The following is a 57,671-nucleotide window of genomic DNA, read 5'->3' as shown; positions in this document are numbered from 1 at the left end:
CGGCCATTCCAAAGACAGTCCACTCACCTCAGTCCAACTGAATAACCCCATAGTAATAGTAATACACAAGGGTCGTCTTTCTCAAGCATAAGCAGGAAGATCCCGCCTAAAACAACCCCTCAAGCTTCTCCTGCAGTCGCCCAAGCAGCTCTTTATCGCCGCTACTCACGCCAGCAAGCACCCAGGTATTTGCTGCAAAAAACTCTCGCGCCACCCGAACAATTTGGTCAGCGGTCACTGCCAAAATCGCTGTCGGCACGCCCTCATAATTCTTGACGAAATCATCGGCAAAATAACGCCCGGTATAAAAATTGCTGACCTGCGCTACCGTTTGCGCCCCCATCTGATAGCGACCCAGCGCATACGACTTGGCATTCTCGATATCCTCTGAGGTGATCGTCCCGTTCAACACCCGGCGCAGCTCACGCACGATGATATCGAACAGTGCCTCGGCTGTCTCGAGGTTGACCTGGCCGCCAAAGTCCCACGCCGAATCATAAAACCCGACCGAAGTGTCGCTGAACACACCGTAAGCCAGCCCCTTCTTGCGCGCCGCCCCGAAAATCCGCGAACTCATCGTCCCGGTCAAGATATGATTCAAGCAGCCCATAGCGTCAGAATCCTCATCGCTCAGCTCACGCGGCAAATTCATCGACCAGCCAAATGTCAGATTCGAGGCCTCCTTGCGGTGGATAAAAATCGGTGCGGCACTCGACAGGTTATCGTGCGGAATGGTAAACCGCTCGCCCGGCTCTAGCTGCCACTGCTCCAGCGATTCACGAATCGTCGCCATCCGCCCAGTCAACTTGCCCGCCACCACAAATCGCATATTGTTGAGGGTATGTGTCCGCCGATGGTGCTCCTTGATATCCTTTAGCGTAATCGCGTCAATCGTTTTCAGCCGCTGATTATATGTCAAAATATCCTCGCCCAGTGCCTGCTGCACCCGCGGCCACATCACACGGTTATGGTTATTGAGATAGCCGGTCAGCTCGCTCCGAACGTTACCCTTCTCGGCCTCTAGTTCTTCAGCATTAAAGCGCGGCGTAGTAATCGCCAGCCGCTGCAAATCCAAGATCCGATCCCATTCAAAATCCGCGCAGGCCGCCTCGTACACCATTGAATAATCAGAGGTGAACGCGTTATGATAGGCGCCATTCTTGGTAAACTCCTGCTCATACGCGTGCTCCGAACGAAACTTCTCATTCGCCCCGAATGCCATGTGCTCCATGATGTGCGCCGTCTCGTAGATGTCCTTGTCGCGAACGTAGCGATTGCCCGCCCGAAACTGCACCTGAAAGCTCATCACTGTCGCGTCCGGCACATCGATAAACAAGCCTTTCGCACCATTTTTCAATTTTATTTCTTTGACCGTATGTTTCATCTGTCTGTCGCTCTCTGCCCACCGGTTTTAGATTTATTTGCGGTTCTTTTTGCGGTTTTGGCGCTGCGTTTTTTTCTTCTTACGTGCTTGGTTTTTGGCGCGGTTCGACTCGGCGTTTGATTTACCCTTTTTCACCGAAAAGTCACCGTCGCGATTTTCCTCGCCCGCACCAACTTCATTGACACCGCGCTCAACTGCACTTTCGGCTAGGCGCGTTAGCTCGGTATCATACTCATCATCCTGCGACTGACGAATCACCGCGTCAGATCTATGAATATGAAAAATTGTGTTCAGAACTTCGTTACGCAGATTTTCCTGAAGGCTGGTGAACAATTTTTGTGACTCCGCCCGGTATTCTACTAACGGATCGCGCTGCCCAACGCTGCGCCAGTGAATGCCTTCGCGTAGGTGTTGCATATTCTCTAGGTGCTGCATCCACAGGGTGTCGAGCACCGCCATATACACCTCGCGCTCCACACCGCGCAACTCTTCAGTACCGATTTCTTCATCTTTTTCCCGGTAGGCCTGGTGTGCTAGTTTCAGGGCTTTTTGGAGGCGTGGACGGTCTTTTTTCTCGCGGCCAACCTTGCGCACGGCCGCCTCATCGACCGGAAAGGCCGACGTAAATTCCTCGATAAACTTCGGGTTGTTTTTGGTTGGTAGCGTCACTAATTCTTTGACTCTGTCACGCAACAATCGCTCAATTTCCGGCTGAATATTGTCGCCTTCAAGGATTTTTCGCCGCATCGTGTAGACCACGCGGCGGTGACGATTAATGACGTTGTCGTACTGAACAACATTTTTGCGCGTATCAAAGTTGTAGCCCTCAACGCGCTTCTGGGCTGCCTCCAACGTCTTTGATACGGCACGGTTTTGAATTGGCGTTTCTTCGTCGACACCCAGCCGGTCCATCAATGCAGCGATGCGCTCGCCTTGGAAAATTCGCATCAAATCGTCTTCGGTCGACACATAGAACTGCGTTTCACCTGGGTCACCCTGACGACCACCACGACCGCGCAGCTGATTGTCGATGCGTCGTGATTCGTGCCGCTCTGAGCCGATCACCACCAGGCCACCCAATTCCTTGACGCCCTTGCCCAATTTAATGTCGGTACCACGTCCAGCAATGTTTGTCGCTAGCGTAATGGCGCCCTTTTCACCAGCCTTCTCGATGATAGCCGCCTCGCGCTCATTATTCTTAGCGTTCAAAATCTCAAACTTGATGCCTTCTTTTTCCAGATATTTAGCAATCTGCTCGTTCTTAGCGATTGAACCAGAACCAACCAGCACCGGCCGGCCTTGCTTATGATAATCCTTAATAGCTTCGGCGACTGCCTTCAGCTTGCCCTTTTCGGTCTTGAAAATCAGGTCTTCTTTATCGTCGCGAATAACTGGCTTGTTCGGTGGAATCTGGATAACGTCCAGTGAATAAATTTGTTGAAACTCTTCCGCCTCTGTAAATGCCGTACCGGTCATACCGGAAAGTTTATTATACAAACGGAAATAGTTCTGGAACGAAATGGTCGCCAGCGTCATGCTTTCTTCCAGCACTGGCACACCTTCTTTCGCCTCAATTGCCTGGTGTAAACCTTCGTTGTAACGGCGTCCTTGCATCAAACGACCAGTGTGCTCATCGACGATGATCACTTCGCCATCATTGGTCACCACATAGTCTTTGTCGCGCTTGAACAATGTTTGTGCTCGCAGAGCCTGGTCCATATGATAAACGCTGCGCACGTGATCTGGCGTGTACAAATTTTTTATACCCAGCAGTTTTTGGACTTTTTCCACGCCCTCATCAGTCAAGGCCACGCTGCGGCGCTTTTCATCCAAAACATAGTCCTCTGGCACTAGTTTACTGGCAACTTTAGCGAAGGTGTAGTAATTGTCCGGGTTCTCCGCTGCTGGCGCCGAGATGATCAGTGGCGTCCGCGCTTCGTCGATCAGAATTGAATCCACCTCGTCAACAATGGCAAAGTTCAGCTCGCGCTGACGTAATAAGTCAACGTCGTTAACCATGTTGTCACGCAAATAGTCAAAGCCAAACTCATTGTTCGTACCGTAGGTGATATCGGCCGCATAGGCTTCCTTACGAGTGACCGGACGGAGCTTGCGCATGCGCGGATCGTCGTGATGCTCATTATCATACTCTTTGTCATACACAAACGACGCTTCGTTGATGATCACGCCAGTTGTCAGGCCTAAAAAGTCATACACCTGGCCCATCCAGCCAGCGTCGCGCTGCGCCAGATAATCATTGACGGTCACCACATGAACGCCTTTTTCCTCCAGTGCATTCAGATAGGTCGGCAGCGTCGCCACCAAGGTTTTACCTTCACCGGTCTTCATCTCAGCAACATTACCCTCATGAAGGACCATGCCGCCGATTAGCTGGACGTCATACGGGCGCTCACCGATGACGCGCTTGGCCGCCTCGCGCACCACCGCAAAGGCATCTGGCAAAATCGTATCCAGCGTTACGTTTTTCTTCGTCAGACGCTTTTTCAGCGTCTCCGTCTGCGCCTGCAACTCTTTGTCTGACAGTTTTTCATATTTTTCAGACAGACCGTTAATTACGTCAACTTGCTTCTGCAGCCGCTTCAAAATCTTCTTCTGCGGATCGCCAAAAATCTTACTCAGCGCCTTTTGTTGTGTCATTGCCATAAACTCAAAACTCCCTCACTTTCAGGCATTTTCAAAAACTGTATATATTATACCGTGCAGGGTTGGAAAATTAAAGAGTATTTAGATGTGGAGTTAATCAAGGCTCGCCCATACAACACTCAACTATGCGATCACGCCGCCATAGCCCGCGAGCCCACATCCTCCATCTTTAGCGAGGTGCCACATCCACGGATCGCCATCAGCCTGTCAGAGTCTGGATTATTCCAGCCAATGTGCAAAGCGCAGGCGTAATAATTGATACTAAACTCACTGGCTACCCATGAACTGACACCTCCGGTATCTACCGGCGGCATACCTTGACGAACGCGATGCATTTGATAGGCAGCATAACCAACTACCGGTACTATCGCCTTGAGTCGTTTTGTCTGATTATAGGATAGACCCTGATCCTGTGGCTGTTCACGATTAAACAGCATAAAAGCTGTCCATTTATTATCTCCTACAACTGGCAGCTGCCAGTTGTTCATCGTACCTTTCATTATACCCTCCCAGTTATCAGCGACTTCGTCATCTACGAATAGTCGACGGGCATATCTTGTCGACTTAATATTAGGTTTGGGCTCATACGCCTTAGAAACAAATTGACACGTTGCACCTAACGGTAATGTCAACGGCGTTACCACTAAGTCATAATCTGATAATTGCTCTTTCAATTCTGCCAAATGCCCAAAATCAATACCACCCTGCGCCAGCTGATTTGGCGACGGCATATTAATATCGGCTTCGGCAAAAATCGTCTTATAATCCTCGAGGTCTCGCTTAAATAGCTCTTTAATCTCTGGGTTCGTTATGACTTCCAGCGCGCCAAAGCCATTCTTGACCTCCCTAACAGTAGCATCAAGCGCGGAGATCGCCGCAGAACCGACATCCTTACTCGTATGGATATGTCTCTCATGGGCTTTATCCCAAGCGTTCCCAGCAGCGGTGAAAATTTCCGGTGGGAGAATTTCAGCCATACTCATATACTTACCCTAACTAAAAAGCTAATCAGCTCTTCTCTGTCTATAGTCATCTTCTGCCAACCCCGGCCTCTTTCTTAGCATTTCCTCTGGCAGCAAATCATGATACTCAAGGATATGATGCATCACCTTACGGTCATTCTGGTTCTTGATGCCATCCAGAAATGTTTGGCACGCCCGCTTCAGCGACACCACTCCATAACTGCCGGCAACTTTTCGTAAAATGTCCACCATGGTGCGCGGCGCCAACACCGTTTCCTCCAAGCCAGGACGATTATCCACCATTGTCTCCGTATCGATGAACTGATCGTAGCCTTCGCCATTAGTACCGCTAAATATCTGTTGACTCAACCGAGCTGCCCTCACGAAATTCTCGAAATCCCCTTCGTCAATGTCTGGCGGCAGTTCGCCTCGCTGCGTCGCCACAGCCGCCATGGCCAGCTGAGCATTCTCACGCGGATATTCGTCATAGCCCTTGTCATGGTCAGGGTAACGTACGCGATTGATATTCGCCCCAAACCGATTTTGGAACTCAACGCTCAAATCATCCACGCCCTTGTAGCGTTTGGATTTCTCATTAGCCGTGGCAATGACACAGAAACCCGGATGAACTTCCACGATCCGCCCAGAATCTTCCTGTACCGTAAATCTATCGCCTGGGCGCAGCTGCATGATTTTGTTCAAACGCTTCAACAGCTCTGGCGGCATGGCATTAATTTCGTCAAGGATGAGTGGTGTGCCCTGTTCCATAGCCCGAATGATCGGCCCTGGCACAAACTCGCTGACACTCGCACCATTTTCCTCGCGTAGCTCTTGCTTGCCCATCAACTGATAACTATTGACGTCACCATATGCACTGACGAACTCAGGTTCAACCCCAAAATACGTCTGCACCATATACTCCGCCATGGCAGTTTTGGCACCGCCCGTCTCACCGACGAACAACGTTGGCTCACCCCGCATCATAGCCGGCAGCGTTTCGTCAATAATTGTCTGCATCTGCTCGGTCATCAGTAAGCCACTATCTAGCTGTCGCTTCCACTCACGGACTTGTAAACGAGCCACTTCCTCCAAAAACTGCTCCCTGCTACTATTTGGTGGAATATCAATATTTTCATCGACCTCAGACAACTGCTTTTGCCATGCAGCTATTTCCTGCCTTTCGGCCGCCGTTAAAGAACGGCCTGTTTTCGCCGCTCTACTGCGCAAGTTTGCCATCTGCTCGCTAATATGCTGTTTTCTGCTTTGGGCGCGCAAAAACTCAGCCGCCGCGCGAGTCGCCGCCATCTGTTCGCCGCGATATTCCTTGTCAAATTCCTTCATGAGCACAGCGTCTTTGCGTAGCTCATGCAATTTGGCGTGGTACATATACCATTCTTCCAGATTGTCGGCTACATCAGGGTGTTCATCCTTAAAGCTTTCCCAGCGCTGCAGCTCCTCTTTGCTTGTGTCGCGCGGCATATGTTCTTCCCAATTTGGCTCCGCCAGACCCAGCAAAAAGTTCTCACTAATTTCACTGACGTCTATATCCGGCTCCTCCAAATCCGTCCGGCGCCTCGACTCATTGATACGCGCAATATGTGGCGCCGCCAGTCGCTCCAAGAGCTGCCGATCTCCTATGGCTGCTGTCCGCCAATCAGCCCTAACCGCCTGCATACTTTCCTGCAAGCCAGTCATCAGCTCCACAACACCATCCACCGTTCGATCATCCATGTCTGGAGAATAATAACTTTCTGAAACGCGAGGCTCAAGCCGTAATTCGGTTTCAGTCATGACAGGTTTTGATTCAACTGTTTTCATAGAGCATGTTGGTATTTTAATTATATAGTTCGTATTATATACTATGAGCATAAGGTTTGTAAAGAAAAATGACTGAAACACTACAGATACCAGCAAGTGATATAGAGCCACCGGAATTGACACCCGAGCAAGAAGCATTGGTCAAGGAATTCCGAGTTGCCCTTGATGATGCTGAAAAGTTTCTACTAGATCAAAAACCAGCAATCTGCCGGTTGACTGGTCTAGAGGTACGAGCTGTGGTTGGTAAAGGCTGGGCTACGTATCCTGAAACTAGCTTGGTTACCATCGATCCGTTATTCTTTATCGAAAAAGGCTATTCAGCCAATCACTGTGTTTTTGCCATCCTGCATGAACTAATGTCACATGTGCGCGATATCAAACGTGATCCCGTATTCGCGGCGCGGCAACATGCATTCATCATGAGTGGCAAAGACCCCCAGGAGCAGCAAGCAAGGAGCATCTTCAATAATATCCTGACCGATATCCATGGCAACAAACAGATTATGAACATGCTACCCGCCATGCGAGAGGTCGGTGCGGACCTTTATGATAATCGCCTATTTCCGACGGAGCAAGACGGCAAGATAGTTGATTACACCAACATACCAATGCACCTGCAATTTCTCTACAAAATTATCCGCCAGGAGATGATACCAGGTAGCGAAACGCCTGTTCGCCAGGAGGTCGATGAAGCCATAGACCAGCTGCGCAACTTTCAGGATGGGCAGTTTGACCTTATCTCGTTCCTGACCGATCCTGGCGCAAGGGGTTCTAATGGTAAAAAACTTTCTGGCAGCGACCGTTTTGACTATTGGCTTACGCAGATTTGGCCGAAATATGAAAAGCTCATACAGCTGGACGAGCAAGAGGCAAAGGACGCCCAACAGCAAAACAACAACCAGCAGACTAACAGCAACACCACCGAACAGCAAGATACTGACCCATCACAAAAACAAGACGGCAATCCATTCGTAGATGCCTACGCCGATTATTTTGACAACAAGCATCCCGAGCCATTCAGCCCCGAAGAACACGAAAAAATCCATAACACCATTGACAAAGCTGCTCAAGAAAAACGCCACGAAACCATGACACCCGAACAGCGAGAACGCGCCCGTCAGATAGCGGCCAACCGCCGCTATCAAGAGCAAACTGGACATTCACTACACAAAAAGCAGCATTACGATAACGAGGTCAAGCGGCTACATAGGCAGATTGATCAGATGCGCCAAGTTTTTCGCTCAGTCTTGAATGAAGCCGTTGCTACCCGCCGCGGTCTCAGTCGCCGCGCTCACCAGGATGGCGACATTCTTGATCCTAACCGCCTAGCACAAACCATCATTGACATTAAAAGTAGCGTCACTCCAGAAGCATTTCAACGCTATGAAACCGTCCGCGGGCGGGCGGAACTGAACTGCAAGACCGACTATTTCTTTGTATTCGACTGCTCTGGTTCCATGAAGGGCAAGCCAGCACAGGCTGCCGCCAGTTGCGCCGTCATCATGCTGGAGGGACTCGCCAGCATGGAGCGTGATGTTCGACGACTGGAAGAGCAACAAAATATTGATCTGTCCGACCTGTCGGTACGCACCTCACTGTATACATTTGGCTATGACGCAACCTGCCATAAGCCGCTTGGCAGCAGCCTGAATGATAAACAACGGCTTGACGCATATACAGCCATAACTGCAGCCAGTGCTGGCGGTACGGCAGATTATTTAGCCCTCCAGGAGATTGCTGATTTACCCCACAGTCAAGATCGTCAGCGAATTATCATTGTCGTGACCGACGGTCAAAGTAACAACCCCGGCGCCACCCAAGCAGCCATCAGCCAGCTTCGCCGTGACCAAAACACCGTAGTATACGGCGTATCCATTGGCTCAGACGCCGCTGAACAACTGTACGCTCCGAATGCCAAACTTATCAACGACCCTAAAGACCTGCCAAATGTGTTACAATCATTTATAGAAACAACGATTCAAACATAAAAAGAATAACATATGGCTAATCTCAATCTACTATCACCAGAAATTCGAGCCGCGGCGAATAATGCTTGGCAGAGAGCTCAGGAAGAACAAAAGGCCCAGTCTCTCAATACCAGTCAGGGTTTTGGTTCTGCAGCGCTCCTAAACACCCTCAATGCTGATGTGAGAGAAGCTAGAGAGAAAAATAAAACCGGGTTTAATAGTCTTGATACGATACCCAATCCAGAAACACAGCGAGCTTTTGAAAAAGCTTTTACTCTATCCGAGCGTTTGGTTGGCTACATCGGTCTTTCAGCGCCAACACCAGAACAAATGGTGTCTGTCGGTGTTAACCTTCAATACCTAGCCGAACAATTTGCGCTCATGGAGCAGGGAGAAGGTGTCGCCCCGCACGTTGTTTTGGCGCCCTACAGCCTCGGCAAGCAAAGCTGGCTGGCCATCGCTCGAAAAATGACTAGTGATACGAATATACCAAACAACCCCCTACAAATTAGAAAGCATGACCATGGATTACATATTGATCTGAGTATTAAAGATAGTGCTTGGCATAGCTCAGATCAAGTACCGACCTCAACAACAACCCCAGCATTAAACAGGTTGCCGACTCACCAAGATAAAAGTCACCCAAATATAAAGTGGACTCTTCGCCTCCTTTCTGGCAGAAAACGACCAAATCGCACCTTCATTTCCTACCAACAGAGCCAAGAGCAAACTCCTCCCATAGAACACCAGACTCTGGCTGAAGGTTTAACTGATAAACTTACCACTATACTAGCTGGTGATAAGCCAACCGATGAGAACTACTATTCGCTGTGTCAGCAGCCCGACCCAGATGCTACTCAAATCCTATCTATTCACTCAAACGTACACTACGGTCTAATATATATTAGGTGGGTAAAAACCTATCACAGAGACAGAGGGGTTGGTATTCGCTCCCCGATTGGCTAGTCAGCACCCCTACTGCTCGCGCTGGAAACCGCGCTTGAACCGTGCCAGTACGCCGCGGCTGCTGCCAACGTGCGCCAACACATCATCCTTGTATTTGCGTAGCTGCCCGTTCAGCTTCGCCTCAACGATATCGACTGCCGCCAGTACGTTCATTGTCGAATCTTTGGCGGTGATTTTCTTGTCTGGTACATTAATAATTACTTCAACCTCGTACTTGTTGCCGCCAGGATTATCAATCTGCTTGATCTTTACATCAGCGGTCGCGCTCTTGCGGGCATGTCGCGGTAAGTACTTGCCCAGCGCACCGATTTTGCGCCCAACGTATTTCTTTGTGGTATCTGTCAATTCGTATTTGACGCCAGTAATGGTAATATCTTTGATCATAATTCCTCCTCTTATCACGTGCTAGCGCGGCAAAACAACACCCGCGTCCTTCGCCATTTTTAGTAATTCTTCGTTAATAACGAGCAGCTTTTCTTTCGACGACATTTTGGCAAAGCTGGCGCTCATAAACGATTTGTTCGGCTTACCGTAAATAACATCGTATATCTCTTTAATGTCGTTTGTCAGTGCCTGCAGCTCACCTTCAACTCGACCGAGCCGCTCTTTGACCTCGCGCATCTCGTTTTCAACCCCATTGAGTCGGCTTTTAACTTCACACATCTCGCTTTTCAGGCTAGAGGCATCATCTTTCAATCCAGAGACGTCCTCTTTCAATCCAGAGACGTCCTCTTTCAGTCCAGAGACGTCCTCTTTCAGTCCGGAGACGTCCTCTTCAACCGAATCAAGCCTGGCCTCGATCCTGTCAAACCGCTTGTCATGCTCGTCAAATCGCGGCAAGACAACGGCTTCCAACGCCTCAACCACGCCATCAGCGATCGCGCTCTTGATCCATTGCTTGTCATCGTTCGTCAGTGCCATATACCCTCCTAGACTCCATTATATCATCTCGCGGCCATTCATATACGGACGAAGTGCTTCTGGTATCACGACATCACCCTCTGCGGTCTGGCAATTTTCGATAATCGCCACCATGCAGCGCCCCAGCGCAAAGGCCGTCGCATCATTCGTGTGGATCAATTCAACCCCGTTATCCGTACGTACCCGCGTCATCAAGCGGCGTGCCTGATAATCCGTCATGTAGTCAGCGGTATGCGTCTCGCGGTACTTGCCCTGACCCGGTAGCCAGACTTCCATGTCAACACCGCGCGCATTTGGCTTACCGATATCAGCGGTGCATTTCATCAGCACGTGGTATGGCAACTTCAGCTGGGCTAACAACCACTCTTGGATGGCAATAAATAGCAGGTGCTCGTTATAACTATCCTTTGCCTCGGTGAAACTCTCCATCTCCAGCTTATCAAACTGATGCATCCGAATCAGACCCTCCATATCCTTGCCGTACGTCCCCGCTTCTTTTCGGAAACTGGTCGCAAAGCCCAAGTATCGTAGCGGCAACTGTTTCGCATCAAAAATCTCACCCGCATGCATACTACCGAGTACATGCTCAGCACTTCCCTGGAGCCATAATTCCTCGCCTTCGATTTTGTAGCGATCATCACTCGGCTGGAGGCGATCCATCTGGTCATACGGCTCAGTCCGGATCATCAATGGCGGCAGTACTGGGATGAATGGTTTTGTGTTGACATCAAGGCCAGCCTTTTCGGCAATCTCTTTGATCACCGCTGGGTTCGTGAGAGATGTGATCACAAACTGGATAATCGCCTGCTGCAACAACACCAAATCCCCCATGACATAAGCAAAGCGAGCGCCAGCAACCTTGGCGGCGCGCTCTTTGTCGAGCCAGCCTTTTGCCTCGGCAATTTCGTAGTGATTTTTCGGCGCAAAATCAAAGGTTGGAATGTCGCCGACGACCTTGACTTCCACATTCTCGTCCTCGCTGAGACCAACTGGCACGTCGGCGTGCGGCATATTGGGGACTTGTTTGAGTAGCGCCATGTAGCGCTCTTCGACCTCGCCCAGCCGAGCCTCGAGCCCGCTCAGCTTGACCTTGATCGCCTTGCCTTGCTCGATCAGACCCGGCTCGGGCTTGCCGCCCTTCATCTGCGCAGCAATCTCATTACGCTGCTGGCGCAACTCATCAACCTGCCGCTGCGCCTCACGACGCTCGTCGTCTAATTGCAACAATGTCGCAATAGACACGTCACACCCCTTGTGTTTCGCCGCAGTCTGCACTGCCTCGGCGTTATCTCGAATAAAGCGAATATCTAACATGGTATCATTGTAGCAGATATACGATAATTTATCTCGCTAACTTCACTAGTTTGAAAGCTTGGTAATTGTCAGGCTTGCATCGCTGAGCTGCACGCTCTGGAGGTCTGATACGACGATCAACTTTAGTTTGGTGCCAGCCGTGGCCCGCATCATCCGTGAATATGGCAGCGTCGAACGACGGACACCAGCTTGGTTAGATGACCACGTGCCCTCTGGACGATCACCGTTCACATCATTAACAATTTGGTAAATATTACGCACTGGCGAGTTGTCAACGGTACGAATACTGGAACGGATGAAATATACACCGTCACTTGGAATGGTATACGTGTGATTCACTGGATCCCAGGTGCCACCGCCGGTATTCGTGGTGATCGTTGTCATCGGAATGGCTGTATAAGTGTCAGCATTAACATTCACCGCCGTGATGTTACCATTACCGACACCGATCGAGCCAGCAAACATCGTTTCTTGCGGCAAACTTCTCCACGCAACATCACAATCTGCTGCTGATTTTTTCATCAATACCTGACCAATTGACCCACCGGCTGGAATGTTTGATCCGGTAAACGTCAGCCCAATATTTGGCGTACCATTGCCCGTAACGTTGAGCTTGGTCGAACATGGCTGAGTACTATTTGTCACATTGACTGTTGCATTTGCACCAGCTTCACCCTTTTCACCTTTATCACCTTTTTGTCCTTGGGGACCAGCGTCGCCCTTCGGACCTTTAGCTCCAGGTGCACCGGCATCTCCCTTGGCCCCTTGTGGGCCGGCAGGGCCAGTTTCACCCTTAGCCCCTGGCTCGCCTTTGTCACCCTTAGCACCCTGAAGACCCTGTGGCCCCGCTGGACCAGTGTCACCTTTATCCCCCTTAACACCTGGTATACCCTGGGGGCCGGGCAGGCCCTGAGGACCTACTGGGCCGGTGTCGCCCTTGTCGCCTTTTTGACCTTGAGCGCCTGTCGCTCCAGTATCACCTTTAGCGCCTTTGAGTCCTTGCGGGCCGGCGGGACCGACTGGACCGGTATCACCTTTGGCTCCCTGAGGACCTGCAGGACCTTGTGGGCCATCATTACCTTTTTCACCTTTCTCACCTTTTTGGCCTTGGGGACCAGCTGGGCCTTGCGGGCCGGCAGGGCCAGTTTCACCCTTTTGGCCTTGGGCACCGGCAGGCCCCTGAGCACCTTGTGCGCCCTGGGCACCCGTTGCACCCTGTGGACCGGTATCACCTTTGTCACCCTTCGGGCCCTTTAGATCAGACAATGCGATGAGGTTATGCCAAGTGGCATCGCCTCTGTAGCGCCACTGTATATATAGTGCAGTTTTCTGTAGCTCAATCTCTCGTCCATCATTACCGGCATCGCCCTTTTGGCCTTGGGCGCCCGTCGCTCCAGTATCACCTTTAGCACCCTGTTGGCCGGCATCGCCCTTCTCGCCCTTATCACCCTTAGCGCCGGCGTCTCCTTTATCTCCCTTGGCGCCAGTATCACCTTTGTCGCCCTTATCACCTTTTTGACCCTGTTGGCCAGTGTCACCTTTGTCGCCTTTGGGACCCTGTGGGCCAGCCGGACCGACGACACCGTTGGCATCACCCTTCTCACCCTTGTCACCCTTTTGGCCCCGTGGACCAGCTGGACCCTGAGCACCGGTCGCGCCGGTGTCACCTTTTGGCCCGGTCGCACCGTTTTTACCATTCGCCCCATCACGGCCATTGGCTCCACGCTGCCCTGTGTTCACACCGTTTTTACCGTCTTTACCAGCAGCTCCGGCCTCACCAGTGTCACCCTTGTCGCCTTTCTCGCCCTTGTCACCTTTTTCACCCCGCAACTCAGAAAGAGAGACGATATCTTGCCAATCACCATCCATAAACTGCCACTGCACCTTGCCATTGCTTTGGCGCAGGCTAATCTAATCTGGACGAACCCCCTTGTAAAAGCGATTGCCGCCGCCCCATGGCCACCACCACAGCAGTAGAATGATTAGTATCGTGACGATAAACAAACATATTACCAGTTTACGACTCGCATATGTCTTGTCTGAGCGCTCGTTCATATTGTATTATATCCCCTATTTGATCTTGCTATACGCCTATTTACCGTGATTATAGCATGAGCACATTCTAAAAGCCATAATTTTTATCAAAAATCGCGGGTAATTACGACAGGTCAGCCACAATTAAGTAGTACGGGCCAGTCACTCCCTCGCCATCAACCAACACTTCGCCTTGCTCAGGCTTATCCCCAGTCCCGAGATGGTGTGCATCAGCGTCGACTTGCCCGAACCAGATTTGCCTAAAATCGCTACACTCGCCCCAGTGACCATACGCTTTTAACGACGAACTAAACCGCACTGATCGCGCCGCTCATCAGCAAAACAATGATCAGACCGCCCAGCCCGACTCGATACCAAATAAATAACGAGAAGTCATTCCGCGCCACAAACTTGAGTAGCCATGATATCGCAATGTAGCCGACCACAAACGACACGATGGTCGCAAGTCCCGTCGCTGCCCAGCCAACGCCGCCAGCAATGTGCTTTGAGGCAGTCAGCATCTCCAGCAGCCCCGCCGCCACCAGCGCCGGGATACCGAGGAAAAAGCTCAACTTCGTCACCGTCACTCGGTCAAATCCCCGCAGCAGCCCCACCGAGATCGTTGCTCCCGACCGGCTAATACCCGGTATCAAGGCCAGGCACTGCCCCACGCCAATCGCCAGCGTATCTCGCCACGTTGTTTGTTGCTCACTGCGATGATTGGTTTTTTCTGAACGCTTATCAGCCCACCACATCACCAGGCTCCAGCCGATCAGCGCCACCGCCACAAACCACAAACTACGCAGTACCGTCTCGACCTGATCCTTAAAAAGCAGTCCAATCACTGCGATCGGCACCGAACCAATGATAATCGCCCAGCCATACACATAATCAAACTGTCGCCGCGCCCGCTTCCACCACAGCCCGCGCCACCACGCGCTTAGCACCCGCCAAATATCGCTCCAAAAATAGATGATAGCTGCCAAGATCGCGCCGATCTGAATTACTGCCGTGAACGCCGTCAGACTCGGATCGTCAATTCTCATCCCCATCAATTTCTCGACGATCGTCAAATGTCCCGTCGAAGAAACCGGCAGAAATTCCGTCACGCCTTCAATGATGCCGAGGATGATCGCCTGCCACCACGCCACTACTTAATAGCTCCTTCTCATCCCTTCAGTGTAGCAGCTCAGTAAGCATTCGCCAACCTCCGCGTTCACTATGCGTTGCTTGATTGTGGTGCGGGCGATGGCGACAGCGGCCCAGACACGTGCAATCGCACAAACCCGAAGCAGTTGACATCAAGCTCTGGCGAAAAGCCAAACCACGTTGTACGACAGCGACTACGCTGGTTTTCAACTCTGAGCACGAGCTTATCACCGTCACGCACCGCCGACACTTTTGGCTGCTGGCGCTTGCCCTTGAGGTCTATATAGCGCAGTTCAACCTTGATATCACCTCGGGTCGTATCCCCAAAATGTAACGACGCATTCTCACCCTCGACGTGGATATATTTCACGCCCTTCATATCACTTGGCAATTCAACCGGCACGACTTTTGTCAAGCGCTCCTCGTCACGTGCTAGCTCATTCGCCATACCTACACCAAACAGCGTCATTCCCGAAACCGATAGTGCTCCCACAACTAGCGCCACCACCGTCATAACCACCGATAGCCGCTTTAATGTCCACGTGAAAGCGCTGTGGCTCAATATCGCGCCCAGCCATACCGCCGCCACGCCACCAACGAGTAAGGATGCCCACAGACCCCACGCCCACGGCTGTGCATAGAATCCATCAAGCAAACCAATCACCGCGATGCCACTGACCGCCCCCACGATCAGCGCCACCAACAGCCCCAGCGTTACCATGAGAATACCAACACCAAGAATAAATCGAAATACTTTTGCTGCCGTATGACCCGTGTTACTATTCCGCCCTACGGATGGCTCATTCCGACTGGCCTGACGCTTCAGCGAATCAAACGTTACCGCCTTGCCACGCATCTGGAGCTTATCAGAGGCAGTCCGCGCCTCTGGAACTGACAGCCACATCACAATATAAATCAGTACCGCTGCACCAAAGGTAATAAATGGCGAAAAAATGAACAATAATCGTATCCACAAAGGATTGGTTCCCCAATAGGCAGCAATGCCCGCACACACGCCACCAATCAGCGCATGCTCCGTATCACGCATCAGCCGTCGCTCCGAACGCTCTGAACGCTCGGGCTCGTCATCGGTCTCCACCGCCTCGTCATCATCCGAAAAATCGCGCGGTTCGCCCATTTGTTTCTGCACGGCCAGGACGTCGTCATGACTGATCACGCCGTCCTTCGACACGCCGCGCTCCGCCAAAAGCTCCACCATTCGCGCTTCGATTTCTCGCATAGCTTCTGGCTCGGCATGCATGTTTTTCTGGATTAAATTCAGATACTTTTCCAATGATTTTTTGGCATCAACTTCCACGCTGAACGGCGTTTTTGCCAAATGGATTCTGGTTATTTCTTTCATCGCTTTGCTCCTTTCTCAAGATCTTTTAGCGAGGTATTCAACATTTTGATACGATTTTTCAATTCATCGACCAGCTGCGCGCCCACGTCAGTGAGTGAATAATATTTGCGCGGCGGACCCTGCTCGCTCTCTTGCCATTCGTGCTTGAGATAGCCATATTTCTGCAAGCGGCTCAGCAGCGGATAAATTGTCCCCTCAACCACCATCAGCTCCGACTCGCTCAATTGCTTCACGATGTCGCCGGTATATTGCGGTTGTTTGGCGCACACCAGCAGCACACAGTAGACCAAAAAGCCTTTGCGCAGCTGAATCGCTAAGCTTTCCGCGTAAGCACTAGCGTCCATGTTTTATCCCTCCTGGTACAGTTGATTTCTCGACGCGACCGTCTTTGATGATGATTTGATGATCGCATTTTTTCGCCAAATCAGCGTCGTGTGTCACCACAATCAGCGTCACACCTTTTTGCTTATTATAATCAAACAACAATTCTTCCACTTTGGCGCCCGTTTCGCTGTCCAAGTTGCCGGTCGGCTCGTCAGCAAAGATAATTTGCGGATCGCCGACAATCGCCCGGGCAATCGCCAAACGCTGTTTTTGTCCGCCCGATAAATCCTTAGCACGGTTCTTGCGCTTATCATACAAGTCCACCGCCTTGAGCGCCGCGTTGATTTTATGTGCTCGTTTCTTCCGCGGCACCCGCGCAATTTCCAGCGGCAGACTAACATTGTCAATCACACTCTCATTGCCCTGTACGAAGAAACTCTGGAAGATAAAGCCAATTTTTTTAGCACGAAACTCATCGACATACTTTGACTTCAACTGCAAAATATCTTGCCCGTCAATGATAACTTGGCCTTTTTGCGGCTTATCCAATCCTGAAATGGCGTGCATCAGCGTCGATTTTCCTGAGCCAGATTTACCTAAAATGGCTACACTAGCTCCTGTTGGGATGTGCAAACTAACATTTTTCAGCGCCATAAATTGATTCTTCTTTTTGCCGTAAACTTTTGTTACATTTTTTAGTTCAATCATGATAATTCTCCTATTCCGTCCTTAATGCTTCAATTGGGTCTAGCTTTGTTGCTTTGCGGCTCGGCAGCCAGCCAGAAATTACCGCCATCACTACTAGTCCAAAGACCAACAGTCCAATTTGCAACGGATTGATGACCAGTAGGTTCGTCCCGGCACCTAATTTTAAGACACTGGTAATCACTGGATTCAGCAGCGTCACCAAACTCGCCAGCCCAACACCAATCAAGCCGCCCAGCAAACCAACCCACGCTGCCTCGTAGCGGAATAACTTGCCAATATCGCGGCCACGCATCCCCAGCGCTTTCATCAAGCCAATTTGACTAGTTCGCTCCAGCACCGAAATGTACATGGTGTTAATAATCCCGAATACACTGGCCAGCAATGCCAATCCACCAAATGACGCCAGTGCCGCTTGAGCCACATTGACCATTGTCAGCAATGTTTTTCGAATATCCTGAATCGAATACGCGCTGTAATCTTTATTGATTTCGTCTTTAGCAACATCAATATTCTTCTCGTCATCCACCAAAGCAATCGCCGTTGAATACTGATGCGGCTGACTCTTATTATGGCTGAATTCGTAAATAGCTTTAGCATCAGCTGTCGAAATTCTTAGCATTGGTTCATAAAACAAAATGGTGTCTGATTTTTTGTCCACCGCCGCGATCTTGAATGATACCTCTTTGGCGACATTGCCGCCCCGCGCTGCGCTACGCACACCCAAGGTTATTGTCTGTCCAATCGCTGACTGCGCATCCTTAAAGCCTAACTGCTTCACATAATCATTCGGGATAATAATCTCGCCCGGCTTTGGCATAAAATCCTCCAGAGTTCCTGCTGCCAATTCCGCCCGAGTCCTATCCATTTTAACACCCACCGTCAGTGCAAATTTTTTATCACTCGCTGAACTCTTAGCATACGCCACACCATCAGTCGAATACGCCGGTGTTACCGTTTTTACGTGCGGTGTTCGTCGGATCTTCTCCAAATCCTTGTCATTGAGCAAATATTTGCTACGCGCCGCCGATGCTTTATTCTTGTCAGCCTCTTCTGCCGAACTGCCATACTCTGGCAATTGATCCTTCTTTTCGGCTTCAATTTTTTTACCAACCATAATCACTTTCTTGTCGCCAGCCGCATCGACTATGCTATTGGTATACAAACGGCCACCCTCGCCAGCCATCAGCGCCAGCCCAATCGTAAACGCCCCGACGGAAATTGCCAATGATGTCAAAATCGTCCGACCTTTCGACTGGCGAAGATTCCGCCCCGCCCGCTTAATGATATCGATTCTTCTCATGCCTTACTCCTTATAGTTTTATTGTACATAGTACTATGTTATACAAGGTACTGTTAAATGTCAAGCTATTTTGATTATTTTACAACCTGAATAGCAACCTACCCCTTAGAATTCTTCGATTTTTATTTTTATTTTACAGCAAGCCGAGAGATTACCTACCCTATTCCTCGTCGTATTCATCCTCAATTTCCTGGTCCAAAATCTCCTCAATCACGTCCTCCAACGTGATAATCCCTAGCTCAGTTTCATCATCCATCACCACAAACAAGTGATTGCGGGTTTGGATAAATCGGCTGAGCACCGTGTCCAGCCGCGACCGCGCGTCAATGTCATGAATCTTATCGCGGTACAATTGACTGATTGGCAGTGGTAGCTCGCGCCCCGCCACATCCTTGACATATAAAATCCCCGCCAGCCGCCCATCAGCCCGCACTGGGATCCGCGAATGTCCAGCGTGTTTGATCTGGGCCAGCAGCGTCGCGTCCAGCTCATCATCCAACTCCACGGTAAATACTTCACTCATCGGCGTTACCAAATCGCCAGCTGTCTTTTTACTAAATTGCAGCGCACCCGCGGCGATCCGGCTTTCATCGTAATCGACCGGACTATCCGACCGCTCAGCATGCTCGTGAATGATCTGCTCCAGCTCCTGATGTGAATACAGCTGCGGCGTTTCCTTGCCTAGCCAGCGGTTCAGTAGCTTGGACATCGGCCGGGCCAGCGGCCAAAATACCACATAAATCACGTCCAGCAACCAAAAGAAATGCCGCACAAAACGGTAGCCACGTTGCGTAAAAATCGCTTGCGGCAAAATCTCACCAAACATAGTGATCAGCAGCGTGGCGATCAACCCGCCAATCACGCCGTTCGTCATATTACCCAGCAAAATCGACATCGCCGTATTGACGCCAACGTTACCCAGCAAGATGCAAAAGATCAGATAGTAGCCGTCCTTGCGGTAGCGGTATACTCGTGCAGCGATTACATCACCGTGCCGGGCCTTACGCCGCAGATCATCCGGCCGCGCCATCATTAATCCAATATTAAGACCTGAAAACGACCCCGACAGCACCAGCAACACTACCGCCATCGCCAATAATAAAACATCAGACACGGTTACCAGCCGCCGCCTCCGCCTCCGCCGCCTCCGCCGCCAACGAAGCCGCCGCCAGTTGAGCCGCCAGAGGTCGAAGAGTAATCACTGGCGCTGCTAGCCACGCTCGACAGACTGTTCATTCCAGCCGCAAATGCCGCCGCATTAAACGCACCCTGACCACTGTACCAATCCGGTTGCTCGCCGACCTGCTCATAGTACTTGCCCAGCTGCGCACTCCACTCTTTTTCCTGACCAAACAATACCGCGTACGGCAGTACCCGCTCGTACAACTTCACTAATTGTTTCTCATCAGCCGCATCAACCTTTACTTTTTCCGCGCCCTCAGGACTCTGCAGCATCTGCAAACGCTCGACCTCAGCCACGCCAATGTACCTCTTCAGGCCCGCCAGATGCCGCCTGAGCGCCAGACCCTTGTCGGTCAGCACCTTACCAAACGACAGATAAAACACCATCCCCGCCAGCACCAAGAGCACCGGCGACAGCAATAGCACCGCAAAAATACTGATAATTATCGCATACCGTCGAAATCGTCGGGTATGTTGCGGCTCGCGCGCTTGCAAACCATAGTCGTCAATGAGCCGCCCCTTCATTTGCTTTGCACTGTAGCGTATTCGCGCCGCATATGGCACATTGTTACGCAGCGTTTTTAGATTTAACCGCTTACCAACTCTCGGCAAGGAGCCAAATATATTCCTCAGCATTTCTTGCTCCTCGGCCAGGAGTTTGCCCGGAGCTTGTATCACTTTCACTTCGTACTCAGCTGTTCGCCATGTCGTACGCGGCTTCACCTCGATAACCTGAATGTAGTGGCGCACCGCTAGGTCTATCATTTGTGCCGCCATCACCGACCCCTTGACCATATGAAACGGCTGCACCAGCTTGGCCGACGTCGTCACGCTCGTACCTCGCGGTGGCAAATACTCCGGCGGAATTGGCTCCAGTTCTTTACGGCGACCAATCGACCGATAATAAGCCACGATGATCACCCCCACCAATATCAGCGCCACCGCCAGCAACACCAATTGTAATTTCGCCCACCAATCAATCAGCTGTTCCATGAATGACATCTGATACGCCGCAAACGTCCCCGGCGCAAATCCGACCGCGATCGTCACGCCCGCCTGATTTGGCAGTGCGCGGGCTGTCGCCGTCAACGTATCGCCCTGTTCACGTACCTCGCAGCGCTGGCTGCTGCCGAATCGACCCTGATAACACTGGAGATTCGTTCGTTTAGCGGCCACCAGCTCGGGACTCAGCTTGAGCGTCACCGATGCTGACTGAATTGGCACCTGCCAAGCAGTGCCGATCGCATCCCAATAAAACTCCTGTTTACCCGTATCGTGATATAATTTCGTCACGTCCCGCTGCGTATAGGTAATGACATAGGTCTTTTTGCCCTTGACGTAGGTGTCTTTGTTGCCAATTCTCAGCTCATCATTATGCCACCTATACTCCAGCGGCGCACCCCGCTCATCCGTCACTGACTCCAGCGTAAAGTGAGTCGGATGCTTATCATACTGCTTGACGAACACCGGTGCAATACCATGGTTCTGCCGCGGCGGAAAATTCGCAGTAATGGTCAATTTTGTACGCAGTGTCGAACGCTGTTCGCTATCGCGCCCCAGCTCCATATCGACAGTATAATTACTAATCGTAAAATTATTTGCCGCCTGTGCCGTTGACCCGAACCCAACCAACAGCACCATCACCGCGACTATCCCAAAGAAAAACCGCTTCATATGTTAATTATATCACTTATTTACCGATGCGCTTTTAATAATATTTATCGCCAATGGTCTTGCAAAAATGAAACATTTATTGGATAATGGAGAACGATGTTCAAAAATGGTATGGATACACTGCTAACAAGAGATAAAACCCCGACGCCGTCCTCATGGGAAATAAGCTTGCCCGATCGCTGTGACGATCCAGATCAAGCAAACAAACTCTACCATGACGCTCGTTCATGGGTGGCAGAACTAAGGGGTAGAACGGAGCCCCCAGCCTATCCACTCCGTACCCTAATGGATGTGGTCAATGCGGCTGATTTACTCCGTGAAAAATATCCAGAGGAAGCATACGCTCTCGAGGGTGCGCTCAAGGAATTGGAGCGTAAACCTGGTGGGCTTTCTAAAGAAATGCAAAAGCGTCTCGGCCGAGTAACTCTAGCAATATATAACTTTTATCATCCAAAAACTGACGCTACACCAGCAAAAACGATCATGGAGCAGTTTAACCAGCAGAACTTACCAGTGCAAGATGATATCATACTCCAAGGGTTATCTGAAAGTGAGTCTCAACGACTGCTGCTGAAAAAAGTACGGAAACAAGCACGTCAAGCTGTACAGAAGAAATTAGAAAAAACGACGAGGCAGCGCATATTTAGAAAGCAACATACGCTGTCACGCATACTATATCGCATCTTTCGTAACGTATTTTAAGCAACAAACTGTCGCAAATATCACCTCAAGGTCCTACCGCAGCGCCACGACCGTATACGCCAACTCACCCTTTGGCGTACTGATCGTTACCGTATCACCAACCGCCCTGCCCATCAACGCCTGGCCAATCGGCGACTCATTTGAGACTTTCCCTTCTAGTGGATCCGCCTCGACCGGCCCAACGACGGTATAAACCACTGTCTTACCGTTCGCCTCCAGCTCCACTGTACTACCCAGCACCACTGTCGAACTACTACCAGCCTGAATGATACTCGCATTCTGCAAAATTGTTTCGATCTCGGTGATGCGCGTTTCTAGCAGCCCTTGGGCTTCACGCGCTGCGTCGTACTCTGCATTTTCGCTCAAATCGCCAAAATCCCGCGCCGCCGCGATTTTATCAGCGATCTCGCCGCGCCGACTCTTTAGCTCCTCTAGCTCTCGTTCTAGCTCACGCTGGCCACTCTCGGTAATCTGATATACCTTATTCATGTTACTCTCCTCACTCCATATATAGCGTCTACAAAAACAAAAAGTGCTATATATAGCGCTTATTTATATGGTTATTTAAGTCTCTACGAGTATAGCAATCACCCCAAACCATGTCAATACATGACGGAGCCCCTGGTGCAATCTGGCCTCCGTCGCACATATCAGACAATGTGATCACCCGCGCTCCAAACAAAACCTAAGCAGCTGCTGATAATCCAACTTCTTTGTCTCACCAGTTGCCCGCTCGGTCAGTTCAAATAACCCATCGCTATCAATCGCTCGCTCGCCAATCGTAATCCGCCATGGCAGACCCATCAACTCCGCATCGGCGAACTTGACGCCTGGCCGCTCGGCCCGATCGTCCAGCAACACTGCCACGTTCTTTTCCGCCAGCTCGGTATATAATGTACTCGCTAGCTCCTGACCCTTATCACCAATCGCCACCACATGAACCTTGAACGGTGCGATATTCTCCGGCCAGACCAACCCCTTATCATCCGACATTTTCTCGGCAATCACACCCATCACCCGCGTGATACCAATGCCGTAGCTTGCAAGGTAAATCGGATGCTGCTTGCCATCTTCACCGGTGTACATGATACCCATCTGCTCAGCTTTTTCGGTACCAAATTTAAATATATTGCCCACCTCCGCGCTGACAACTGGTAGTAGATCATCTCTACTGATACCCAATTCCTTAGTAGCATCATCCAACACTTCTTCGTTGACGGCTACCGTCTGGTCAGCATTGACGTACAGTGTATCCTCACCCGCTTCGCATATCGTCTGGAACTCGTGACTAAACTTAGTAAACGCCCCGCCGCCAGCAAACGTCACAAATGTACTATCACCAATGCCAAACCGCGCATAACAGCGCTTATACGCCTCGATAACCCGCTCATAATACTGATCCATGTCCTGCTGTGTGGCGTGCAGGCTGTACATGTCCTTCATGACAAATTCACGGCCACGCATAATACCACTCTTTGATCGGAGTTCATTGCGCAGCTTGGTCTGAAACTGATACACGCTGACCGGTAGATCCTTATAGCTTTTGACATATTGCTGCATCATTTCCATAATCGCTTCTTCGTGACTCCAGGCCAACCCCAGCTCAGTATCGTCTTGCAAGCGAGTTTTAAACCACACATCGACCACCTCATCACTCCAGCGACCAGTTGCCTCCCAGGTCTCGCGGCGCTGCAAATTCGTCATGATCAACTCTTGGCCACCAATCGCATTCATCTCCTCACGGACAATTTGTTTGATGTTTTCCACTACACGCAGCCCTAGTGGCGTGTACGCATACACGCCCGCCATCACCTTATACACAAATCCCGCCCGGATGAGGAGCTGGGCATTTTTCGACACTTCGTCAGCCGGTGCGGTCTTGGCCGTCTTGGTAAATAGTTGACTCATTCGCATTTTATATTCCTCCAATGAACGGCAGCAGCGCCGACTTTAGTTGCTCTAAAAGGTTTGGATTAACGTACAGCGCATAAAAGGCAATGCTGTTTTTCGCGATATGCATTAAAACTGGCACCCAGATCGCACCGGTATACTCCCGCGCTAGGCTCATCACGATACTCAGCACAAAGGTATCTGCCGCGACCGCCCACTGCAATGACCCGCTATCTCCCCACAAATGCGCCGCCCCAAACGTCAGGCTGGTGATCAAAACCGCCATCCAAACTGGTGCCGTCCGACGCAATTTACCATACAAATAACCGCGAAATAGTAGCTCCTCCGCCACTGGCGCCAATACTGCTATCGTCATAAATGCCGCGACATACTGCCACTGGGTACCGAGCATTGACTGCGAGAATGGCAGTGCTTGTGGCTGGTGAATATCAATTGCTATCAGTTTAGTCACCACTGTTAAAAACACCGCTGAACAAATCGTGTATACAATAAAGGCTGCCGGTGTAATCACCACGTCCCACCACGACGGCCAATCGGTCACTCCCATTTCTTTCAGCGTCGTCCGGCGGCGACGGACATAAAACGGTAGGCCCACCACCAAGGTCACCGCCAGTACATACACAACGACCGAGCCCGTCGCGTTCAGCAGCACCTCATTCACCGAACCAAGCGGCACGCCGACCCGATGCAATACCCACACTAGGCCAAGCACAATTAACTGCGCCATCCAAAACGCCGCATACGTCCACACTGGCAGCACGATGAGCAGCCACCAATTATTTTTATTCAACCGCCCCTTTGTCGACTGGGTTTTTTCACTTCTCGCCCGTTTTCTCATATTTTATCCCCTTAATACCTTCGCAATATCACTCCATGTCACTAAAACCGTCAGCGCCATTAGCACCAGAAAGCCGATGCCCTGAATCGTTTCCTCGCGCTCTTTGGTCAATTTTTTCTTGAATAATTTAAAGCCCGCCATCGTGAACCACCGCCCGCCGTCCAGCGCCGGAATTGGCAGCACATTCATCACCGCTAGTGTCAACGAAATGATCGCCGCCAGCAGTAAAATCTGCGTCACACCAGAACTCAGCACTGACGGAAACAGCACACCCAAGATGCCGACCGGCCCGGCCACACTTTCGCCAACCGCCGCTAGATCAGCCTTGGCCGCCTGGCGAGATTCTGGCGAACCAAATAACTGCCCAATCGTCCCGTTGATCGTTTTTACAAGGATCGAGCCAACGCCCGCCACCGTCTCATACGTCAATTGCCCCGTAGTCACCACTGCTGCGATTGGCGCCGACCACGTACTGTGAATCGTCTGCGTCTGTTGCGGGCCGACGCCGAGATAGCCGCCATTTTTTGCTTGCTCGGCAGTTTGTAGCTGAACCCGCTTGGTGAGCACCTGACCGCCGCGCACCAGCTCAATCGTCACCTCGCGGCCAGCCTGCGCTTTCGTGGCCGCCGACAGCTCCGCCGGTGTTGCCACACTATGATCGCCAATCTTTCGCACTTCATCGCCACGCTGGAGGCCAACCTTTTCTGCCGGCGAGCCTGGTGTCACTCGCGCCACCGTCAGTGCTGAACGCTCCACCCGTGAATCAAACGGCAGCACCGCTTGCTGTGGTAAAATTTTTGGCATCCCCACCAGCGCCAATATCATGAACAACACGACGGCCGTCAGCCAATTCATCATCACGCCAGCTAGCAAAATTTTGGTCTTTACCCAAAAGGTAGCGCCACCATACGTCCCCGCACCTTCGGCCGAATCGTATTCGCCCTTCAGTTTGACGAACCCGCCGAGCGGCAGCCAGTTTAGACTAAACACCACATTCTTGCCGAGAAAGCTCGTTTTAGGCCGCCATTTTTTTGCAGCCGGTGGAAAGCCGATACCGAATTCCTCAACCACCACACCATTACGCCGCGCCACGATCGCGTGGCCCAATTCATGCACCACCACCAATAAAACTAGTATGATCAGCCCAACCAAAATTCCAATGAACACCATTATTACCCTCCAAAGCGCCGATTACGTTTTTTGTACTCCTCCAGAATGAACTCCACATCTTTTATCGTCATGTCCGGCCAGTTTTTCTCGATGAACATTAGCTCACTGTATGCCGCCCGCCACAGCATGAAATTACTCAATCGCTGTTCGCCGCTTGTTCGTACGATGAGGTCACACGGCGGTACTTCTGGCGCATATAGGTTCTGAGCGATCAGTTCTGGCGTCACGGCTTCGGCCGCCACGCCCGACTGAACAATTTTTTTAACCGCGTCGGCAATTTCCAAATGTCCACCGTAATTAAGGCACAAAAGCAGCTCACCGCCCGTCAAATTCCGCGTTCGCTCCTCGGCTCGCTCAATCGCTTTTCGCAAGGTCTCTGACAGCCCATCGCGCGAACCAATCACCCGCATCCGCACATTATGCTCCAAAAATATTGGCACGTCCGACTCCAGTACCTTGAGCAGCAGGCCCATCAAATGCCCAACCTCCTCCTCAGAACGCTTCCAATTTTCTGTACTGAACACATACGCGCTGGCATACTTCACGCCACGGCGCAACGTCTCCAGTAGCACATCCTTTAGGCTATTGTACCCTGCTAAATGCCCCTCATAGGCAGGTAGTCCGTGCTGCTTCGCCCAGCGACGATTGCCATCAACGATAAATCCTATGTGTTGTGGTAATTCTGCTTTCTCACTCATGTTTCTCCCCCCACTCATCAATCAACCTCACATCCTGCATATCCTTCTCGCGCCCGCGCCAGTTTTTCCAGCGCCGCAGAAAATCTAAACTGACAAACTTCACACCGTCATATTCCACCGCGTAGTCCAGTAGCTCATCGTACTCAACCACTCGCCCATCAATCTCCCAGCCATCCCAGATCTCGACCGATCCATCATGCTTCACCAAATACTGGCGTTGATTTTTATCAAGCTTTTCGACCCAGCCATCGCTACGAGCGATTTCTTCTAACGCCTCTCGATTAGTCGCCACGTCAATATCGGCAGACTGGCGGATTCCTAATTGATCCAAAATACCGCTGCCAATGATAATAATCTGATCCAGCGGCAGTCCTAACTCTTTCACGCGCTCAGCAAATGTCTGACTCATCAAACCGTCAACACATCCTTTTCTTTTGCCTTAAACGCGTCGTCAATTTGTGCTTGCATCGCGCCCATCAGTGTGTCGATTTCTTTCTCAACTCGCTTGAGATCGTCCTCGCCGAGCTCCTTGGCGTCTTTCATGCGCTTGGCATCCTTCAGGGCATCCTGGCGAATCGTCCGCATAGCGATCCGCGCTTCTTCGACCTTTTCACTGACTTGCTTGACTAATTGCTTGCGGCGCTCCTCAGTCAGCGCTGGCACTGGCACGCGCACCACCCGTCCATCATCGGACGGATTAAAGCCCAAGCTCTGATTATCGCGAATCGCTGCCGAAATTGCCGTAATATTGCTCGGATCAAACGGCGTCACCAGCAGCATCTGCGCCTCCGGTGCCGTCACATTTGCCACCTGGTTGAGCGGCATCCGCGCCCCGTACGCCTCTACCATCACGCCATCCAGCATCCCGGCATGCGCCCGGCCCGTCCGCACCTTTTTTAGCTCGTCCTGAAAATGACTAAACGCCTGCGCCATTTTATCCTCATATGGTTGTGTGTCAAACATATTTCCTCCCATTATCTATCATCCATTATAGCAGACTGATGGTAGGGTTGTCTGCTTGACTTATCCAAATATTCATGCTAAAATCGAAGCGTTAACGTATAACTAAACAGAAACTTAGAAGATGGCCTACGATATTGAACGACTAGACTGGATTGGAAAAGACGGAGAGAGGACAAAGAGAAGACCAACTCCGCTTAACCCTGAGGAAATTGCAAAACGCAACGGTGACTATGATACAGACCTTTACGGTAATCTCCCGGATGGTATTAACGAACCTACTGGCGACGTGGAGACACCAGGTGACCAAGACGAAAGTCGTGAGTTCTTCGGTGAGGCTACCGCGATCGCCGCTGAAAACAACAACACTCTTGATGCCGACAAGGAACACCCCAATGGCTTTAAGACCGTAAAAGTTGAATACGGGGGACAGGAATTCACCATCCGCCGTGCAGAAGACTGGTATATGGAGGAGCACCCCGAAACACCACGAGTAGCCATTGAATTTCCGCCAATGCCTATTGATTACTTGGGCGTCACTGGCACTCACCATGTCAAGCTCATCGAGAGCGCACCCGACACGTGGGAATGTGTCATCGAAAACGATATTACTAGTGGTAACGAGCAAGACCTACCGCCCGAATATAGAAATATGCAACGTCCCCTTTCGCTGCATGAAACCCAAATCAAACATAGCATTCTCTCTCATCCAGGACTCATTGATCCAGAAGACCAAAAAAATCTCCGACGGGTAGCCGATCCTTATGCGGAACTAACCTCGCCAGAAGAAGCCGCGTGATATAATTATCATCAGTGATAACACAAATTAAGCTATATCATTTTCGCTCCTACGGCCTCTATGAGACAACGCTCGCACCGGGCGGAACCGTCATCATTGGACCAAACGGCACCGGCAAGACAAACTTGCTCGAAGCGATATACGTTGCCCTCCGCGGCAGTAGCTTTCGTGGTAGCCTCGCTGACTGTATGCAGCACGGCCAAACACAAACCATCATCCATCTCGAAACTAATGACACCCCCCGACGTCTCCAGCTGCTCCGCACAGCCGACGGCACGATAAATAAAGAGTTCACGATTAACGATAGTCGCAGCAAGCTCCTCCCCCGCAAACATCGCCTGCCGGTCGTTCTGTTTGAGCCGAGCGAGCTACGGCTCATTTCCTCCTCGCCATCGCGGCGGCGGGATTTTCTGGACGGTATATTATCTCGGCTGGATGCTCAATACGAAGCCACTCTCCGTGCCTTTCACCGAACCTTGCTCCAGCGCAATGAACTACTCAAACACCCCCACGAGACGACTCAAAACTGGCGCGATCATCTCTTTGCTTGGGATATTAAATTTGTCCAGTTAGCAGCTCATATCGCCCAAGCTCGCGCTGAATTCTTGGCTAAGCACGAGGCGGCGCTGAGTAGTTTATATGCAGCGCTGGCGGGACGCAAGACAGCTTTTGCAGCTGCTTATCAAGCCAGTGCTTCACTTGATCAATACGAACAAGCGCTTCTCGACCGTCTGCAGCGCGCCCGCGACTATGAGATCGCTACAGGCCATACTTCGGCCGGCCCACACCGCGAAGATTTTGCGATTTTCCTCCATAATCAACCAGCCATCAAAGTCGCCTCGCGCGGCGAAATGCGCACCATTATGCTGGCTTTCAAGCTGCTCGAGCTGGAACTGCAAACAAAAGCTAGCCAATCGCGGCCGCTCATCCTCCTGGATGATGTGTTTTCTGAACTAGATGCCACTCGCGAGAAACTCCTCCAAGAAACCATCCAACATCATCAATTCGTAGTCACCACCACCGACGCCCGCCACCAGAGGGATGATTGCCTGATAATCTCCACGCGCTAAAATCCCGCCATTTTGGCGGGATTTATCATGCTAAGTCAAGCGTGACGATATTATTCACTCACTGTCGGCTTCAGATTTTGGTTGTTGAATTGCGTCAATATCATCGACAACTTCGCCAAGCACAATCATAGTATTATCTTCAACTATCTGCTCGTAATCCGGTACTCGTGTACGCAGCCACTCACTAATCTGATCACCCGGCGCACCACTATCCTGCATTGTGATTAATTCTTCCAGCTGTTCACCTGTTAGAGATTCCACGGCCTCCTCACCAATTCGCTCATTAATCGTATCTTGCACGTGAGCGGCTAGCTCTTGCAATTGCTGTTCTGGCAGATTAATACCCATCTCTCGTAGCTGATCGACCGTGATCAATGCCTCATCAAGATTAACCTGTGATGTATTGTCGTTATTCATAAACTATCCTTTTTTATTTTATATTTTATTAGTTATCTCAACTGTCGTATCAATTTCCTCGACAAGTAGCCTACTATTTATCTCGTTAGAATTAGACCCTATCACCTACATTAGGACTCGAGTTTTGCATTTCCTGTTTGAACGCTACATGGCCTGCAACTGCCGCCCTACCAACCCGTCGACTAAACTCACCCATTACCGTGAGCGTTTCTTTTGTCTTACGTCCCATAAGAGCAAACGGACGTGATAGATAGCTACCGATGTCCCGTAGTCGCTGCGCTGCGGTAGTACGCATCTCACCGATTCGCTCGGTCGCACGACCAGCCACCTCATCTAATCGATCAGCGGCAGCACTAACCCGTTCACCAACAGACTCAAAACCATCATCAACCGCTCCCTTCACGGCGGCCCACTTTTCCCGGCGCGCCGCGCGGCGTGCCGCCTGCCTTTCTTTGGCAGCCGTTATGCGCTCACCTCGCTGCTCATTTATCTCACGAATCTTATCAAGAGCCTCTTGGCGCTGACTCTCAAGACCTTGCCGTTTCATCTCAAGTTCTTGCAAGCTAAGCTTGAGCATCTCGACTTGACCGCTGGCGACTCGCCATGCACTTTCTGCTATGCTTTCTGCTAACGCCAGTTGTTTATTTTCGAGAGAACCAACTGGGTGTCTACTGCTCTCGTACGCCTCACGCGCCGCCGTGAGCCGTTCAAATGCGCTCGCCAGTTCGCCACTCGACATTGCTTCAATCTCTGCTTTCGTTTCAGCGATTTCTGTATCAGCACCCTTCTGCCTACCTTCTACGGCTACGATCTCTTCTCTGAGTCCAGCCCTTTTTCGCAAATCCTCAACCTCAGCATTTCTATCATTCCTGGCCGCCTCGCGGCGTTCGCCTGCCGCCTCTTTGCGCTTCTGAGCTCGCTCCTGACGCTCCTGCCTTTTTGTAGCCAACTCATTTTCACGGTTCTTGCGAACCTCCTCGCGTTGCTGGCGGCGTTCAGCACGACGCTCCTTAGCACTCTGAGCAGCCTGACCGATAGTCTCTTTTAGGTTATTCCCGGTCTCAGCTGCCTTATTGAATACTTCACTAATCTTTCTCTTTGCCGCTCCGCCATGATTTGATAGTTTTTCCCCTAAGCCTTTCAGACCACCAATAATTCGTTTTGCCAAAGACTCTCGACGACCACCTGGTGTTTGCTCAAACGGATCAGCCCACCCTTGAGTCTTGCTCTCCGATAATGTGGCAGCGCTCCAGCCGTCCATTGCTTCCATTGGTGTAGGTTCTCGAAAATCAGGACCAGGATTCTGGCCCTCACCAAGTCGCGCCTCTCCGGCAGTATTGAGCATACGACTAGCCTGCTCGCTCCACGTAGACGGAAGATTTCCGCCGTGCGTCGTCAACACGGTCCATTCCTGTTGCACATCCTCCCGTCTAGAGGCATCAGAGTCAACCCCCTTTTTCAGAGAAGGGCCCCATCCATCAGGCATGTGGCCAATGTGGGGTGTTTTTACGCTTGATTCAGGGCTAGGGCTCATTTTATGCATACAAACCTCATATTCTTCTATAGTTTTAATATCGCTGCATCTAATCCTACGCCGATACTATCACAGATAGAGCATATTGTCAACACATACAACACTAACACCCAACATAGGTAAACACTAGCACCAAACCCAGCCAGACAATAAACAGTACCTGAATAGGCTTAGAGTTACTCGCTCACACCCAGCTCGATTCGCCTAAACTGGCGCACCACGATGTTCTCGCCAAGTTTAGCGATTGCCTCCTTAATGTGCTGCTCAACTGTCTTAGAATCGTCCAAAATGTATGCCTGGCTCATCAACACCTGTTCAACAAAATGCTTTTTCAATTGACCATCGACAATTTTTTCGCGCATTTCTTCAGGCTTGCTTGCCAATGCCTCGCTGGCCATCAGTTCAGCCTTCACCCGCTCCATTTCCTCAGCCGAAATATCCGCCTCAGAAACATACTTCGGACTCATGGCTGCAATTTGCATAGCAATTTCGTGCGCCAACGTCTTGAAATCATCCAGCCGCGCCACGAAGTCGGTCTCGCAGTTCACTTCAACCACCACGCCAATTCGGCCCGAGTGCACATAGCCCTCAATCAAGCCTTCGCGTGCCTCGCGGTCGCCTTTTTTCTCAGCCTTGGTCAAGCCTTTTTTACGCATTGCCTCCAGCGCCTTGTCAAAATCGCCGTCAGTCTCGACCAGTGCCTTCTTTGCGTCAGTCAAGCCCACGCCAGTCAATTCGCGCAGCTTTTTAATGTCATCGACAGAAACTCCCATCCTATTTCTCCTCTTTTTTCACTGGTTTTTCTTCAGCCTTCACACTACCTGCGCCCTCAGCTACGGCCGCCGTGAAGTAGTCCAGCAGCTGCTGGATACTCTTGATCGCATCGTCATTGCCCGGAATGACGTAGTCGATGCCCGTTGGATTGACATTAGTATCAACCACGGCAAACACTGGCACGCCCAGAGCCTCTGCCTCGCACACTGCGTTCGCATCAGTCAGCGCGTCAACCACGACCACCGCGCCCGGCTTGCCCATCAGATTCTTGATGCCGCCGTACTTGAAGTTTAGATTATCAATTTCCTCTTGGAAACGCTGCACCTCTAGTTTATTGTAGCGCTTTTCGAGGTCGCCCGACGCCATACGCTTCTCGAGGTTCTTCAGCTTCTTGATCTGCTGAGCAATCGTTGCGCCGTTGGTCAGCATACCGCCGATCCAGCGTTCAACCACGTACGGCTGATTGATACTCTCGGCCGCTTGACGCACCACGTCTTTGGCTTGTTTTTTCGTACCGACGAAAAGCACCTTTTTACCGCTAGCGGTAATTTTCGTCAACTCCGGCAGCGCTTTCTCTAGCGCCTCAGCCGTCTTTGCCAAATCAATAATGTGGCTATCCTGGCGTTTTGAATGGATATATGGCGCCATTTTCGGGTGCCAACGGCTCGTTTTGTGTCCAAAATGAACGCCAGCTTCAAATAAAGCTTTCATGTCTACTGTTACAGACATTAGGTTACTCCTTTTCCTCGCCCGTCGCTTTTGGAGCTGCGACGGGCTGTGTCGTTATGTTTAGTTACCCCATCATTTTAACACGAGTCGACACCAAAAGCAACCGATTACTGAGCAGGGCGAGACGCCATGAACTTGTCTAACTCTTGCTCAAGCTGGAGTGCCTCATCGCTTGAAGAAGAGAGCTTTTGAACAATAAGTCGATCCTTCCCCGGTTTCACAACTTGCATCTCGACAGATTGACCATTCTCCTCTGTCGGATCGTTACGACGTAATTCTGACTGAACGACATCACCACTCGTTTGAGCAATCTCAAAATAGTTAATTGCGTCGCCATCCACAAAAGCACCAAACACACAGTTCTCTCCCCACGCTAAGTCCTTTGCAGTTATATCTGGCGCTGACTCCTCAATAAGGTTTCCCGCTACTTTAAACAATAAGATCGAACCAACCTTTGGCCCATCTCTCCCAACGGAACCAGGTCCATAGGCATCAAGCGCCACAACTGAAGTATTTACTTCCATTGGCACAACAAAAGAATCGTCGGCAACACATTCGTGGGGGCTAAAGAGTCTCACATTAACAGTATCGCAAACGCTAGGAGATAGCTCCACTTCAAAGGCCTTTTCAAGCGCCCTACTAAGACGCGATAATGAGTTATCACTAAGAACGTCTATGTTACTCTTCTCGCAGCCATCAGGTTGATCTAGTATCTCACCGACAACCTGCGCCCTTTCTTTTTCCTTATTGCGCCGAAACGCTTCTTCTGTCAATTGGTTAAAGTTGTGTTTACCCCAAATACTTGGCTGCTTTCCCTTATCCATGTCGTGTAACTCCTTGGTTTTTTAGCCATCGGAGTCAACTATACTCTCTCTTAATTTGTCAAGTACATTACAATATTTTTGATGATTTACAAGCATAATTGTTGAGCGGCCCTTGCCGAACGACGAGTATAGCTCCAGCATGCAGCTGCACCAGTGGCGATATTTGCAATACCTGTGCTTTTTTGCTAAAATACCAAGGTTATGAAAAGCAGTATTCACCCACAGAACTATCGCCCGGTCGTATTTAGCGACGATCAAGCGGGCTTCGCGTTCTTGACTCAGTCAACGGCGCAAACCACGGATACCATCGTTTGGGAAGATGGCAAAACTTATCCACTCGTCAAGGTGCACATCTCTAGCGCCTCGCATCCATTCTTCACCGGCGAAGAAAAGATCATCGACACCGAGGGTCGTGTTGACCGGTTCAAGGCACGCCAAGCAGCCGCCGAGGCTCGCAAGACAGCCCTAGCAAACAAAGCCAAGAAGGCTGCCGCCAAAAAAGCCGCCAAGACAACAGACGATGACACAGACGACACGAAGAAGAAAGCGGCTACGCCTAAGGCGAAGAGCAAGAAAGCTAAGAAATAACTCAAGCTACGACACAGTATAGTTCAAAACCGCCCCAATAACCGGGGTGGTTTTAGGTCGGGCCAAAGAACCCGCTGTCACCCCACCAATATGCTATAATAATCCATATGACAAAAATCTCTCTCGACCTCGAGGCGTTGAAGGCGGAGCGGACAGCGCTGGGTGATTTTTTAGCGCATCCTGACGCTTACGGCTCGCCAGATTTTACCGTAAAAAATAAGCGATTCTCAGAGCTGGAGACGCTTATTGCCAAGGGCGAAGAGCGGATAGCGCTAGAACAGAACCTGGTCGAGGCGAAAGAATTAGCGAATGACGGCGGCGAATTAGCGGAATTAGCGAAAGCTGAAATTACTGAAACTGAAGCGCGCCTGGCAGAACTGGAGGAAGAATTATTTATCCTGTTGACACCCAAAGACCCGAACGACGAGAAAAACATCATCATAGAAATCCGTGCTGGCGCTGGTGGCGACGAAGCATCGCTATTTGCTGCGGAGCTGTACCGCATGTATCTACGCTGGTGCGAAGCAAATGGCTACAAAACTGAGCTCATCAGCGAATCTGCCAACGACTCAGGCGGGTATAAAGAAGTTATTTTTATGGTCAAGGGCGACGCACCATACGCTAAATTGAAATTTGAAGGCGGCGTCCACCGTGTCCAGCGCGTCCCGGTCACTGAAAGCCAAGGCCGCGTCCATACCTCGACCGTCACCGTGGCGGTGCTGCCAGAAGCCGAAGAGACTGACATCGAAATCAACCCGAATGACCTGCGCGTCGATATTTACCGCTCCAGCGGCCACGGTGGCCAGAGCGTCAACACCACTGACTCAGCAGTGCGCATCACCCACCTGCCGACTGGCATCATCGTCACCAACCAAGACGAGAAATCGCAGATCAAGAACCGCGAAAAAGCCATGAGCGTGCTGCGTTCGCGCTTGCTACAGATGAAAATTGACGAGGAAAACGCCAAGTTAAGCGCTGAACGGCGTTCGCTAGTCGGCACCGGCGACCGCTCAGAGAAGATTCGCACCTACAACTTCCCGCAAGACCGCATCACCGACCACCGCATCCACTACAGCCGCAGCAATATCCCCGCGGCAATGAACGGGGATATTGACGATTTGATTGAGCAATTGCAGCGGTATGAGCGAGAGTTGAAGGCGCAGAATACGGAAAAATAGTATCAGCTACCTAGTAGTATTATACCCCTAGTGCAACCGAGCCAAATTTACTATTCCGTCGCTGCTTTTCAATTTTGTGTTTTATTGTCTCAAATGGACTTTCACCCTTTATGGTATCATAACGGCCCGTATTAATAATTTTATACTCCGCCGAAATGGACGTTAGCGTCATACCGCCGCGAGCATACCCCGGAATTACTGTAATATCCTCACCAATCACGAACTCCCGTCCGTGTATATCATTGCCCACTGGCACTGGTATCGCCGCCTCATCTTGGGTATTGCTGTTGCGTGTATACACATCATACGCGACCATGTGATCATAGTATCGTGCAGTTACAACTTTATCTGCTGTAACATAAGACTCAACTCTGACGCCATCATCACGAGTAGCCTCAAAACAAAGCATGCCGCCAGTCAACTCAGGATCTCTAAAATATTTATCACCAGCGCCGATAGTTACTTTGTCACCTGGCTCATCGTGAACTAACGCAGTGGCACCGCTTTCATAGGCGACGATACGTGGCTCGCGCTCTTCATCCATATGTTCTAATGTCGCTAGTGATGGAGTCCTATTTCTATCCACAACTTATTCCTTTTTACTTGATTATGCTTAGCGTGCTTCTTATATTACTCTCTCTCTTGATTTGTCAATACTTTTTACAACTTTATAGCTATTTTGTAACCACAACCACTTTACTCATTCCCGGATATGTAGTATAATTAACAACATGAATATAGCAACCTGGCTAAAGAACGCCGCTAAACAGTTAAAGGCTATCGGCATCACGTCGGCGCGGTTGGACGCCGAGCTGATATTGGCTAACACTCTGCGGAAGAACCGGACATACCTTCACGCACACCTGGATGAGGAGATTGATCCGCGACGGGTTGATATCGCCGAGGCCAGGCTGAGCTTGCGTCTTGACCGAGTGCCGCTGGCATATATTTTGGGTTGTAAGGAATTTTACGGACGGAAATTTACTGTTTCACCGGCCGTCTTGGTGCCGCGGCCGGAGTCGGAGGAGATGATTACCCTGTTCTTGGCGCTAACAGCCGGTGAGATCGCGCCAAAGACGCTAATTGATATCGGTACCGGTTCGGGCTGCCTCGGCATTACAGCAGCGCTAGAGCGGCCGTCCCTGCGGGTTATTCTGTCTGACATTAGTCCGCGAGCCTTAAAAGTTGCCGAGAAAAACGCGGGCAATTTGCAGGCTCGGGTGACACTGCAGCAACAGTCACTCCTTTCTGGGCAGATTGAACCGATGGATTATATCTTTGCTAATTTACCGTATGTTGATCGGGACTGGGATGTTTCACCAGAACTGCGCCACGAACCCGCCGAGGCGTTATTCGCAGCGGATAATGGGTTGAGGTTAATCGAGACACTCATTGAGCAAGCGCCGCGCCGCTTGACGGCGGATGGTCTGCTTTTTCTGGAAGCCGACCCGCGACAGCACCAGGCAATTCTCCATCAAGCAAGACAGCACGGCCTTCACGAGGTAGAGACGCGCGGCTTTATCCTCGTCCTACGCCTTGTAAGCACCAAGCGTTAGCTTGACCTTCTGTTCCTTGCCGTCGCGCAGGATAGTCAGTTCTACTGTCTCGCCCGGCAAGAACTCAGAAATAAGACTGCCGAGGCCGCCCTGCTCGCCGATTAGCTTGTCGTTTACCTTGGTAATGACGTCGCCGTCCTTGATACCTGCTTTATCTGCCGGCCCGCCAGCGACGACCGCCGATTTGTCGCGTGAACCACCGACATAGGCGCCGCTTTTGGCGGATAGTTTATACTCGGCACGCACTTCAGGCGTGATAGCGATATATCGCACGCCGATATACGATTTCTGAATTTTACCAGATGCCAACACGCTGCGGACTAGCCCCTTGGCAGCACCGATCGGAATCGCAAAACCTACGCTTTGTGCATCTGAAACGATCGCTGTGTTGATGCCGATAACCTGGCCCGACATATTGAGAAGTGGCCCGCCAGAATTACCCGGATTGATCGCGGCATCGGTCTGGAGCAAATCAGTCAAGCTCTCGGCTTCGCCGCTCCGCTCACTAGTAGACGCCTGAACCGGCCGACCCTTGCCCGAGATAATACCCATCGTCACGGTATTTTGGTAACGACCCAATGAGTTGCCGATTGCAATCACTTTCTGACCGACACGAACGGTACCTGAGTCACCCAGGGTGGCCGCTGGCAGATCATTAACGCCGTTAATCTTGAGAAATGCCACGTCATTGAGTGGGTCAGCTCCAACAAACTTGACATCAGTATATTGTGTGCCGTCACTGCTCACAATTTCAACACGATCAGCGTCCTTGACAACATGTTTATTTGTCAAAATATAGCCGTCCTTACTAATGATAATGCCTGTACCAGCGCCCTGCCGCACGTCACTATACGAAAAGGATCGACCGTTTTTGGTTGTAACAATTGAGACTACGCTTTTAGAAACACGCTGCACCACCTCGCTAACATCGGCTTCGTCTCGTGATATAACCCGGTTGCCATCAGCCACTGGCTGCGGAGATTGCTTCGTCAACTGAAGCGTTAACCACGACCCAAATGCCGCTGAACCAAACGCCAGCCATATGCCCGCAATGATACATATACTTATCAGCGCAATCTTCTTGCGACGGTTCGGTTTTGGCTGGTTGGTTAGATTCGCTTCTTGCTCCATAGGTTTACTCCAATTTTATAATTTATAGTGTCACCGAGTTAAAGAATAGTAAGATAGTCAGGATGAGTGCCGACGCCAAGATAGCTGGGCCAGCAACTTCAGCAACAACGATCGTTTTATGCTTATGCCAAGAAGTATAAACACGCTCAGCTACGAATGACAGCAGCATAAAGATAATCGTCGCCTGCGGTAGTTGCAGCGCGTTTACCCCGAGCAGCGCATAGCCAAACGTCCAGTAATGCGCCAGCCAGCCAATCTCCGCAAACACCAGCCCCCAGGCTAAACTGAGCACCGTAATCTGCTCCTCACGAAACGTCGATAGAAAATGCCGAGCCGTACCATAGCCAATAATTAGCGCACCCAACACGACCACCGCGGCCGGCCATTCATGTGACACTGCAAACAGCGCTGCTGTACCGATAAACACCGCGAGGCCCGCCTGCAATGTCATCTGCCAGCGCTTTGACAGCGGCTTGATGGCGACAAGCCACGCTGCATAAAATACCGCCAGTGCGATTCGTAGCTCCAACGTCGCCTGCGGCGCGTACATTAGCGCCACCACACCGAGACCAACCACCACATCAACCAGGCTTCCTTGAATATTCGTTAGCCAGAACTTAGGACGTACCGACAATGTCCGCCACTTACTTAAGAGTACCAACACAATCGCCGCCAACGGATAATGAATCTCCTGCGACATCCAGAACAAGACTGCCACCATCCCTAGATTGAGCGCGTAATAAGCGATATTACTGAGAAGCGACCGTCGCCTGGCTGTTTTTTTCAGAAACTCCATTGCCACCCTATTATACCAAATTACGGCCCGATTATCACCACGAAGTCAGCTTCAGCTGGCAGGTTAAATGGCGGTTTGCCTTCGGTTAATGTTACACCATACAGTTCTTTAATCTTGTTGGCAGAAGCCTGCTTGGACTTGCCTGACTCCAGCTGATAAACCTTATACTTTTCGGTAATTTTCTGTGGTGAATTGCCGACGCTCACCACGTTGAGCGATGCCGCCTTTAGGCGATCAGCTTCGGATTTGGCGGCTCCGACCACGCCACTGCCATTGAGCACCAGGACGCGCGCCTTTTCCTTGGCGAGTGCATCACCGTATATTTCCACCTTGATAAACGATCGAATTTGCGAATAATCAAACTGACCAGCCGTTGGCACGACCACACTGGCGCCACCAACACTACTCGTACCAAGTAGGACATTATCTTTTTCAATAAAGCTGAGACGGTGAATGTCAGAATCTTTAATCTTGGAGGCAACATCCATCACCGTACGAACTTCCTTGGCGTCAACGTTAGTGCGTAAGTTCTTACCCATGGCGTCCATCAGCGCCGTCACCTTGCCAAGATCAGTTAGCGTGCCTGTCGAGGCCGCCTTGTTCTTGAGCGCCATCAGCACCAACTGTTGGTTTTTCTCGCGGTCAAAGTTCGACTTATCCAGCCCATACGAACCGCCCAGCGCACCACGCGCTCGCGAGAAATACAGCGCCTTGTCACCGTCCATCTCATTTGGCCCATTCTTGAAATGAATGTAATGCCCCGTCGGACAGCGTCGTTTCCGCTGCTCTGCCGATAGACCCTTTTCCCGACACATCCAGTCGACGCTCGGATCAAACACACCGCGCGGATCATCGCTCTGTACATTCACGGTCACGCCACCGACCGCGTTGACCGCATCCTTGATCACTTGAGCATTCACATGCGCCACATACTGTAGATCCATGCCAAAAATCTTGCCAACAAACTCGCGGGTGGCATCCATCCGCTTCTTTTCAGACTGCTCATCGTTGCCCTTGGCAACGCAGTCAAAATATTCATTGATCTTACCGGCACGACCAGAATTACAAACTCGCCCAAACTGCACGTATAGGTCGCGCGGAATACTAAACATATAGGCATCGTGCTTCTTTTGATCAACACTCAGCACCATCATTGAGTCGGTCAACGTTGCGCCCGGATGGTCTGGATCATCATCCGTCGTACCGAGGATCAGCATATTGCTCCGCCCGTGTGCATCCATTTTCAGCGGTTGATTCTGAAACAAGTCAATCAGATTACCGCTACCAAACACTCGCCCCGCATTGACCCACGCCTTGTACAGCAAAAATCCGCCCACCAGAATTATCAGCGCCACGATCACCAGGATAATAATCTTTAGCTTGCGACGTTTTTTATGCGATTTCTTGCGCTTTTCGCGAGGTGTTTCGGGCTTTCGGATGTCAAGATCTTTGAGCGAATTGCTAATATCTTCGTCAATATCAGCAGTTGACGAAGTCGCGAGACGCACCCGATCAGCTTGTGACAGTGACTGGCGCGGTAATTGGACCGGCTGCTGCCCAAGTATCTGTGGGGTAGGCTGCTCCGCCTGACGAGGATGAGCGGCTACCTGCTCCGGCGACACACCACCCAAACGAGACCGCTGAACCCTCCGCGGTACAAATCCATCGACCGAATTCCTATTTGAAATTTTCACTGCTCCTTATTATAGCACACTTCTCTATCGATCAAGCTTTTGGTTTTCGCCGCTAAACCATGTATAATAAGGCGGATGGATGCTCACTTTCTCGATCGACACCCGCGCCTGAGGGACAGTCTGGGGCTGATTATTTTTGTGGTCGGAGTGATCATCGGAACGATTTTGATCAATACCTTTGTTTTTCGTAGCTTTGGCGTGCAGGGGCCGAGTATGGAAAACACCATGCACACCAACGACCGCCTGATCGTCGACCGACTATCAGTCACGATCAAACAGCTTCAAAATAAACAATACATCCCCCAGCGCGGTCAAATTATTGTCTTTAAAAATCCTAATTACAATCCAACCTTGGGTCACGATGAATATATCGTCAAACGGGTAATTGCTTTCGCGGGTGAGCGCGTCACCGTCAAAAACGGCGTTGTCACCGTTTATAACAGCGAACATCCGAACGGCTTTAACCCCGACACAACCGTCAATAAAAACGAACCAAAGTCACCCACCTCCGGCGATGTCGACACCAAGGTGTCCGAGGGGACAGTTTTCGTGATGGGTGATAATCGTGAGGGTAATTTTTCGTGTGACTCGCGTAACTGCATGGGCAACATTCCGCTATACGACATTGTTGGGCCGGTCATCGCCCGCATTTTCCCCTTCACACAGATCAGAGGGTTTTAACAATCAGCCAATCAAGTCGCGGATCCGCTCAAAATCAGCTTGGTCTTTGAACGGAATGATAATCTGACCGGCACCGCGCTTACTGGTGCGAACCGTGATGTCAGCACGGAGTTTTTTCGACAGGCGCGCCACCGACGAGGCGTGCGGCGAGCGGGCTGGCTTTGGAATTGACGCGGGGCCCGGCGGCTGTTGCGACCGCTTCCAGGCGGCGATCATCTGCTCGAGCTTGCGCACGCTCCAGCCCTGATCAATCGTCTGCTGCAGCAAATCCTCCGCCACGTCATCTGGCAGCCCCACTAATGTTCGCGCCTGCCCTTCAGAAATCTTATTTTCAAACAGCGCCGTCCGCACCACGCTTGGTAATTTCAAGAGACGCAGCGTATTACTAATGGCGCTAACCGATTTACCACCAACGTGCTGGCCGATTTGTTCCAGCGTCATATTGAACTGGTCACGTAGCTTCATGTAGGCCGTCGCCGTCTCCAGCGGATTGAGGTCGCGTCGCTGCAAGTTCTCGATCAGTGACACCTCTAATCGATGCTGATCGCTTAAACTGCGAATGATGCTCGGTATCTCTACTAATCCAGCCAGCTGCGCCGCTCGCCAGCGCCGCTCACCAGCCACGATCATGAATTGTGCCCCATGTGGTGTCACGACGATCGGCTGCACCACGCCGTGACGACGAATCGAATCGGCCAGTTCACGCAGCGCTTCCTCATCAAAGAACCGCCGCGGCTGGTCTGGATCTGGGATAATGTCTGTGGTAGGCAGCTGGCGTAATTGCGACATTGTCGCATCTTGACCAGCCGTCGGGTCAAAGGCCTCGTCAAACAAATTTGTCGGTATCAGCGAATCAAATCCCCGCCCAAGTCCCTTTTTCATCCTTCAATCCTCTCGATAATTTCTTTGGTCAGCGCGTGGTAGGCTCGCGAGCCCTTCGAGAAACGATCGTACACGCCAACCGGCACGCCATGACTTGGCGCCTCAGCGAGGCGAATGTTACGCGGAATCGTCGTCTTGAAAATCGTATCAGCAAAATGCTTTTTAATTTCATCGTATACCTGACTCGATAGAGTCGTTCGCGAATCAACCATGGTGGTCACCACGCCGAGCAAGCGCAGATGCGGATTGAGCCCCTTGCGGACCAACTTCATCGTCTCCATCAGCTGCCCCAGCCCCTCGAGCGCATAAAACTCTGCCTGCACTGGCAGCAAGACATACTGTGCTGCGATCAGCCCATTCACGGTCAGCAGGCTCAAACTCGGCGGGCTATCGATGATCACATAATCATACCCGGCGAGGCTCGCCAGCGCCTGGCGCAGCCGCACGAACCGCCCCTCGGCTTGGGCTAGCTCAACCTCGGTATTTGCCAGGTGCGGCGTGGCCGGTGCGATCGATAGATTCTTGATGTCAGTTTGAATAATTATATTATTCAAGGCCGTCTGACCAGTCACCACCTCGGTCATCGTTGCGCCCAATTCTTGCTTATCAATACCAAGGCCGCTGGTAGAATTTCCCTGCGGGTCAAAGTCAACGATCAGCGTCCGCTTACCGGCTTTTGCCAAAAAATACGCCATATTAATTGAAGTCGTCGTCTTGCCGACGCCGCCCTTTTGATTTGTCACCGCAATAATCTTCGTCATCGATACCCCTTCTGCTTACCTCATTGTACCATAGTTTCAGCCATAAAAATACCACCCTCATCGCGGGGCGGTATGCTAATTCATCGGTTATTTGATCGAGGTAATCTGAATCTTGGTGTACTTCTGGCGATGACCCGTTTCTTTGTGGACACGCTTCTTGCTCTTGTAGCGGATAACGCGGAGCTTGTCGCCCTTGACTTCCGCCTCAACGACTTTCGCTTTTACCACCGCGCCTTTTACGGTCGGCGTGCCAACTTTTGTTTTATCACCATCAATCACTAAAAGTGCGTCGAGAGTGAGTTCTTTTGTGCCTTCAGGGAGGAGATCCACCAAGAGGGACTCTTTTTCGCTGACAATATATTGCTTGCCAGAGATTTTTACGACTGCTTTCATTTCGTTCCTTAAAAATTAGTTTTCAATCTGTTTCATTGTACCAGAGATGCTGCGATAAATCAAACCCGCCAGATCACCGGGCTGGACCAATTCTCTCCAGGAAACACCGTTCGATCACAGCAAACCATTTGTCGTTTGTACACATCCTTGCCCGCTATAGCCTGCGTCACCACGACCGTTCTGTCATCCCCCTTGCGAGCAATATCCATAAGCCCCTGCGCCACCCCGCTAACCGTTTGCGGAGAAAACCTAGATTCCGGTATGCACTTTTCCAGTTCAAAGCGCGTCACCCGGTCAGTCCCAAAATCACCGGTAATTCCGTCTGTACAGCAAACTATCATGTCTCCCCGCCCAACCTCAACGGAGCCATATTGATGCTTTCTATCAATCAGATCATAACCGAGAGCCTTATCCAAAACGTTACCCTCACCATCATCTCTCGTTAGCTGATACCAATTTCCATCACGTCGCAGATAGATACGGGAATCACCGATATTGGCCCATACAGCAAACGTTTTTCCATCGTGCTTCACCATTTGTGCAACGCTTGCAGTGGTTTCGCCTAAAGATGGATCTTTCCGTATGATATCAGAAATTACATTCAAACTGGCAGTAAGCTCTATACTCGCATACTCAGGGGCTTGGCTACGAATTTCCTGAGGATTGAACTTACGATACATCTCCTCTAGTAGTTTGGCTGCCTTACGGGCTGCCGCTCCGCCGCCCCTTATACTACCAATACCATCAAATACCGCCGTTATTCCATATTCAGGTAACACCAAATGTGCGTCATCACCATGCACAGCCCGCTCCAACACATCACTTTCAAAACCGCCAACTGACCGTAACCGCCCATTTGTTAATGGAATGTTCCGTATTTCCTCTGGGCAAGGAAGCTCCTGTATGGTGCCATTACGAGAGCCGGCATCTTTCACATGGATGACATCACCTTTTTTATAAAGCATCACATGACCATCTTTACACAATCGCGAGACTGTATTCAGAGGGTAGCCGTCCGCCTCTTCGGGCATTCCTAAGTCCTCCCTTCCGATCCTGACCGTCTGGCTTGGCGGTAACGGGATAGAATCTAACCGATAAGGGGACACCAGACTGATAGCAGAATGAGGGTTATTTCCTTTCTGTACAACTCCAACAGCGACCTCTCCGAGATATAAACGAGCAATTAATTGACCATCGATAGTTTTTTCACCCATACGCTTATCCAGATTACTAACACTACCTAGATACCCGGCATTCAAACCTGTCGGTATCTCACTACTATGGCCGTCACGAGACACTACTCCTCTTGCGGTATCAGTCTTGATAGAAAAACCATACAACTCACGCATGGATGATATAATACCACTAAATTACTTCTTTATCAATATCTTCATCCAGACCCTCTGCGCTGGTATTGGATGACAGGATTGTAATGCACCCAGTCCAGCCTAAACCACTCACTTATCGGCAATATCCTACAGACTATTAATACAAACGCCGTAACCGATAAATACCGATCAGACCAGCAGCAACTGCGAGACTTGATATGCCAATAAGTAGATAGCTATTATCACCAGTGTCGGCTAGTGATGCACCAGATTTCTTCTGATTCTGGCTCTGAGCTGGATTTGGACTGCCCGGCTGCGGCTGTGGAGTCGGCGGTGTTGGTAAAGTGATTGTGAGCGGCCTTGTCACAGTCGAGGTATTGCCAGCGATGTCGGTAAAGGTTAGCTTGACCGTGTGCACTCCATTGCCAAGCGCAGCGATAACATTCGCCGGCAGTGTCCAAGTTCCTCCTGCAACCGTCGCCGGATAATCAACACCATTAATAGTTACAGTTACCTTAGCAGCAGAATCAGTTACCGTACCGCTCAAAGCAGGCGAAGCAGTCGTGGCTTGTTGCGTGCCAAGCGTGCCAGTCGGCGCAATCGTATCAATCGTCAGTGTTAGCGGTGTTGACGGTGCTGATATATTACCAGCTGGCGTCTCTCTGCGGTACACCACGGTATGATTGCCATCATTTAATGCATTCGGTAAAGTCACCTCAACCGGTCCTGCTGCTGTACAGTTGATAGTCTGCACCTCAACACCATCAACGATAAGATGCAGCTTGTCGGTAGCTGATGTACACTGCAATATTACCGTCGGTGTCGTGTTGTTGGTAATATTGTCTGAGTCGCTAGCACCAGAATCAGAAGATGATTTAAGCGTCGCTTTCGCTGGTGGTGCAACAACATCAGCATCAACGTTGTAGGTTTTTGCCACAGCTGTACTAGTTGTATTACCAGCCACGTCAGAAGCAATTACCGTTACATCAATCGTATGATCGGGGTCTGATGCTAGCTCAGCACCCAGAACTGTCACTGCAAAGGCGCCGGTCCCATCAACAGTCGTCTCATACGTCGTACCATTAACCGTTACCCTCACCTTATCACCAGGACGAGTACCAGTAGCCAAGCCACGAATAATTTGCGGCGCAGCTGCTTCAGCGGCATTAATTGTATTATCAGCAGTCACCGAATCAACCGTAACCGCTGGAGCGGCCGGAGCAGTCGTATCAATTGTTACCGTTAGTGCCGGCGATCTCTGCGAAGCATTACCAGCCGCATCAGTCTCAGTAAATGTTATTGCGTGATTACCCTCAGACAGTGGTGTTGTCGGAGCTACATTAACCGGACCAGGGCCAGTACAATTTACCGTCCCATTTGCAACCCCATCTACGTACAACGTCAAGGTGCTGCCTGCCTCAGTGCACATCAGCGTAAAGGCTGGTTTGGTTTTATTCGTAATATTATCCGAGTTGCTATCACCAGTGTCTGAAGGAGCGGTCATATCTGGAGCGGCAGCCGGTGTTACTGGCGGCTGTGAATCGCGCCACTGGGCGTACAGTGTCACATCACCCGTTAACTGAATATTGGCACCAGCGGCGTAAGGCGTGCCTGTACCGTTTGCCTCGGTATTCCAGCCAGTGAACGCATGACCTGCTTTCGTGAAGCTATTTGCTGCTATCTGAACAGTACTATTATAATTGCCAACTGTATCGCTCATTGTCCCCGTGCCAGTATTAGCATTGTAGTGAATTTTATACTGATTAACCGTCCACTTGGCGTACAGTGTTACGTTAGTGTCTGGCATCGTATCGGTACCAAAGTTCCATGGATTAGCAAACCCAGCATCTTTATACCAACCGGCGAACGTGTGGCCAGTCTTAGTCGGTGGAGTCGGCTCAGTTACCTTAGCGCCATACTCTACTGTTTGCGACGGTACAGATGAACCACCCTTCGAGTCAAAAGTAAGCGTATAATTATTCTTGCGCCACTGAGCATACAATGTTATGTCACCAGTCAGGTGGAAATTATCACCAGCCGCATATGCCGTGCCACCGCCGTTAGCCATCGTATTCCAACCAGTGAACGTGTGGCCTGTTTTTGTAAAGTTACTGTTCGCTAACTGTACTGTAGTATCATAATTGCCAACGGTATCCGGTGTCGCACCGCTACCAGTGTTCGCATCATAATGCACCTTATATTGGTTCACTGTCCACTTAGCATGAAGTGTTGTATCGGCTGCTGGCATCGTGTCGATCGTAAAATCCCAGGGTTGTGTAAATCCAGCGTCCTTATACCAACCAGTGAACGTGTGGCCTGTTTTAGTTGGTGCTGTTGGCGCTGTTGCCTTCGCACCAAATGCCACTGTTTGATCCGGTACGCTAGAGCCACCCTTGGTATCAAAATGCAATGTATAGTTATTAACTTGCCACTGTGCATACAGCGTTGTATCAGCTGTTACCGTCACAGTTGTGCCTGCTGCGTATGCTGTGCCACCGCCGTTAGCCATCGTATTCCAGCCGGTGAACGTATGACCTACTTTTACCAAGTTACCGGTATTTGCTGCCACAGCCACTGTAGCACCAGAGCGAAGCGTCTCTCCTGTTGAGGCTGGCACTGTACCCGCATCGGCACCATTTGCATTATAGGAAAGTGTGAGAAGGTTATTTACCGTAATTGTTAGATGCTTATCAAATGTCTGTCCAGCCTTGTTGGTCGATCGCACACAAATCGCTAGCGTAGTATTTTGCTCATAATCTGGTGACCGCGCCAACTTGATCGTATTACCATCAATCGTCACAAGATTATTTTGCGCCCCAGCACAGCCAAGCGTATAAGTAAAGTCACTCTGTAGGGAACCAACAGCATCGGTACTTGTCAGTCGACCCAATACCGTTCCAACCGCACTGTTCTCATCAACATTCGTCACGCCAGTATAATCCACTGCGGTCACTGCGTATGGCGTACAGTCCTTGCCAGCATCAGCAATTATCCACGATTTTGTGTTCACTAAGTTGCTGCGCTGCGTATCCGCCAGGCAGAACTTGCTATTACCACCGCCGAGCTTGACGTTATTATTTACGGCCTGTCCCTGCCACGCCATCAATGTCGCATCATAATTTAGAGTCGATATCTTTATTCCATTGAGTAATCCGTCTGCATTTGTTAATTGACGGACATCCCAATGTGCCAGTGACTGGTCAAATTTCTCAGCACCAGCCAGCGCTAAGAGGGCGTCCGCCAGTCGCGCAGTATTCCACTCACCAATTGGCTGATTAAATTTCTTAGCGTATGCTAATACTGCCACCATCGTCGTTACTTTGCTAACATCCCATTTCTGAATCGGCTGATTAAACTCGTAGGCATTGGTAAACGTGTTATCCATATCAGTTACCTTAGCCGTATTCCAGTTAGAGATATCCTGGTTAAACTGGCGAGCTCCAGAGAACGTACTATTCAAGCTCTGGACATTGGCGGTGTCCCATTGCCAGTCAGCACCTACACCCTTCAGGTTCTTAGCATCTCGGAACATATAAGCCAAGCTCACCACCTTACCCATCCGTGGTTTATCGGTTGCTTTCACATCGAGATTCTCGGCACCATCAAAGGCGTGCTCCATATTCAGCCACTCGTTTGTTCCCCACTGGTCAATTGATATAACTTTTAGCTTATCACCGGTAAAGTTAAAGAATATGCGTGGGAAAGCACCGCTAATGCGAATCTGATATTCACCAGCTGCAGCATATGAACATACCGCACTGCCCGTTTGACCAGTTAGCGTTACGCCGTTACCACACGAAACGTTGTAATTATAACCACCACCAAATGTTGGTATGGTAAACGTATTGCCAACACCTTTTCGCGTATCGATGGTCATGACGAAGTCGGTTGAGTTAATAGGATCAGCTTTTGCCAGCCGGCTTGGTGCGAGGTAGTGCATCGCAAACACACCAACAACAACTGCAACCACCGCATTTGTCAGCAATAATCGCCTTGTCTTTTGTATTACCTTCATGCGTGATGTCCCCTGTTATTATTGTATATTTCAGTATTTAGAGTACTAATGCTTACATTATACGCTAAGCATAAGCGTTTGGCAAGCAAAAATCATGCTCAATCAGACCTCAACACGAACACGACCCCGACCGACCGCACACCACATTGTTTGCGTGCAACCAGCCCTCGACATTACCGCCGTCCAAATGCATACCTACCGCTGGTACAACCTTGACGACACCGCCGGCCCGAGCATAATTACTGATCGCATCGGTCAACTCATACTCACCACGCGGCGATATTTCAACATCAGCACAAGACTGAATAACTTTCTTGGTGAGGACGTATTTACCGATGTTGGCAAAGTGACTCGGCGCCTCTTCTGGCTCTGGCTTTTCCACGATCTCTACAAAATTACCAGCCTCGTCTATCACAATCGCCCCGTACCGACTAATGTCATCGCCCGGTACTTCCTGAGCCAGCAGGCTACATTGACCGTCTGGCGTCGCCGCCAATAGCCGCGCCACTTCGCTTGAGCCATCAGCATTATACATAAAGTCATCGCCCATCAGCACCACCGCTGACTCGCCATCCTCGAGATAATCAGCCGCCAGGGCTACCGGTACTGCTGAGCCATACTTACCATAGCTCGGCTGCGTCACAAAATGAAGCTTCGCATCGATCGGCGCCACCAGAGCCAACTTGTCGTCCTTACCCTTGCTCCGCAAATAATCGTTGAGCAAAATATTGCTCCGATAATAGCTCTCTAACTGTGAACTCTGCTCGCCAACCACAAAAATCAGCTCACGCACGCCGGCCGCCAAGCAGTCCTGCACCACATAATCAATCAGCGGGCGATTACCGATCGGCAACATACATTTTTCAATTGATTTGGTAATTGGCAACATCCGCGTACCCCAACCAGCGACCGGAATAATAGCTTTGGTAATCATATCTCCTCCTTACATCTTGAGTTCTTTATGTGATTTCTGCAAAATATCCATCATCTCCCCGTAGCGCATCTCGCCAGTGGAAATTTTAGCATAGAGATAAACAATATTATCTACCACCTCAATATTAACCTTAATATCCTGATCATACAACCACGCCATGAAACTTGGGTTGAGCAGTTCAAAGCTCGTCACCTGATTTTCATCGGTGGCGTATACTTGGTAGCGCTTGTTAAAGTCACCCCACTCCAGTTCTACCTTTTTATAGCCTGACGGCGCCCTAAACCGTTTCAGGAAACGTGAATCCCGACGCTCCACTAAGATCCCGCCGTACGACTTTGGCAGATTGACCTGTCCAATGATGTACGTAGCCGCCGAATCGGTATTTGAAGCATCAGCCACATAGGTGTATAGCTGCACCAATAGATTGCCCGTCCAGAATCCAATGATATGGTTATTGATATCGGTACCCTTAAAGCCGCCCTTGAATAATTCACCGCGAGTCGGCAGCAGTAGTCGCCCCCAGTCCGGACTGAAGTACATGTCGTATTGTGCCGCAAACTGCTGCATAGGGGCGACAAGCTGGGCAGAATCTTCTGTTGCCTGATCAATACTATCCAGTAACCAGCCATCACCCGAGCGCACAAAGTTCCACTGCTCACCAAACTCGCCCGTATCACGATGTAGCACCGCACCGCTCGCCACGTCAACCAGCTCATCATTTGCCGAGGCAACAAAACTCACACTCACTCGGTCATTCTGATCATTCGCATCATCATACGCCCGGGTGATAATCGCTTCACTGACCGCCACATTCTTCATGCGATTGACTCGCCCCATCTGTTGTAAAGCGTACAACATTAGTCCGATGTGCCGCGCATAATTCGGCGTAACGTATTGCTGAATTGATGGCAAATCCATCCGCTCCCAATCATACTGAAACCGATTAAACACCGTCGTTGCGTAATTGACAATACCCTGCTCATTCCAGGCGCTGTCCTGGGTAGCTGCTTGCTGAACGGCCTGTTTTGCAGCCTCGCTGCCTTTGCGAAAACGGCTGATCTTATCCGTAAATGCCCCGATAATCGCACCGACTAATGCCGAGATAGCCACCAGAGTAAATATAACAACACCGCCGAGTAGGTAGAACAAGCTAGCGAGTAGACCGGCCAAAAACCCGACCGCTATGGCGGCCATCTTTGACTGAATGGTTTTTTTCACAAAACCACTTACCGAAATTGCAACTACCATCGGTATCCCGAAAAGGGCAACGCCACCACCACCGCCGCCAGAACTTGACCCGCCGCCACCGGCTCGCGCGAAAAAGAGTAACTGACTGAGCACTGCTAAACCATACATAGACCCATTCTACCGCGTTGCATGGCGATCGCCAAGGTCATGAGTGCCCGATCAGCGCGAGACCGAGCAAACGCTTGCCACGCATTAGTTTTGAGGTAGTAACTTTTATCCTGATGACTATTTTACAACAGCAAGAGCAATCTCGAGCCCAGCCCCTTCAACCGTCACTGTCGACTGATTGTCATGTACCTTGCCAAACACCGCCAGCGTCTCAGCAGCAATCACCTCAGCATGCTCATCGATCGCTTGATGAAGTTGCTCGTCATTCGTCGTCAGCTGTAGCATAATCCGATCGTCCACTTGCAATCCCGCCTTCTTGCGCGCGCTCTGCACGTGACGAATGACCTCACGCATCAGGCCCTCGCGTTTGAGCTCGGGCGTCAATTGCTTGCTAATTTCGATCCAATTCTCTGGCTTGATCACGCCCTCAGTCACATCATAGTCCGCCAGATGCTCGTCTAGACTCTCAATCCAGCGAATTTCCTTGACATTGAGCTCCTCGGCCATGATCTGTTCGTAGTACTCAGCCAGCTTTGCACCCGCATATGCCGCACGTTGCAGCGGTTGGCGAACTTTGATCGATACTTGGTGCTCATCCTGCTTCATCCGCAGACTCAGGCCGTTGTTGATCAATTCGCGTGTCCGAGCCATGTCAGCTAGCGCCTGCTCATTCACCGCACCCGCTGCCAGCCAATCCTTCAAGTGAATTGATTCGTCATCACCCGTCAAATTGTGATACAACTCCTCAGCCAAAAACGGCGTAAATGGAGCCAAGATGTAACTCAGACGCACCAGCACATAATGTAGCGTCCGATAAGCATCGTTCTTGTCGCCATCATCTTCCGACTTCCAGAAGCGGCGGCGGCTGCGGCGCACGTACCAGTTGGACGCGTCGTCGAGGAATGGCAAAATCGGACTCAGCGCATCAAGGATATTGTAGGTATCCATGTGACGCTCAACTTCCGCCACCAGCTCGTGCAAACGACTGATAATCCAAATATCGAGAGGGTTAGATAATTTATCAATATCGACGCTAATCTGGAACGAGTTCTCAGTTCCAGTGCGAGACAAGGATTCGGGAGTATCGGAGTGAGACGTATTGGTGATACGGTGAACGAGAAACGCATCCGAAGACGCCGTATCGTACGGAAATGTGAACTCGTCAACTTCCGCATACATGGTGAAGAAATCATACATATTCCAAATCATACTCAGCTTACGCGCCACGTCACCAACGTCTTTGTCGTGCAAAGCAAAGTCCTCACCGTTGAGCAGCGGGCTGCTCAGCAGCAAGAAACGCAAACTATCGGCACTAAACTTATCCATCAGTTCATTCGGGTCGGTGAAGTTACCGAGGGATTTACTCATCTTGCGGCCATCATTGCCCGCCACCACACCGGTGGTAATGACGTTACTGTAGGCGTTTTTGTGCTGCTCACCAGCCTCACCAAAGGCACCGATTTCGGCCAAAGCAACGTTGACGGCATGCACATAGTAAAACCACGCTCGCACCTGGCCGATGTACTCAACAATGAAGTCCGCCGGGTAATTCTGCTCAAACTTGACCTGGTTTTCAAACGGATAATGCAGCTGCGCAAACGGCATGCTACCGCTCTCGAACCAGCAGTCGAGCACCTTATCGATACGGGTAAACTTTTCACCGTCGATTTCAAAAGTAATGTCATCCACCCACGGGCGGTGGTAATCATCCAGCTCCACGCCGCTCAGTTCCTTGAGCTCTGCATACGACCCGACCACCTTGACGGTGCCGCGGTCGCCCTTCCACACCGGCATTGCCGTCGCCCAGAAGCGGTCGCGACTCAAGTTCCAATCTGGCGCTTGTTCAATGTTCTTAGCAAAGCGCCCGTGCTTCAGGTGAGCTGGGAACCAATTGATATGCTCATTTTGCTCCAGCATCAGCGGCTTCTGGCCCTGGATGTCGAAGAACCAGCTTGGGATGGCCCGGTACATGATGCGCTGCTTGCTGCGCGGATTAAACGGATATTCGTGGCGAATGTACTCAATCTTCCACACCGCGCCCTTTTCTTTCAGGTCTTTAGCGATAAATTTGTTATTGTCCCAAACTTCCAGGCCTTTGTAATTGCTATCGGTGTAGTAGCCGTTGTCGTCAATCACATGGAAGGGCGCGATGCCATTGGCTTTACCAAGTTCAAAGTCATCCTCACCATAGGCCGGCGCGATATGCACAATACCCGTACCCGACTCGTGCGAAACGAAATCCGCCGCGTAAATAGTGTGAATTTTATCATTCTGCGGCCAGGTCGAGCCGGTGTCGAGCGGCTGGTATTTCTTACCCACTAGCTCGCTACCCGGAAACTTCCGCAGTACGTCGTACTCAAGCGGCTGGTGCTTGTCGTCTTGCAAAGTGCGTTCCAGCGCCTCCTCGGCGATGATTAATTTCTCACCATCGACCAGCACTTCGCAGTACGTCATCTCGGGATTGACGGCCAACATCAGGTTAGCTGGCAACGTCCACGGCGTGGTCGTCCAAGCCAAAACAGCAGCGTCTTCATCATCCAGCTTAAACTTCACATACACACTCGGGTCGGTCACCGTTTGGTAGGCATCGTTGTCCATAGTCACCTCAGCCTTGCTGACAGGGGTAGCGAACTTGGTGTCGTACATCAAAACCTTTTCACCTTCGTAAATTTTGCCGGCTTCATACAGCTGTTTGAAGGCCCACCAGACGCTCTCCATAAAGTCCTTGTCCATGGTGCGGTAGGCACCCGCAAAGTCCACCCAGCGACCGATGCGGTCGATCACGCCCTGCCACGTCTCGCTGTTGGCCACCATGCTTTCGCGCGCCTTGGTGATGTATTTTTCCAGACTGATGGTCGGCAACGGATTACCATCTTTATCAAGTGGCGCTGGTTGATTATATACAGCGTCCGGATAACTACTCACTTCAAGACTATATAGCAACCAGTTGGCCCCTGTTTCGGTAGATATATGCTCACCAACTCTTTGAAATCCATTGCGCTCATACAAATTCACCAATTTAGGTTGATGCTCGCCAACCTCTATGCGAATCTCTTTGACCCCCTCCTGCTTACTTAAGCGAAAAGATTCTTTTAACACTGCATCCGCATAACCTTGCCCTTGGAATTCCGGTAGTACCGCCATTTTATAAAGACAACCAACCGACGTGCCATTATCCTTTTTGCCAGCAAAAAAATTATAAATATCCTTATTACTTATAACGACACCCCCCACTAACTTATCGTCATCGTAAGCTACATAAAAATTATCTCTCCCAAATTCCTCTTTTAATTTATCTGGCGTTAGGTTGTCGGCATCCCAGCTGCTGCTACCATAGCCTTGCTGCTCCATCCAGCCAGCAACTTTAGTAATAACTTTCGTTGCGTTATCGAAATCATTTACCAGTTTGACTCGCTTGACACTACTCGTCACAATCTGCCGCCGATCGGTAATATTCATCTGCTTTTCAACGAAATTCTCTGCCGGCAGCCCATGACAGTCCCAGCCCCAGCGGCGCTCCACGCGCTTGCCCTTCATCGTCCAGTAGCGCGGCACTGCGTCCTTAACGATTGAGCTCAGCAGCGTACCGTGATGCGGCACGCCAGTGATAAACGGCGGCCCATCATAAAAGACGTAGGCGTTATCCGCTGACCGTTGCGCCACCGACTTTTCAAACGTCTGATCGTCCTTCCAGCGCCGTACCCAATCCTTTTCATATTCTGCCGCTCGGCGGCGTGTTCCGTGTTTGAATTTCATTGGTTTCCTCCTTGATTTGTATTCATTACATGCTTTTCACTATTCAGCTCGTTTCGTAATTTCATCCGTATTTTGCCCAGCTCATTGCAACCATCACGGTTCTCACCCCAGCCCCACAGAGCATCTTTTGGCGAATCCTCAACAATCTCTTCGTCCAGTATTTCAAGCAGTTTTTGCTCATTATACTTCCTCCCATATTTTACGTTGTATCATCTCAAAAATCGGCACATTATCCTTGTATCCACGCGGCGATATTGGTGACGGATGAAAGATCGGTATAACTCGCGTCCCATGAACAGAAAAACTCTTCCCTGCAACGTCGGTTAGTCTCTGAAACGGCCGATCGATCAGCATCTGCGTTGGGATAGCTCCCATCGTTAGCACTAGTTTTGGACGTAGGATCTTAATTTGCCGCTCGAGGGTCGGTCGGTAGAGCTGAGCCAACTTCTTTAGGTGACGACGATCTGACGGAAAGCATTTGATCGCCTCTAAAAAAGTCACTGACAGGAGTTCCTTATTGAGGATAGTAAGTAGTTTTTGCATTATTATACCGCTTGGTAGCAGCTTCCCGTCTGTATTGTGCCAGGCGACGCCGCTCTTCACCCAGCCAGTTCGTGCTGGCGCTTCGCCAACGATGATAATATCGTTATTATCCCCAAACCAAATCATCTGCTTCTGCAGACAGTCCTCGCCCATACACCCATAATCCACGCTAGCTATCTCATCAGCTACCTTATCCAGTTTCGCTAGAAATTGCGCCACCCGCATGCACAATAACTCATATCGCTGAAAAGTATCTGCGTGTCTCAGAATCCGCCCCTTTTCACGTACTGCCGATGTATGATATTCGATTTCACCTACAGCAAATTGCCCCACCGTACTATCGACCATCTGGTCATTAATAACATTGAAATAATGAGGCACACCAGCCACCATGCATTTTCGTATCTCGCCGCCACAATAATCCTGCAATATGAGCGCTGAAACTGCACACTGTCCAGCACTTGGATTATTTGGTGACCAATTATCAAAATAGGACGTCTCGCGCGACCAGCCAACAGAGAGAGCGTTACGGATTTTTGTAACAGAGCTCGTACGCTGCCGTTTCAAGTCATTAATCATAGTTCCCTCATCGCCTCCACTATCTCCTCATGAACAATTCCATTGCTTAATACCGCCCCGCAAATATCCTGATCATACCGCTGCTCCCGGCCGAAAAGATCAGTCACCTTACCGCCAGCTTCCTCGACGATGACTTTCGCCGCCGCAATGTCAACATTTTTACCCTTCGTACCAGCGAAGACTGACGCCGCAAACTCACCGCGCGCCACTAAGGCTGCCGCGTGCGTCGTGCTTCCTAGCGTTGTGACGTATGCGCCCTTCTCGTACGCTAACTCGTGAATCACCCGCATAACATCCCACTGGGCACTCGGCCACCAATCCACGTTCATCTTAGTCATTCTGCCAAAACCCCTCTTATTTACGTAAACCTGTTTACCATTCATAAACGCACCCTGGCCACGCACCGCCCAATATAAATGATCGCTAAACGGGGCATAAATCACACCGACTTCCGGTTGGCCGTCAATTACTAATGCCAAAGAGAACACCGATACCGGTAACTCCATCGCAAAAGGCACCGTGCCATCAATCGGATCGCACACCCACACGTAGTCCGAGCCACGGCGAGCACTCGCTTCTTCACCGTCAATATCATGGTCTGGATATCGCTCAGTTACCCGCTTAATGACGAGATCGTTAATCTCCTCATCAGCAACAGTCACGATTGTATTGTTTGCTTTGAAATGAGAGTCTGGTTTTTTACCAAAATATTCTTGCATAATGTCGCCCGCTTCTCGTGCCACACTTTTTGCAAAATCAAGCCATTCTCGTTGTTGGTTGGTCACAATTTACTCCTTAATAATATATTTCTTAGTGTCATCACCACTGCATCATCCAGCACCCGCACTCGATCTGTATGCCGATCACTATACCCAAGCGCACCCTTCTGATTTGTATAGAGCGTTATGTGCGGAATGATAAACTCTGCCCGCGGGATCAGCTCACGAATTGCATCACGCCAAGTTTCTAGTTCATCCCATCGAGCGAGCCCGATAATCGTTTCACGGCCAGTCACGTCATCCTTTAGCTTAAGAAAATCACCGGTCAATTCTGGCTCTGTAGTCATTGCTGCACCAGCTTGACACGACACCTGTTCCAGCCACCCATGACCAGCCTCATCGAGCCCGTACTCCTCACGCACCGCAAATAACGACAAATGGAATTCATCATCTTTGAGCAACAACCCCGCCACTTGACGCGGAAAGTCTATCGCACGCACCAAATCAGTCGTATCATACATGATATAATCATGCGTCCGATCAATGACAAAACTCGTAATGCGATTATCCTGCGGTATAATGCTCATCCTCTCTCTCCTCCATAGCCTTGCGCAACCTACCGTGT

Annotated in this window: 53 protein-coding genes and 1 pseudogene (1 of these 54 cut by a window edge); 9 read left to right on the top strand and 45 right to left on the bottom strand. The window is 50.6% G+C overall.

The genetic code is table 11. The annotated features are described in order from the left end of the window. Positions 1 to 106: 106 nt before the first annotated feature. The 4 genes from FBF27_01150 to FBF27_01135 all read right to left on the bottom strand — a co-directional run bounded on the left by FBF27_01150 (position 107) and on the right by FBF27_01135 (position 6,966). Positions 107 to 1,384, bottom strand: coding sequence for an insulinase family protein (locus FBF27_01150; protein ID QJU09025.1), 1,278 nt, complete (start codon positions 1,382 to 1,384; stop codon positions 107 to 109). 33 nt (positions 1,385 to 1,417) lie between these two features. Continuing rightward, positions 1,418 to 4,042 carry a preprotein translocase subunit SecA gene (secA, locus tag FBF27_01145; GenBank protein QJU09646.1) on the bottom strand — a complete coding sequence of 875 codons (2,625 nt, stop codon included), beginning with the start codon at positions 4,040 to 4,042 and terminating at the stop codon, positions 1,418 to 1,420. Positions 4,043 to 4,179: 137 nt separating this feature from the next. Next, entirely contained in the window at positions 4,180 to 5,025 is an 846-nt protein-coding gene (locus FBF27_01140) for a hypothetical protein (GenBank protein ID QJU09024.1), read from the bottom strand. A 27-nt stretch (positions 5,026 to 5,052) separates the two neighbouring features. Continuing rightward, the gene (locus FBF27_01135; protein QJU09023.1) at positions 5,053 to 6,966 is read right to left on the bottom strand and encodes a hypothetical protein; all 1,914 of its coding nucleotides are present in this window, start codon (positions 6,964 to 6,966) and stop codon (positions 5,053 to 5,055) included. Between FBF27_01135 and FBF27_01130 the strand changes: the two genes are divergently transcribed. Next, positions 6,897 to 8,816: a VWA domain-containing protein gene (locus FBF27_01130; GenBank protein ID QJU09022.1), complete on the top strand. Its 1,920-nt coding sequence runs from the start codon at positions 6,897 to 6,899 to the stop codon at positions 8,814 to 8,816. The two genes, FBF27_01135 and FBF27_01130, sit on opposite strands and share 70 nt — an antisense overlap. A 12-nt stretch (positions 8,817 to 8,828) precedes the next feature. Beyond that, positions 8,829 to 9,761 carry a hypothetical protein gene (locus FBF27_01125; GenBank protein QJU09021.1) on the top strand — a complete coding sequence of 311 codons (933 nt, stop codon included), beginning with the start codon at positions 8,829 to 8,831 and terminating at the stop codon, positions 9,759 to 9,761. A 9-nt stretch (positions 9,762 to 9,770) separates the two neighbouring features. Here FBF27_01125 and raiA read toward each other — a convergent pair whose 3' ends face one another. The 12 genes and pseudogenes from raiA to FBF27_01065 all read right to left on the bottom strand — a co-directional run bounded on the left by raiA (position 9,771) and on the right by FBF27_01065 (position 21,730). After that, entirely contained in the window at positions 9,771 to 10,145 is a 375-nt protein-coding gene (gene raiA / locus FBF27_01120; GenBank protein ID QJU09020.1) for a ribosome-associated translation inhibitor RaiA, read from the bottom strand. Positions 10,146 to 10,166: 21 nt separating this feature from the next. After that, on the bottom strand, positions 10,167 to 10,682 hold the full coding sequence (locus FBF27_01115; protein ID QJU09019.1) for a hypothetical protein: 516 nt from the start codon (positions 10,680 to 10,682) through the stop codon (positions 10,167 to 10,169). 18 nt (positions 10,683 to 10,700) lie between these two features. Beyond that, the gene (gene serS / locus FBF27_01110) at positions 10,701 to 11,996 is read right to left on the bottom strand and encodes a serine--tRNA ligase (GenBank protein QJU09018.1); all 1,296 of its coding nucleotides are present in this window, start codon (positions 11,994 to 11,996) and stop codon (positions 10,701 to 10,703) included. Between the two features lie 45 nt (positions 11,997 to 12,041). Continuing rightward, positions 12,042 to 13,865: an exosporium protein gene (locus FBF27_01105; GenBank protein QJU09017.1), complete on the bottom strand. Its 1,824-nt coding sequence runs from the start codon at positions 13,863 to 13,865 to the stop codon at positions 12,042 to 12,044. Between the two features lie 289 nt (positions 13,866 to 14,154). Further along, positions 14,155 to 14,321, bottom strand: a pseudogene (locus tag FBF27_01100) (ATP-binding cassette domain-containing protein). A gap of 17 nt (positions 14,322 to 14,338) precedes the next feature. Continuing rightward, positions 14,339 to 15,181: an undecaprenyl-diphosphate phosphatase gene (locus FBF27_01095; protein QJU09016.1), complete on the bottom strand. Its 843-nt coding sequence runs from the start codon at positions 15,179 to 15,181 to the stop codon at positions 14,339 to 14,341. Between the two features lie 68 nt (positions 15,182 to 15,249). Next, positions 15,250 to 16,542, bottom strand: coding sequence for a PspC domain-containing protein (locus tag FBF27_01090; protein ID QJU09015.1), 1,293 nt, complete (start codon positions 16,540 to 16,542; stop codon positions 15,250 to 15,252). Further along, positions 16,539 to 16,886, bottom strand: coding sequence for a PadR family transcriptional regulator (locus tag FBF27_01085; GenBank protein ID QJU09014.1), 348 nt, complete (start codon positions 16,884 to 16,886; stop codon positions 16,539 to 16,541). The genes FBF27_01090 and FBF27_01085 overlap by 4 nt, the downstream gene beginning before the upstream one ends. After that, positions 16,876 to 17,574 (bottom strand): ABC transporter ATP-binding protein, encoded by a 699-nt coding sequence (locus FBF27_01080; GenBank protein QJU09013.1) that lies wholly within the window; start codon positions 17,572 to 17,574, stop codon positions 16,876 to 16,878. The genes FBF27_01085 and FBF27_01080 overlap by 11 nt, the downstream gene beginning before the upstream one ends. A 10-nt stretch (positions 17,575 to 17,584) precedes the next feature. Next, on the bottom strand, positions 17,585 to 18,874 hold the full coding sequence (locus tag FBF27_01075; GenBank protein QJU09012.1) for an ABC transporter permease: 1,290 nt from the start codon (positions 18,872 to 18,874) through the stop codon (positions 17,585 to 17,587). Positions 18,875 to 19,034: 160 nt separating this feature from the next. Continuing rightward, complete coding sequence (locus FBF27_01070; GenBank protein ID QJU09011.1) at positions 19,035 to 19,988, bottom strand: DUF21 domain-containing protein; 954 nt, start codon at positions 19,986 to 19,988, stop codon at positions 19,035 to 19,037. A 2-nt stretch (positions 19,989 to 19,990) separates the two neighbouring features. Further along, entirely contained in the window at positions 19,991 to 21,730 is a 1,740-nt protein-coding gene (locus FBF27_01065; GenBank protein ID QJU09010.1) for a DUF2207 domain-containing protein, read from the bottom strand. Between the two features lie 285 nt (positions 21,731 to 22,015). On the opposite strand from FBF27_01065, the gene FBF27_01060 reads away from it, so the two are divergent. After that, positions 22,016 to 22,432 (top strand): hypothetical protein, encoded by a 417-nt coding sequence (locus tag FBF27_01060; protein ID QJU09009.1) that lies wholly within the window; start codon positions 22,016 to 22,018, stop codon positions 22,430 to 22,432. Between the two features lie 33 nt (positions 22,433 to 22,465). On the opposite strand, the gene greA is transcribed toward FBF27_01060, so the two are convergent. From greA to FBF27_01025, 7 genes are all read right to left on the bottom strand, one after another. Continuing rightward, the gene (greA, locus tag FBF27_01055; GenBank protein QJU09008.1) at positions 22,466 to 22,921 is read right to left on the bottom strand and encodes a transcription elongation factor GreA; all 456 of its coding nucleotides are present in this window, start codon (positions 22,919 to 22,921) and stop codon (positions 22,466 to 22,468) included. A 174-nt stretch (positions 22,922 to 23,095) separates the two neighbouring features. Then, a complete protein-coding gene (locus FBF27_01050; GenBank protein QJU09007.1) occupies positions 23,096 to 24,346 on the bottom strand; it encodes a prolyl-tRNA synthetase in 1,251 nt (416 codons plus the stop codon). 1 nt (position 24,347) lies between these two features. Further along, on the bottom strand, positions 24,348 to 25,181 hold the full coding sequence (locus tag FBF27_01045; protein ID QJU09006.1) for a CPBP family intramembrane metalloprotease: 834 nt from the start codon (positions 25,179 to 25,181) through the stop codon (positions 24,348 to 24,350). Positions 25,182 to 25,184: 3 nt separating this feature from the next. Next, positions 25,185 to 26,351, bottom strand: coding sequence for a PDZ domain-containing protein (locus tag FBF27_01040; GenBank protein QJU09005.1), 1,167 nt, complete (start codon positions 26,349 to 26,351; stop codon positions 25,185 to 25,187). A gap of 2 nt (positions 26,352 to 26,353) precedes the next feature. Then, positions 26,354 to 27,049, bottom strand: coding sequence for a di-trans,poly-cis-decaprenylcistransferase (uppS, locus tag FBF27_01035; GenBank protein ID QJU09004.1), 696 nt, complete (start codon positions 27,047 to 27,049; stop codon positions 26,354 to 26,356). Then, positions 27,042 to 27,458, bottom strand: a complete 417-nt coding sequence (locus FBF27_01030) for a hypothetical protein (protein QJU09003.1) — start codon at positions 27,456 to 27,458, stop codon at positions 27,042 to 27,044. Before FBF27_01030 ends, uppS begins: the two co-directional genes overlap by 8 nt. Next, a complete protein-coding gene (locus FBF27_01025) occupies positions 27,458 to 28,024 on the bottom strand; it encodes a ribosome recycling factor (protein QJU09002.1) in 567 nt (188 codons plus the stop codon). Before FBF27_01025 ends, FBF27_01030 begins: the two co-directional genes overlap by 1 nt. 109 nt (positions 28,025 to 28,133) lie before the next feature. On the opposite strand from FBF27_01025, the gene FBF27_01020 reads away from it, so the two are divergent. Beyond that, positions 28,134 to 28,808, top strand: a complete 675-nt coding sequence (locus tag FBF27_01020) for a hypothetical protein (protein ID QJU09001.1) — start codon at positions 28,134 to 28,136, stop codon at positions 28,806 to 28,808. 14 nt (positions 28,809 to 28,822) lie between these two features. After that, positions 28,823 to 29,878, top strand: coding sequence for a DNA replication and repair protein RecF (gene recF / locus FBF27_01015; GenBank protein QJU09000.1), 1,056 nt, complete (start codon positions 28,823 to 28,825; stop codon positions 29,876 to 29,878). A 54-nt stretch (positions 29,879 to 29,932) separates the two neighbouring features. Here the strand turns inward: recF and FBF27_01010 are convergent, their stop codons facing one another. From FBF27_01010 to FBF27_00990, 5 genes are all read right to left on the bottom strand, one after another. Next, the gene (locus FBF27_01010; protein QJU08999.1) at positions 29,933 to 30,295 is read right to left on the bottom strand and encodes a hypothetical protein; all 363 of its coding nucleotides are present in this window, start codon (positions 30,293 to 30,295) and stop codon (positions 29,933 to 29,935) included. Between the two features lie 91 nt (positions 30,296 to 30,386). Continuing rightward, positions 30,387 to 31,715, bottom strand: coding sequence for a hypothetical protein (locus FBF27_01005; GenBank protein QJU08998.1), 1,329 nt, complete (start codon positions 31,713 to 31,715; stop codon positions 30,387 to 30,389). Positions 31,716 to 32,005: 290 nt separating this feature from the next. After that, positions 32,006 to 32,602, bottom strand: coding sequence for a translation elongation factor Ts (tsf, locus tag FBF27_01000; GenBank protein ID QJU08997.1), 597 nt, complete (start codon positions 32,600 to 32,602; stop codon positions 32,006 to 32,008). Between the two features lies 1 nt (position 32,603). Beyond that, positions 32,604 to 33,332: a 30S ribosomal protein S2 gene (gene rpsB / locus FBF27_00995; GenBank protein QJU08996.1), complete on the bottom strand. Its 729-nt coding sequence runs from the start codon at positions 33,330 to 33,332 to the stop codon at positions 32,604 to 32,606. A gap of 107 nt (positions 33,333 to 33,439) precedes the next feature. Next, on the bottom strand, positions 33,440 to 34,156 hold the full coding sequence (locus FBF27_00990; GenBank protein ID QJU08995.1) for a hypothetical protein: 717 nt from the start codon (positions 34,154 to 34,156) through the stop codon (positions 33,440 to 33,442). 201 nt (positions 34,157 to 34,357) lie between these two features. Between FBF27_00990 and FBF27_00985 the strand changes: the two genes are divergently transcribed. Continuing rightward, complete coding sequence (locus FBF27_00985) at positions 34,358 to 34,744, top strand: type B 50S ribosomal protein L31 (GenBank protein QJU08994.1); 387 nt, start codon at positions 34,358 to 34,360, stop codon at positions 34,742 to 34,744. A gap of 107 nt (positions 34,745 to 34,851) precedes the next feature. Next, positions 34,852 to 35,922 (top strand): peptide chain release factor 1, encoded by a 1,071-nt coding sequence (locus FBF27_00980; GenBank protein ID QJU08993.1) that lies wholly within the window; start codon positions 34,852 to 34,854, stop codon positions 35,920 to 35,922. Positions 35,923 to 35,941: 19 nt separating this feature from the next. Here FBF27_00980 and FBF27_00975 read toward each other — a convergent pair whose 3' ends face one another. Beyond that, positions 35,942 to 36,508: a hypothetical protein gene (locus FBF27_00975; protein ID QJU08992.1), complete on the bottom strand. Its 567-nt coding sequence runs from the start codon at positions 36,506 to 36,508 to the stop codon at positions 35,942 to 35,944. A 145-nt stretch (positions 36,509 to 36,653) separates the two neighbouring features. On the opposite strand from FBF27_00975, the gene prmC reads away from it, so the two are divergent. Next, on the top strand, positions 36,654 to 37,478 hold the full coding sequence (gene prmC / locus FBF27_00970) for a peptide chain release factor N(5)-glutamine methyltransferase (protein ID QJU08991.1): 825 nt from the start codon (positions 36,654 to 36,656) through the stop codon (positions 37,476 to 37,478). On the opposite strand, the gene FBF27_00965 is transcribed toward prmC, so the two are convergent. Genes FBF27_00965 through FBF27_00955 form a run of 3 tightly spaced genes read right to left on the bottom strand, consistent with a single transcriptional unit; the run spans position 37,452 to position 41,099 of the window. Then, on the bottom strand, positions 37,452 to 38,609 hold the full coding sequence (locus FBF27_00965) for a PDZ domain-containing protein (GenBank protein QJU08990.1): 1,158 nt from the start codon (positions 38,607 to 38,609) through the stop codon (positions 37,452 to 37,454). The genes prmC and FBF27_00965 overlap by 27 nt on opposite strands. A gap of 22 nt (positions 38,610 to 38,631) precedes the next feature. Then, positions 38,632 to 39,405 carry a hypothetical protein gene (locus FBF27_00960; GenBank protein QJU08989.1) on the bottom strand — a complete coding sequence of 258 codons (774 nt, stop codon included), beginning with the start codon at positions 39,403 to 39,405 and terminating at the stop codon, positions 38,632 to 38,634. A 20-nt stretch (positions 39,406 to 39,425) separates the two neighbouring features. Beyond that, on the bottom strand, positions 39,426 to 41,099 hold the full coding sequence (locus tag FBF27_00955; GenBank protein QJU08988.1) for a LytR family transcriptional regulator: 1,674 nt from the start codon (positions 41,097 to 41,099) through the stop codon (positions 39,426 to 39,428). A gap of 75 nt (positions 41,100 to 41,174) precedes the next feature. Here FBF27_00955 and lepB point away from each other — a divergent pair, with 75 nt between their 5' ends. Continuing rightward, positions 41,175 to 41,780, top strand: coding sequence for a signal peptidase I (gene lepB / locus FBF27_00950; GenBank protein QJU08987.1), 606 nt, complete (start codon positions 41,175 to 41,177; stop codon positions 41,778 to 41,780). Between the two features lie 3 nt (positions 41,781 to 41,783). Here the strand turns inward: lepB and FBF27_00945 are convergent, their stop codons facing one another. The 13 genes from FBF27_00945 to FBF27_00885 all read right to left on the bottom strand — a co-directional run. Beyond that, the gene (locus FBF27_00945; GenBank protein QJU08986.1) at positions 41,784 to 42,662 is read right to left on the bottom strand and encodes a ParB/RepB/Spo0J family partition protein; all 879 of its coding nucleotides are present in this window, start codon (positions 42,660 to 42,662) and stop codon (positions 41,784 to 41,786) included. After that, a complete protein-coding gene (locus FBF27_00940) occupies positions 42,659 to 43,423 on the bottom strand; it encodes a ParA family protein (GenBank protein QJU08985.1) in 765 nt (254 codons plus the stop codon). The genes FBF27_00945 and FBF27_00940 overlap by 4 nt, the downstream gene beginning before the upstream one ends. Before the next feature lie 87 nt (positions 43,424 to 43,510). Beyond that, on the bottom strand, positions 43,511 to 43,816 hold the full coding sequence (rplU, locus tag FBF27_00935; protein QJU08984.1) for a 50S ribosomal protein L21: 306 nt from the start codon (positions 43,814 to 43,816) through the stop codon (positions 43,511 to 43,513). A 59-nt stretch (positions 43,817 to 43,875) separates the two neighbouring features. Continuing rightward, positions 43,876 to 45,165: a hypothetical protein gene (locus FBF27_00930; GenBank protein ID QJU08983.1), complete on the bottom strand. Its 1,290-nt coding sequence runs from the start codon at positions 45,163 to 45,165 to the stop codon at positions 43,876 to 43,878. 136 nt (positions 45,166 to 45,301) lie between these two features. Next, positions 45,302 to 49,159 carry a BspA family leucine-rich repeat surface protein gene (locus FBF27_00925; GenBank protein QJU08982.1) on the bottom strand — a complete coding sequence of 1,286 codons (3,858 nt, stop codon included), beginning with the start codon at positions 49,157 to 49,159 and terminating at the stop codon, positions 45,302 to 45,304. Positions 49,160 to 49,268: 109 nt separating this feature from the next. Continuing rightward, complete coding sequence (locus FBF27_00920) at positions 49,269 to 50,093, bottom strand: hypothetical protein (GenBank protein ID QJU08981.1); 825 nt, start codon at positions 50,091 to 50,093, stop codon at positions 49,269 to 49,271. 9 nt (positions 50,094 to 50,102) lie between these two features. Next, positions 50,103 to 51,449 carry a DUF3137 domain-containing protein gene (locus FBF27_00915; protein QJU08980.1) on the bottom strand — a complete coding sequence of 449 codons (1,347 nt, stop codon included), beginning with the start codon at positions 51,447 to 51,449 and terminating at the stop codon, positions 50,103 to 50,105. A 117-nt stretch (positions 51,450 to 51,566) separates the two neighbouring features. Next, positions 51,567 to 55,205 carry an isoleucine--tRNA ligase gene (locus FBF27_00910; GenBank protein ID QJU08979.1) on the bottom strand — a complete coding sequence of 1,213 codons (3,639 nt, stop codon included), beginning with the start codon at positions 55,203 to 55,205 and terminating at the stop codon, positions 51,567 to 51,569. Further along, positions 55,202 to 55,375, bottom strand: coding sequence for a DUF1768 domain-containing protein (locus tag FBF27_00905; GenBank protein ID QJU09645.1), 174 nt, complete (start codon positions 55,373 to 55,375; stop codon positions 55,202 to 55,204). Before FBF27_00905 ends, FBF27_00910 begins: the two co-directional genes overlap by 4 nt. Positions 55,376 to 55,385: 10 nt before the next feature. Next, positions 55,386 to 56,327 (bottom strand): hypothetical protein, encoded by a 942-nt coding sequence (locus FBF27_00900; protein QJU08978.1) that lies wholly within the window; start codon positions 56,325 to 56,327, stop codon positions 55,386 to 55,388. Next, complete coding sequence (locus FBF27_00895; GenBank protein ID QJU08977.1) at positions 56,324 to 57,115, bottom strand: inositol monophosphatase; 792 nt, start codon at positions 57,113 to 57,115, stop codon at positions 56,324 to 56,326. Before FBF27_00895 ends, FBF27_00900 begins: the two co-directional genes overlap by 4 nt. Further along, positions 57,109 to 57,633 (bottom strand): hypothetical protein, encoded by a 525-nt coding sequence (locus tag FBF27_00890; GenBank protein QJU08976.1) that lies wholly within the window; start codon positions 57,631 to 57,633, stop codon positions 57,109 to 57,111. The genes FBF27_00895 and FBF27_00890 overlap by 7 nt, the downstream gene beginning before the upstream one ends. Then, positions 57,611 to 57,671 carry the end of a ClbS/DfsB family four-helix bundle protein gene (locus FBF27_00885; GenBank protein ID QJU08975.1) on the bottom strand. Its footprint extends 470 nt past the window's final position, so the window shows 61 of its 531 coding nt (coding positions 471–531); the start codon falls outside the window, past its right edge — the gene reads right to left on this strand; it ends in the stop codon at positions 57,611 to 57,613. The genes FBF27_00890 and FBF27_00885 overlap by 23 nt, the downstream gene beginning before the upstream one ends.

Source organism: Candidatus Saccharibacteria bacterium oral taxon 488, from assembly GCA_013100805.1.
GTDB lineage: Bacteria > Patescibacteriota > Saccharimonadia > Saccharimonadales > Saccharimonadaceae > Nanosynbacter.
The sequence above is the reverse complement of the archived record's forward strand: the minus strand, read 5'-3'. Positions and strand labels throughout refer to the sequence as shown.

Excerpts from the sequence above, each read along its gene's own strand:
- FBF27_00900 (QJU08978.1), bottom strand. The coding sequence starts at position 56,327 with ATGATTAATGACTTGAAACGGCAGCGTACGAGCTCTGTTACAAAAATC.
- FBF27_00930 (QJU08983.1), bottom strand. The coding sequence starts at position 45,165 with ATGCGTGAGTTGTATGGTTTTTCTATCAAGACTGATACCGCAAGAGGA.
- tsf (QJU08997.1), bottom strand. The coding sequence starts at position 32,602 with ATGGGAGTTTCTGTCGATGACATTAAAAAGCTGCGCGAATTGACTGGC.
- FBF27_01075 (QJU09012.1), bottom strand. The coding sequence starts at position 18,874 with ATGAGAAGAATCGATATCATTAAGCGGGCGGGGCGGAATCTTCGCCAG.
- secA (QJU09646.1), bottom strand. The coding sequence starts at position 4,042 with ATGACACAACAAAAGGCGCTGAGTAAGATTTTTGGCGATCCGCAGAAG.
- FBF27_00910 (QJU08979.1), bottom strand. The coding sequence starts at position 55,205 with ATGAAATTCAAACACGGAACACGCCGCCGAGCGGCAGAATATGAAAAG.
- FBF27_01125 (QJU09021.1), top strand. The coding sequence starts at position 8,829 with ATGGCTAATCTCAATCTACTATCACCAGAAATTCGAGCCGCGGCGAAT.
- rpsB (QJU08996.1), bottom strand. The coding sequence starts at position 33,332 with ATGTCTGTAACAGTAGACATGAAAGCTTTATTTGAAGCTGGCGTTCAT.
- rplU (QJU08984.1), bottom strand. The coding sequence starts at position 43,816 with ATGAAAGCAGTCGTAAAAATCTCTGGCAAGCAATATATTGTCAGCGAA.
- FBF27_01090 (QJU09015.1), bottom strand. The coding sequence starts at position 16,542 with ATGAAAGAAATAACCAGAATCCATTTGGCAAAAACGCCGTTCAGCGTG.
- FBF27_01140 (QJU09024.1), bottom strand. The coding sequence starts at position 5,025 with ATGGCTGAAATTCTCCCACCGGAAATTTTCACCGCTGCTGGGAACGCT.
- FBF27_01150 (QJU09025.1), bottom strand. The coding sequence starts at position 1,384 with ATGAAACATACGGTCAAAGAAATAAAATTGAAAAATGGTGCGAAAGGC.
- FBF27_01065 (QJU09010.1), bottom strand. The coding sequence starts at position 21,730 with ATGAAGCGGTTTTTCTTTGGGATAGTCGCGGTGATGGTGCTGTTGGTT.
- FBF27_00945 (QJU08986.1), bottom strand. The coding sequence starts at position 42,662 with ATGAAAAAGGGACTTGGGCGGGGATTTGATTCGCTGATACCGACAAAT.
- FBF27_01135 (QJU09023.1), bottom strand. The coding sequence starts at position 6,966 with ATGCTTCTTGCTCGGGTGTCAATTCCGGTGGCTCTATATCACTTGCTG.
- FBF27_01115 (QJU09019.1), bottom strand. The coding sequence starts at position 10,682 with ATGGCACTGACGAACGATGACAAGCAATGGATCAAGAGCGCGATCGCT.
- FBF27_00920 (QJU08981.1), bottom strand. The coding sequence starts at position 50,093 with ATGATTACCAAAGCTATTATTCCGGTCGCTGGTTGGGGTACGCGGATG.
- FBF27_01030 (QJU09003.1), bottom strand. The coding sequence starts at position 27,458 with ATGAGTCAGACATTTGCTGAGCGCGTGAAAGAGTTAGGACTGCCGCTG.
- FBF27_01025 (QJU09002.1), bottom strand. The coding sequence starts at position 28,024 with ATGGGAGGAAATATGTTTGACACACAACCATATGAGGATAAAATGGCG.
- FBF27_01050 (QJU09007.1), bottom strand. The coding sequence starts at position 24,346 with ATGCGAATGAGTCAACTATTTACCAAGACGGCCAAGACCGCACCGGCT.
- FBF27_01085 (QJU09014.1), bottom strand. The coding sequence starts at position 16,886 with ATGGACGCTAGTGCTTACGCGGAAAGCTTAGCGATTCAGCTGCGCAAA.
- FBF27_00925 (QJU08982.1), bottom strand. The coding sequence starts at position 49,159 with ATGAAGGTAATACAAAAGACAAGGCGATTATTGCTGACAAATGCGGTG.
- serS (QJU09018.1), bottom strand. The coding sequence starts at position 11,996 with ATGTTAGATATTCGCTTTATTCGAGATAACGCCGAGGCAGTGCAGACT.
- FBF27_00940 (QJU08985.1), bottom strand. The coding sequence starts at position 43,423 with ATGACGAAGATTATTGCGGTGACAAATCAAAAGGGCGGCGTCGGCAAG.
- FBF27_00890 (QJU08976.1), bottom strand. The coding sequence starts at position 57,633 with ATGAGCATTATACCGCAGGATAATCGCATTACGAGTTTTGTCATTGAT.
- FBF27_00915 (QJU08980.1), bottom strand. The coding sequence starts at position 51,449 with ATGTATGGTTTAGCAGTGCTCAGTCAGTTACTCTTTTTCGCGCGAGCC.
- FBF27_01080 (QJU09013.1), bottom strand. The coding sequence starts at position 17,574 with ATGATTGAACTAAAAAATGTAACAAAAGTTTACGGCAAAAAGAAGAAT.
- FBF27_01060 (QJU09009.1), top strand. The coding sequence starts at position 22,016 with ATGGATGTGGTCAATGCGGCTGATTTACTCCGTGAAAAATATCCAGAG.
- FBF27_01130 (QJU09022.1), top strand. The coding sequence starts at position 6,897 with ATGACTGAAACACTACAGATACCAGCAAGTGATATAGAGCCACCGGAA.
- FBF27_00980 (QJU08993.1), top strand. The coding sequence starts at position 34,852 with ATGACAAAAATCTCTCTCGACCTCGAGGCGTTGAAGGCGGAGCGGACA.
- FBF27_01045 (QJU09006.1), bottom strand. The coding sequence starts at position 25,181 with ATGAGAAAACGGGCGAGAAGTGAAAAAACCCAGTCGACAAAGGGGCGG.
- FBF27_00960 (QJU08989.1), bottom strand. The coding sequence starts at position 39,405 with ATGGAGTTTCTGAAAAAAACAGCCAGGCGACGGTCGCTTCTCAGTAAT.
- FBF27_00965 (QJU08990.1), bottom strand. The coding sequence starts at position 38,609 with ATGGAGCAAGAAGCGAATCTAACCAACCAGCCAAAACCGAACCGTCGC.
- FBF27_01105 (QJU09017.1), bottom strand. The coding sequence starts at position 13,865 with ATGGATGGTGATTGGCAAGATATCGTCTCTCTTTCTGAGTTGCGGGGT.
- raiA (QJU09020.1), bottom strand. The coding sequence starts at position 10,145 with ATGATCAAAGATATTACCATTACTGGCGTCAAATACGAATTGACAGAT.
- prmC (QJU08991.1), top strand. The coding sequence starts at position 36,654 with ATGAATATAGCAACCTGGCTAAAGAACGCCGCTAAACAGTTAAAGGCT.
- FBF27_01020 (QJU09001.1), top strand. The coding sequence starts at position 28,134 with ATGGCCTACGATATTGAACGACTAGACTGGATTGGAAAAGACGGAGAG.
- FBF27_01010 (QJU08999.1), bottom strand. The coding sequence starts at position 30,295 with ATGAATAACGACAATACATCACAGGTTAATCTTGATGAGGCATTGATC.
- FBF27_00985 (QJU08994.1), top strand. The coding sequence starts at position 34,358 with ATGAAAAGCAGTATTCACCCACAGAACTATCGCCCGGTCGTATTTAGC.
- lepB (QJU08987.1), top strand. The coding sequence starts at position 41,175 with ATGGATGCTCACTTTCTCGATCGACACCCGCGCCTGAGGGACAGTCTG.
- uppS (QJU09004.1), bottom strand. The coding sequence starts at position 27,049 with ATGAGTGAGAAAGCAGAATTACCACAACACATAGGATTTATCGTTGAT.
- greA (QJU09008.1), bottom strand. The coding sequence starts at position 22,921 with ATGAATAAGGTATATCAGATTACCGAGAGTGGCCAGCGTGAGCTAGAA.
- FBF27_00990 (QJU08995.1), bottom strand. The coding sequence starts at position 34,156 with ATGGATAAGGGAAAGCAGCCAAGTATTTGGGGTAAACACAACTTTAAC.
- FBF27_01040 (QJU09005.1), bottom strand. The coding sequence starts at position 26,351 with ATGGTGTTCATTGGAATTTTGGTTGGGCTGATCATACTAGTTTTATTG.